Raw genomic sequence first — 57,671 nt, forward strand, 5'->3', positions numbered from 1 at the left:
CACAGCAAGCCCGTTCCCCACACAACAGGCCCGCTCACCATAACGGGCCCACTCTCCACAGGAATCGGTGTGTTACGGTTCAGTCGTTGGTCAGCGGCGGCAAACGTCGCTTCACCGGGGTTTTCTTGACGATGGCGGTGTTGGTTTCGGCATAGGCATTGATCCGATCCAGCAGGCTGTCGAGATGGTCCATGGTGCGCACGTGCAGGCGTGCGATAAAGCAGTCTTCGCCGGTGACCTTGTCGCATTCGGTGAACTCCGGGATCGCCTGGATCTGGCGCTCCACCTCCTGCAATTTGCCGGGCAGGGGGCGGATGCGCACGATAGCTTGCAGCAGGTAGCCGAAGTGCCTGGGGTCGATGTCGACGGTGTAGTGGGTCAGCACGCCGCGTTCTTCCAGGCGGCGCAGGCGTTCGCCCACACTGGGCGAGGACAGCCCGGTGATGCCCGCCAGGGCCTTGAGGGATAACCGCGAGTCATCCATCAAAGCGGCGATCAGTTGCTGGTCGATCGTGTCAATCATGGTGTTCGCCTAATAAGAAAAGGTGATTGCGGGATTTTGCCTTTTTTAGTCACTGGAGCCGCGCACAAGCAGATTGCCATAATTGAGCCTCACTTGAGGAGCATCAATCATGGGTTCATCCATCCGTCGCGGTTCGTGGGAAATGATCGCCGCCATGCTGATCTCGGGCACCATCGGCTGGTTTGTGCTGGTGTCCGGCGTGTCGGTGCTCGAAGTGGTGTTCTGGCGCTGCGTGATCGGCGGCCTGACCCTGTTGCTGGTGTGCGCGTTGCTCGGCTACCTTCGCCTGGACCTGCTCAGTTGGGCCACGTCCGGCCTGGCAATGCTCAGTGGCGTAGCGATTGTCGGCAACTGGTTGCTGCTGTTCGAATCCTACTCACGTGCGTCGATCGCCATCAGTACGGCGGTGTACAACGTGCAGCCGTTCATGTTGGTGATGCTGGCGGCGCTGTTCCTCGGGGAAAAGATCACCGTGCAGAAACTGGCGTGGTTGAGCGTGGCGTTCCTGGGAATGCTGGCGATCGTCACCGCCCATGGTAATCAGCCAACCGGCGACGATTACCTGGCGGGCATCGCCTTGGCGCTGGGCGCGGCATTGCTGTATGCGATTGCCGCACTGATCATCAAGCGTTTGAAGGACGTACCGCCGCATTTGATGGCGTTAATCCAAGTGACGACGGGCGCACTGCTATTGGCGCCGCTGGTGCCTTGGCATAGCTTGCCGGTCACCACCAACGCCTGGGCGGCACTGGCGACGCTCGGCGTGGTGCACACCGGTTTGATGTATGTGTTGCTGTATGGCGCGATCCAGAAACTGCCCACCGCCATCACCGGCGCACTGTCGTTTATCTACCCGATTGCGGCGATCTTCGTCGATTGGATTGCCTTCGGGCATCGCCTGGGTTGGCTGCAATGGCTGGGTGTGGCGGCGATCCTGCTGGCGGCGGCGGGGTTGCAGCGGGGCTGGTGGTGGCGTTTGCCGCACGGTGAGGAGGGCTCAGGACGCATTGTTTAAACGTCTTTCGAATGGCCATGGTATTTCCATGGAACAAATTCCTACGCCGTACCACATAGGGGGACAGGCTGAGATCGTGGATTGTTCAGATGTCAGCGAAAATTCTGCTATTTAGGGATGCCGGACGATGCAAGGCAATTTTCTCAGTGTTCCAATCCCCCGTTACTCAACCCCGATCATTCAACAGGAGCCCCTTTCACATCACCCGATGTTGAGTTCTACTGAGGCGGTCCAGGAGTCCGCAATGTCGACTCAAGCTGCCAGCAGTCGTAATTCGCCGGCAGGGCAACCTAAAAGCTCAGCGAGCTGGGTGAACTACCAGCACGGAGTGAATCTTGCTGAAGCCATAGAACCTGGCTCTTCTAAACGGATGACCTGGGAGGACCTGATCGCTTATCCAGGCAAACTCAACGGCCAGGCCGTCAGCCCGGAGCAAGCGCTTCTTATTGCAGCGACAAGAGTCGGGCCAGCGCTGGAATGGGCTGCGGCCAACGGTATTCTTCCGGAAAAGACCAGCTATGCACAAAGTGAGGTACACACCGCTTTATCAAGTCTTGATAAGCATCAGGAGAGCCTTGCAGGAGCAATTACAAACTTGGTCGCCCCCCTCCCTATGCGTAAAGATTATTTTACCGGTTGGCAGATGGTTTCACCTATTAAAGGACACAATGATCCAAATAACAAAAAATATAAAGTTGCCGCTTATAATGACAAACAGTTTGGTGAAGATTTCAAGGGTGATCTAGTCAACAAAAAAGCTGCGTATGGCGTGGTGATAAAACAACTGATATCCCTATTGCCCGTTAACGACCGACTCGCAATAGAACACGGCCAGGTTGAGTTGTATGCCCTGAAACCGCCTGGAGCGGGAGATGATCTGGCACGTGACGTTGTTTTGATCAAAGCGGTCCATAATGGGAAGACAACGGCCTATGAGGTCAATCCCCAGCTCGGGATCGCACGTCAACGTGTCGACTTAGAGGCGCTTTTTACGGGCAATAGCGTGATTGGCAGAAATAAACTGCCAGATGGCACTGACGCAAAGGAGTTCACTGTTTGGAAAAAGCCGAACATACAGGGGCGGCGTTATGGGCCGAAAGTTGATAACGAACATCCTGAAAAACCCAACAATCAGCCATTTTCCTCAAGTATTTATACGCTAAAGTTATTAGGAGAGTTTCCTGCATCACCTGCCAGTGCCAATGAAAATACTGTGCCCAACACGCTTTCCTCCAAACGATTTAGTGACGTCGCGAACACGGTATCCAGCCAGTTGTTTTATGCGAAAGACATTGACCTGTTGAATGTTGCGCAAAAGGATGAAACGCGAGTTTCCCCGGAAGAGAAGGAAGACCTGGAAAACTATCAGGAATTTTCAGCGTCCAGAGATAATCGACGAGAATTCTTGAAGGGCTTCGTCCCGTTTTGGCAGGGGGTCGAGGCGATCATTGCCGGACGCCCGATAGAAGGGATAGCGAAGATATGGATAGATATCCTTTCTTTTATGATGCCTGTTGACAAGGTAGTGGGGGGATTGGTCAAAGGGGGGATTCGACTGATCAAGCCTGTTCTTCCGGAGTTCGCGAAACTGTCGACAAACTTCGGTAGTTATACCCTCAAGTCTGGTATGGCCGGCGTTAAATGGGAGGGCGGGGTTCAAGGGTTGAAGTGGGCTCAGAAAGTTCCCCAGAACCTGGCCAAGGCGGCCGAGCAGTTCAAGCTAAATTCCACCCCCTTACTCAAGGCTGGCTCGGCCGTACGCGAAATAGAGTTTAAAGGGGCCAGCTATTTTGTGGCCAACAAGCCCGATGCCGGAGACGGCGTGCATTACTTGCTACGCGTACCCGATCCGAAAGATCCATCGAAACTGGTAAGTAGCAGCATTGTCGCCAAGCCAGACGAGAGCGGAATATGGTTAAGGCGAGGAGTTACTGGGGGTGGGCAAGTCATGGGCCGTAATGGCAGTGCATTGAATATGGCGTCACTTAATACGTTGGAACAGATGGAAACTACCCGCCAGTTTGTGGGGATCATGAACGTTAAAACCGGCGAAATACATGTAGGGCCGTCGACCCTTTTGGGTCATCCAGGTTCAGAAGTAGAAAAAGCCCTGCCTAAAGGTATGAAGTACATGCTCGCCGGGCACGAACGTGTCGAGCCGATGGGAGATCTTGTGAAAGTAAACGTCAACGGAGTTGAAACAGAACTTACCGGTCATGCTGCCATGGTCCATTTGGCCGGGGGAAATCTGAAAGATTATGTCGGTTTTTCCGGAGTCAAGAGAGCCGACGGGATACTTAGATTAAAATGGAATTCCAGAACACTTAACCCGGAACATGCTGCCTTTAAAACCAAGTATCACTTAGGCAACCCTGGGGAAGGCAGAGATTATGTGCTCAATATCAAATATCAAAACCGCGTAGTCGAACAGTTTGAAAAATCGGGTTTCGAAATTATTCGTTAGTAGGATTCGGGCAAGCCGTTGCTGTCTGAGGTACAGGTTTTGATACTTTGCTGGATTTGCGAGGTCAAACCGGCTCTTGCAGGGCGGATAGCGCACCCACCGTGCAAGAGGCAGTTGATTCAGTGTGGGGCGCGCACGATCGTCTTGAGCAGATCGTCCGGGCTGATATAACCCACCACACTGCCCGGCTGTGGCAACCCAAGGATATGCCCCTTGATCTTGCCCACCACGTGCATCTCGCAGGGTTTGCAGTCGAACTTCAACGTCAGCACTTCATCGCCGTGAATCAACTGCATCGGTGCGACCTTGGTCTTCACCCCTGTCACCCCCTTGGCCTGTTTAGGGCACAGGTTGAAGGAGAAACGCAGGCAGTGCTTGGTGATCATCACCGGCACTTCGCCTTTCTCTTCATGGGCTTCAAAGGCTGCGTCGATCAGCTTCACCCCGTGACGGTGGTAGAAGTCGCGGGCTTTCTGGTTGTAGACGTTGGCCAGGAACGACAGGTGCGCTTCCGGGTACACCGGCGGCGGCGTGGTCTCGGCCTTGCGCCCGCCACGGGGGTGGGCGGCAACACGGGCGGCGGTCAACGCTTCGATCACTTCGCGGCGCAATGCCTTGAGCTGCGAGTTGGGAATGAAGAACGCCTGCGGTGCATCCAGTTCGATACGGGTGGCGTGATACTCGGTGGTACCGAGTTGGCCAAGCAGGTCGCGCAGGGTGTCCAGCGCCTGTTCCGGCTTGTTGGCCACGCCGAACGGGCCGGGCAGGGTGACGCTGGCGTGGATGCCTTCTTCGCTGGTGGCGGTGACGTCCAACTGCTCTTCACGCAAACGCGCGACCCATGACAGGCCGATACGGCGTTCGGCCGAAGTCTTGAGCAACGCCTGCTGCCAGTTGTGGTCGAGGTTGCGGTTCAGCGGGTGGTTCGGGCGCAACTGATGCAGGCCGGCCGGCATTTCGTTCGGCTCGACGCGATAGCGGTAGCGCTTCTCACCGTCTTCCTCGAACTCGCCCTTGGGCTCGGCGATGTTGGCGCGGAAACCCACCACTTCGCGCTTGACCAGCACATTGAGGCCGTCGCCGTTGGACAGCGGCTCATGGGTGATCACTTGCAGGTCACGCTTGCCGGCTTTTTCCACCACACCCACCGGCAAACCGGTGAAGGTCGGGGTGTCGAAGGCGCCGATGTCGATCTTGCGGTCGCTGACAAAGTAGTCGGTGCTGCCACGGTGGAAGGTTTTTTCCGGGTCGGGCAGGAAGAAGTGCGCGGTACGGCCGCTGGACGCGCGGGCGAGGTCCGGACGGTCTTCGAGGATTTCGTCGAGGCGCTGGCGGTAATAGGCGGTGATGTTCTTCACATAGCCCATGTCCTTGTAGCGGCCTTCGATCTTGAACGAACGCACGCCGGCTTCCACCAGCGCGCGCAGGTTGGCGCTCTGGTTGTTGTCTTTCATCGACAGCAGGTGCTTTTCAAAGGCCACGACGCGGCCCTGGTCGTCTTTCAAGGTATACGGCAGGCGGCACGCCTGGGAGCAGTCGCCACGGTTGGCGCTGCGGCCATTTTGCGCGTGGGAGATATTGCACTGCCCGGAGAACGCCACGCACAGGGCGCCGTGGATAAAGAACTCGATGGCGGCATCGGTCTCGTCGGCGATGGCGCGGATTTCCTGCAGGTTCAGCTCGCGGGCCAACACCAACTGCGAGAACCCGGCCTGGTCGAGGAACTTGGCGCGGCCCAGGGTACGAATATCGGTCTGGGTACTGGCGTGCAGTTCGATGGGCGGGATATCCAGTTCCATCACGCCCAGGTCCTGCACGATCAGCGCGTCGACACCGGCGTCGTAGAGCTGATGGATCAGCTTGCGCGCCGGTTCCAGCTCGTTGTCATGCAGGATGGTGTTGAGGGTGGTGAAGACGCGGGCGTGGTAACGACGGGCGAATTCCACCAGTTGGGCGATATCGCTCACCTCGTTGCACGCGTTATGGCGCGCGCCGAAGCTTGGGCCGCCAATGTAGATGGCGTCGGCGCCATGCAGGATGGCCTCGCGCGCGATGGCGACATCGCGGGCAGGGCTGAGCAATTCCAGGTGATGCTTGGGCAAGGACATAGTTTTTTTAGTCAGGCTTGTCACGGTTGAGGCGCGCATTGTAGCTGTGAAATGCCTGACCGGCATTACTTCAGGCTTGAGCGGCCATCGCGGTGACTTCCACACGCATGCCGTCTACCGCCAGCGCAGCCACGCCAACCGCCGCACGCACGGGCCAGGGCTTGGCAAAAAAGCGTTTGTAGACCTCATTGAAGGCGGCGCGGTCGGCCATATCGGTCAGATAAATGGTCAGGTGCATGACCCGGTCCATGGAGCTGCCGGCCTTTTCCAGGGCCACTTTCAGCGCTTGCAGGGTGCATTCGCTTTGCAGGGTGATATCGCCCAGTTCCAGGCTGCCGTCGGCGCGGGTCGGGATCTGGGTGGAGACCAGGATGCCGTTGAAACCGACAACGTCGGAAGAAATCGAGTCGGCATCCGGATCGGGGGTGTAGGACAGGTCGTGGTTGGCCATGGGCGCCTCTGGTTGGCAATAACGGAAGGCGCCATGGTCCCCGAAAACAATCCCAGGGGCAAACCGCTGGCTTATACCCAGCGGCGGAACAACACGCTGGCATTCACGCCACCAAACCCGAAGCCGTTGGACAGCGCGTATTCAATCGCCATCGGCCGCGCGTCACCGCGCACCATGTCAAGGCCCTCGGCCAGGTCATCCGGTTGTTCCAGGTTGAGGGTCACCGGTGCGACCTGATCGCGCAGGGCAAGTACGGTGAAGATCGCCTCAATGCCGCCCGCGGCGCCCAGCAAATGGCCAGTGGCGGACTTGGTCGAGCTGATCGCCAGCTGGCCACCCACACCGAATACGGTCCTGATGGCTGCCAATTCGCCTTTGTCGCCCACCGGCGTCGAGGTGGCGTGGGCATTCAGGTACTGCACCGCGGACGCCTCGATCCCCGCCTGACGCAACGCCTGCGTCATCGCCCGGCGCGCACCGTCGCCGTCTTCCGGGCCGGCGGTCATGTGGTAGGCATCGGCACTGGTGCCATAGCCCACCAGCTCGGCAATCGGCTGGGCACCGCGTGCCAGGGCGTGTTGCAGTTCCTCGATGACCAGGATGCCGGCGCCTTCGCCCATGACAAAGCCGTCACGCGCCTGATCGAACGGGCGCGAGGCGCGCTCGGGGGCGTCGTTGAAGTCGCTGGACAACGCCCGCGCCGCCGCAAAGCCGCCCAGGCTGACGCGGTGGATCGCCGCTTCGGCGCCACCGCACACCGCCACGTCCACTTCACCGGCACGGATCATCCGCGCAGCGTCGCCAATCGCCTGCACCCCCGCCGCACAGGCCGTGACCGGCGCTCCCAGCGGGCCTTTCAAGCCATAGTTGATCGACACATGCCCGGCGGCCATGTTGCTCAGGAACGATGGAATGGTGAACGGCGACAAGCGTCGCGGCCCCTTGCTGTCGGTGGTACGTACCGCCTCGGCGATGGCCGGAAAACCGCCGACGCCCGAGGCGATGATGGTGGCGGTGCGTTCCTGCTGCTGCACGGTGTTCGGGGCCCAGCCGGCCTGCTTCAGGGCTTCGTCGGCCGCCGCCAGGGCGAACAGGATGAAACGGTCCATCTTGCGCTGCTCTTTTGCGGCCAGCAGGCGATCAGGATCGAACCCGGCTTCGGGGTCCTGCAGCACGCTCTGCACTTGGCCGCCGATGCTGATAGCCAGGTCGCCGATCAGTTCTTCAGGCAGGCGACGAATGCCCGACTGCCCGTTCAACAGGCGTTTCCAGGTTGACTCCACGTCAGCGCCCAACGGTGTCAGCGCACCCATGCCTGTCACAACGATACGTTTACTCATGATCAATCGACTCCGGTTGCATTGAGGGTTCAGACTCTATGGACGTCACTATCATGATGAAAGTAACATGGCGTCACACAACTTTGCACCGGCCCCTAGGAACCTTTATGCAACGCAAGTCCCTGACCCGCGACGAATGCCCCATCGCCCGCAGCCTCGAACGGGTAGGGGAGTGGTGGAGCATCCTGATCATGCGCGACGCGTTGCAGGGGTTGCGCCGCTTCGATGAGTTTTCGCGCAGCCTGGGCATTGCGCCAAACATGCTCACGCGCCGCCTGACAGCGTTGGTGGAGGCGGGGATGCTGGAGCGCAGGGCCTACAGTGAGCGGCCGCCGCGCTATGAATATGTGCCGACCGCCAAGGGCGAGGATTTCCGCATGGTGCTGATGTCGCTGGTGGCGTGGGGCAACCGGCATTACGCCGAAGAAGGCACCAGTGTCGAGTTGGTCGAGCGGGACACGGGGCGGCCGGTGCAGCCGATGTTGGCGAGTGCAGAGGGACACATCGTGCCGTTGGAGGACTGTGTGTTGCAGGCCGGCCCGGCGGCCAGTACCGGTATGCGGGAGCGCTTGGCTTCGCTTGCCGCAAAGCCTTGAATCCTGCGGGCTCAAGCAATAATTTGACGCCAGAAAATAATCCTGCTGCGCCCCTTAAAGTCGCGTATTTCCCAGCCGATAGCGAGTCAAGACACAGGTTTTTCCGCACGGCTGAGGGCTCGTCATGTTCAATACAACACTCAAAACCGAACTGGCGGCCAGGACGGCCGAAGTCACCGAGTACAAAGGACTGATCAGCGCCCTGGAACGCTCCATGGCGGTAGTCGAATTCGACCTCAACGGCAAGGTCCTGCGTGCCAACGATAACTTCCTGAAAACCCTGGGCTACAGTCGCGACCAATTGGCGAGCAAATCCCACCGGGACTTTTGCTTGCCGGCGCTGACCAACAGCCCGGCCTACAGCCAGTTCTGGGGGGAACTCAAGGCCGGTAAGTTCGTGTCGGGCACCTTCAAGCGCGTGGATGCCCACGGCAAGACCGTCTGGCTGGAAGCCAGCTACAACCCGGTGCTGGATGAGCGTGGCCAAGTGCTGAAAGTGGTCAAGTACGCCCTGGATGTCACCGCCAAAGTCGAACAGGAGGCGGCGACCCGCAGCAAACTGGCCGCAGTGGATCGGGCCATGGCAGTGATCGAGTTCGACTTGAACGGTCAGGTGCTGGACGCCAACGAGAACTTTCTGCACGTCATGGGCTATACGCTGGCCGAAATCAAAGGCAAGCACCACCGCCTGTTTTGCGAACCCAGCCTGATCAACAGCAGCGAGTACACCGACTTCTGGCGACGCTTGAACAACGGTGAATTTTTCACCGGGCAATTCAAACGTCTAGGCAAGCATGGCCGTGTCGCGTGGCTGGAGGCCAGTTACAACCCGGTCTACGACGGCGACGGCACGCTGATCAAGATCGTCAAGTTTGCCAGTGACATCACTGAACGCGTGGAAAAGTTCGAGGAAGACTCACGCGGCGCCTCCCGGGCCTACCATATTTCCTCCGAGACCGAGCGGTTTGCCGAGCACGGTACCCAGGTGATCCAGGATACGGCGACAGAGATGCGCCGGATCGCCGAGAACATCGGCGCATCGGCGCGTCTGGTCGGGCAATTGGGCGAGCGCTCCGAGCAAATTACCGCCATCGTCAATACCATTCGAGGCATCGCCGACCAAACCAACCTGTTGGCCCTCAACGCGGCCATCGAGGCTGCCCGTGCGGGCGACCAAGGGCGTGGTTTTGCCGTGGTGGCCGATGAGGTCAGGCAGTTGGCGGGGCGTACCAGCCGCTCTACCGCGGAAATCGCCGAGATGATTGGCATGATCCTGTCGGAAACCCGCGACGCGGTGGCCAGCATGAGCTCCACCCAAGAGGGCGCGCAACGCGGTGTGAACCTGGCGGACCAGGCGGGTTCGGTGATTTTGCAGATTCGCACCAGCACCAGTGATGCGGTGCAGGCTGTGAGTATGTTTGCGTCGAAACTGGATGAGTCGGAAGTGATTCCGAAAACTGCCGTCGGCTGGGTAGGCTGATCGCGTCTTAGGCGTGGAGAGGGAGCCATTCCCTCTCCTGACAAGGCTCCCTTTACAGCAAGGTGAACGGGTAGTCGACGATCACCCGTAGCTCATTCAAGTCGCCATCGCGCTGGTCGGCGTTGGACGTCACGATGGCATCACGCACGCGCAACGACAGGTTTTTCGCCGGGCCACTCTGGATCACGTATTTGGCCTCCACGTCCGTCTCGTGATGGGCGCCGTCGGCACCGTAATCGCCGGCATAGGCGCTGTTGACCGGGGTGTGGGTGCCGTTGATGTCCGAACCGTTGATATAACGGCTCATGAAACTCAACCCCGGCACGCCATAACTGGCCATGTTCAAGTCATAACGAATCCCCCACGACTGCTCGCCCGGCCCGTTGAAGTCGCCCCACTGCACCGAGTTGGCCAGGAACACCGAATCGCCACCTTCACCCGCGCCGTTGTTACCGGTGCCGATGTAGTCAAAGGGCGTGTCGCCGTGCACCTTCTGGAACGACAGCGTCAGCGTGTGCGCCTGCAGGAACGAATAGGCCGCCGCCACCGAGTAGGTGGTGTTGTTGATCGCGCCGGCCTTGGCGGCGCCGGTGTCGAGGGTGCGGTACAGGTTGCCGTCCAGGGCCAGGGATTGGTCATGGGGAAGGGCGATGACGTAGTTGAGGTTGGTGTAGTACTGGCGCCAGATGTCTTCCAGTTCGCCGGCATACAGTGTCGCGCTCAGTGACGGGGTGAAGGTGTATTTGCCGCCGACAAAGCTCGCGCTGTTGGCCGCCACGTTGGCGTAGGTGGCGTAAATATCGTGGTCATGGTTGCTGGTCATGCCGCTGTTGGTGCTGGTGAAGTGCCCGGCTTCCAGGTCCAGTCCGCTGATTTCGCTGCTGGTGAGATCAAAGCCGGTGGCGGTCTGCGGCAGCAGGCGGGTGCCGCCGGTGGCGAAGACCGGCGCGGTGGGCTGCATGTCACCGAACTTCAACTGGGTCTTGGAAATTTTGAGTTTCACCGCAGCACCGACGGAACCGTAGGCATTCTCGGGATCGCCGTGCCGATCGGTCGGCAGGTCGCCGGTGCCGGCGTCCGCGTGGGTAGCGTCGAGTTTCAGCGCGCCGTAGGCGTAGGCATCCACGCCAAAGCCGAGGGTGCCCTGGGTGAAGCCCGAGGCGTAGTTGAGCATGGCGCCCTGGGCCCAGTCGCGGTTGTCGGCCTTGCCGCTCGCACGGTCGCGGTCGAAGTAATAGTTGCGCAACAAGCCGGTGACGCTGCTGCCGTCGATAAAACCCTTGGCATCGGCCTGGTCCGTGACGGACTCGGCAAACGCCACGGGGCTGATACTGGCGCACACCGCCAGCGCCAACAGGCTCCACTGTTTAATCATGTTATTAACTTCCCCGGAATAATGAACGCGCACAGAAACGCCGCACTGTCTGGCAGGCGTACACGCTTGTATGGGCAGAATTTTAAAGTGAGGCGTTACGGTTTCTTATTGTCTTCGACGGGTTTGCCGAAGCTGACTCCAGGCAGATTTTGCGCGGCCTGCAGGTGTGCCGGGGATGAAACTCGATTAATTAAACTTCACTATTTTTAATCGGCGGGAGGTGTAGCGTGGGGACTGTCTTAGCCGCTCTGCTTCGACAATACCCTTTGGTTGCCGCCGTAGTTGCTACGGCGGATTTTTTTCCATGGGGAGTTTTTAAGTTGAACTAACAAGGGCGAGGGCGCTGGAGTAATTGGCCCCTTACTCCACGCAGTTATTACTCTTCCACGTCCATGAACTCCTTGGCCCACGCCACGTAACTTTCAGGCAGCGTGTAGGTATGGGTCAGTTCCGTCGCACTGAGGTTCGAGGTGCTGTGGGTCAGCTGGCGCTGGGCACGGAGGCTGTCGTAAGTAGCCTTGATCGCCGCAAAGTACGCGCCATGGCCGGCAACCACCACGCGCACGCCCAAATCCGCCAAACGCTGGGCGTCGTTGAGCTTGGGATTGCCGTAGGTCACCAGCATCAGCGGGACGGTGAGGTTTTCCGCGATCTTCTCCAGGTGCTCGAAGTCGCTGACACCCACCATGCAGATGCCGTCGGCACCGGCTTTCTGATAAGCCCGGGTGCGCTCGATCACCGCTTCGGTGGACAACACGCCGGCGTTGGTCCGGGCGATGATCGACAGTTCAGGATCGACACGGGCTTCCAGGGCGGCGCGGACCTTGCCGATGCCTTCCTGGATGGAAATCAGGTCGGTGGATTTACGCCCGAATTGTGCAGGCAGCAGCGTGTCTTCAATCGTCAATGCCGCGACGCCGGCGCGCTCAAGCTCTTCGACGGTGCGCATCACGTTGAGTGCATTGCCGTAACCGTGGTCGGCATCGGCAATAAAAGGCAACTGGGCGACGCGGCCGATACGGGTGGCCTGCTCGACGAACTCACTCAGCGTGATCAAGGCAAAATCGGGCGCCGCCAATACCTGCAACGACGCGACTGACCCTCCCAGGATACCCACCTCAAACCCCAGGTCTGCCGCGATACGGGCGGACATGGGGTCGAATACGGAAGCGGTTTCAACGCAGCTCGGCTTGGCCAGCAATTCGCGGAAGTTGCGGCGCAGCGTCGAATGAGATTTTTTGGGCATGTTCTTTCCTGGCTCTGGTCATCGTCACGTGACGATCTATGTCTATTCGTGGTCGCGCGAGATTACCATGCAGGCGGGTCGGGGATTATGACGTTTGAGCATGGGGTATGCTGGAAACAGATGGTGCATGCTGGCCTTAAAATGCTTATTTCGCATTATTATAGAATTACGTTATGCATTATAAGAAGTTTACAGCGGCCGATCCGGTCCTTATGGTGTGGGCAGATTATTCCTGTGAACACTATCGAGACCGTACGCGCGGATCGACTTGAACGGCCTGACAAGGCATCTGGAGACGAACGTGCGTTACCTGACGAGACTGGCGGCCGGGTTGGCGGCCGTATTGCTGTGCCTGACCGCGAATGCGCAAACGCTGGTGGTGGGCGACCAAAGCTACAACGCCCAGGCCGCGATGGAAGCGGCGGGGGTGCTTGAAAACCTACCCTATACCCTTGAATGGAAGCAGTTCACTGCCGGGTCGCCGGTTGCCGAAGCACTCAACGTCGGCAGCCTGGACATTGGCTTGCTGGGTGATGCGCCCGTGCTGTTCCTGGGCGCATTAGGCGCGCCCATCAAAGTGATTGCGGTCAGTCGGCAAAATCTCGACGGCGTGGCCATTCTGGTGAAAAAGGATTCGCCGATCAGGAGCCTTGCGGATCTCGCGGGCAAACGTGCGGCCATCTGGAAAGGCTCCTGGAGCCAGCAACTGCTGTTGACTGCGCTGGATAAAGCCGGCGTGCCACGAGACTCACTGGAGTTGCGCTACCTCAGCGCGCTGGACGCCTCCCATGCGTTGGAAGGCGGTTCGGTGGACGTTATCGCCACCTGGGAACCTTACGTTACGCAGCAGGAACGCCAAGGTGCGCGGGTGCTCGCGACGGCTGACGGATTGATTCCGGCCCAGAGCTTCATTGCAGCCAACGCCCGTGCCGTCGAAGCCAAGCGTGTGCAGATCAGCGATTTTCTCCTGCGCCTGAAAAAGGCGCGTGACTGGGCTCGCCAAACCCCGGCCAACACCGACGCCTATGCCGATGCGTGGGCCAGGCGTACGCGTGCGGACGCCGGTATAGCGCGCGCCTGGTTTGCCCGCGCGCGCACCACCGTCGAGCCGGTGACTGCCCAGTCGCCAGCAGAGGCGCAAAAAACCGTGGACTTTTTTGCCGGCCAAGGGCTGGTCAAACCGTACCCGGCAGCCAATCTGTTCGATCAGTCATTCGCGGCGTCCTTGCAGCCAGCCGTCGCTGATAACCAGCCGTGAGGCGTCAAGGAATACTCTGGACATGACCAACAGACAGCTCAAACTGGGTGCCTTGACTATGGGCAGTGGCGGGCCGGGTCGCCATAACCTGTGGCTCGATCCTCAATTACCGGCCGACGCCAGCGTCAACGTCGATTGGTACATCGATATTGCGCGTCAGGCCGAGGCGGCGTTGTTCGACTTGATGTTTATCGTCGACAGCCAGTTCATCACACCGGGGTCGCCCTCCCATTATCTGAATCGGCTGGAACCGCTGACGCTGCTCTCGGCACTGGCTGTGAGCACACGCCATATAGGCTTGGTCGGTACGCTGACCACCTCTTACAACTCGCCCTACAACGTTGCGCGGCGCCTGGCTTCACTGGACCTGATCAGCAAAGGTCGTGCGGGATGGAACGTGGTGACCAGCGGCGATGCCGGCACGGCAGGCAACTACAGCCGGGACGAACACTACGATTACGACACGCGCTACGGCCGAGCGGCTGAACACGTCCAGGTTGTGCAGGGCTTGTGGAACTCCTACGAGGAAGATGCCTTCGTGCGCGACCGGGCGACCGGGCAGTTTCTCGACCCGAGCAAACTGCATCGCCTGAATCACCAGGGCGAGCACTTTTCGGTGGTCGGCCCGCTGAACATCCAACGCTCACCCCAAGGCCAGCCGGTGATATTCCAGGCCGGTGATTCGCCGCAGGGGCGCGAGCTGGGTGCCGCCACCGCCGATGTGATCTTTACCCATGCCGCCAGTATCGAGCAGGGCCAGGCTTTCTACCGCGATATAAAGGGCAGGGCAGCACAAAGGGGGCGCGACCCGGAGCAGATACTGGTCATGCCTGGCGCTGAAATTTACGTCGGCGACACGGATGAGCACGCCCGTGAAATCGAGCAGCACTACCATCAGGTCGACCACAGCTTTGAACTCGCACTGAAGGAATTTGGACGTAACTTTGGCTGGCATGATTTCAGCCAGTACGACCTCGATGCGCCGTTTCCCCAGGCAAGCCTCGAGTCTGCGCGCAGCAGCTTTTTTACTGCGGCCAAACGGATTGCCGATCAGGCGCGCGAGAAAGGTTTCACGCTGCGCCAGGCCGTAGAGTTTGGTCGACAACTGCGTCCCGGCGCATTCGTCGGCACAGCTGACACGGTCGCGCAGAAAATGGCCGACTGGTTCGAGGCCCGCGCCGTGGATGGCTTCAACATCTACATCGGGCACCCCGAGCAATTCAAGCGTTTTACCCAAGACGTCATACCGTTATTGCAGGCGCGTGGCGTCTATCGCAAAGCGTATGAAGGGACGACCTTGCGCGAAAGCCTGGGGTTGCCGATTCCGCGCTTTGAGCGCCGCAGTTAGTGCCTCAACGCCCGGCGCACAGAAAACACAGTGGTTAAATCTTGAATTGCCTCAACAGGCCTTCCAGGCGATGACCGATGGCGTACAGCTCATCGACCGTGTGTACGCCGCTTTGGGTCTGGTCTGCGACGTTTTCAATCGCGCGGGCTATCTGGTGGACGCTGCGATTGATGGCTTCGGCAACCGACGTCTGCTCTTGCGCGGCGCTGGCGATGTGCGCGTTCATGGTGTTGATGGTAACGATCAACTCGACCGCCTTGCCCAGCGACTGCCCGGCTTGTCCCGCGTGCAGGCTGGCGCCATGACCTGCTGCGCCGGAGTGACTCATTGCAGTGACGACCTTGGTGGTGGCCTGGTCAAGGCGCTCGATCATCGCTTGAATTTCCTGGGTGCTGAGTTGCGTCCGGCTTGCCAGCGCGCGTACTTCGTCGGCAACCACGGCAAATCCGCGACCTGCATCCCCGGCCCGGGCGGCTTCGATCGCGGCGTTGAGTGCGAGAAGGTTGGTTTGCTCGGCGATCGAGCGGATTACATCCAGCACCGTGACAATGCCTGCTACATCGCCTTGCAGGCTTTTCAGCGAGGCGCCTCCCGCGGACAGGTCCTCGGTCAGGCTTCCCAACCGGGTGATGCTTTCATTGACGACCTGCCTGGCGTGCTGGGCCTGCACATCGGTTTCGCCCGCTGCCTCTGAAGCGCTCTGGGCACTGTTGGCGACCTCTTGCGCCGCAGATGACATCTGATTGATTGCTGCAGCGACTTGATCGGTTTCCTGGCGTTGCTGTTCCATGACCTGATCGATGCATTTGCTCTGTTCGGCCACCTGGGTCACGGATGTATTCAATTCTCTGGCAATGCCGACGATCTGGCCGACCAGCCCATGAATCTTATCGGCGAAGGCATTGAACGACACGGCCACCTGGCCGAACTCGTCGCGGCTGATGGGTAAGCGCCGTGTCAGATCGCCTTCGCCCGCGGCGATCTCATCGAGGTGCTCGCGAATCCGCGAGAGGGGACGCAGGCTGCTTTTAACCATTAACACTGCGAGCACACCGGTGATCCCGAGCGCAATCAAGGCAATGACGGTTATCCCGTAGACCAGGCTGCGCACACGCTGATGGATTTCCCCTCGTACTTGGGCAACCTGGCTTTCGATTCGGTCGAGATTGATCGCGGTGACCACGACCATGTCCCAAGCTGGCAGGTAAAAGCTGTAAGCCAGCTTGGGAGCGACTTTATCCGTATTGATCAGGGCCCCCGAATAGTTGACGAAGTGGCTGTCGTTCTTCGCTGCGGCAACCATTTCCCGATTCAGGTAAATCCCGTTCTTGTCTTTGCGGTCACTCATGTTGGTGCCGACGCCTTCACTGCTGTCACCACGAAACAGGCGCACGACCTGACTGTCGTAACCGATAAAATAGCCGTCGTCCCCATACTTCATTTTCGACAGTCGCGCGATCGCCAGCGCACGCGTTGCGGTGTCCCCCGTCTCGGCCTGCGCATACAGCTCCGCTACCGAGGTTCGGGCAAGGTTGGCGTAGTCTTTCAAGCGTTCCCGGCTTTCATCCAGCAGGCGTTTCCGGGTCGCCGTGACTTCCTGCTCGGCGCTCGACAGCAAGGTGGTGCTCGTTGTCAGCGCCAGCACCGTGGACAACAGCACCACCGGAGTCAGCACCAGCATCAGTACTTTGTTTTTAAACAGCATGCGTGGGGTTCCTCACCTGAATCTGTAGGAAAGCGGCCGCAAGGGCCGCGATCGTCGACTTACCAAAGGGCAATGTCATAGGTGAGGTAGAGGCGATTACTGTCGCGGCCGCGGGAGAACTCAGAGCGGTAGACATAGTTGCGCATGCGTACGCCCAGGCCCTTGAACGTGCCGGCTTGCACAACGTAAGCCAGCTCGGTATCCCGCTCCCATTCCTTGACTGTGGTGGTGGACTTGCCGTCATTGCCGCTCAGGTAGCGCGTTGAGAAGGTCAGGCCGGGCACGCCGACGGCGGCGAAGTTGTAGCCATAGTTGAGCATCCAGGTCTTCTCGTCCTCCTCAATGAATTTGCCGATGCCGGCATTACTGAACGAGTAGACGGTCGCGCCGCTGATGTAGGGTAATCCGGCATCACCGCGAAGGGCCTGGTAGCCGCCACCGAGGGTATGGCCTGAGATCACGTAGGACAACTGGCCGCTGAACATGTCATTGTCGATTTTGCCTGCGTAGGCCGAGCCGCTATCAACGCTGTTGAAGTAGCGCAGGTCGCTGGTCAGCACGCCGCCGGCCAGCGGCAGGTCGTGCTGGATGCCGGCGAAGTTTTGCCGGTAGAAGTGCTCGAGTTCCCCGTAGAAATAACTCAAGCGCAGGTTTTTGCCCCATTTGTACTCAGCCCCGGCGTAGTTGAAATCTCCGGATTTTTCCCCGCTGTAGCCATCAGGCACGATCGGCACGCTGTTGGTGGAGTCGCGCAGTTTGAAACGGTCCAGATGCCCGCCGGTCACGGTCAGGTTCTCGATGTCGCTGCTGCTGACCTGGGTGCCCTGGTAGGTCTGGGGCAACAAGCGCGCATCGTTGTAAATCAACACCGGCGTCTTGGGCAGCAAGGTGCCGTACTTGACCGTGGTTTTGGCGAACCTGGCTTTTGCCGTAGCGCCGGCGCTGGCAAACTCGCCGGCCGCCCGCCCGTCATCATGCACCGGCATGAGCCCGGTGCCACTGCGCCCGCGCCCTGAATCGAGCTTTACCCCATAGAGCCCCAGGGCGTCCACGCCGAAGCCGAGGGGGCCCGCAGTAAATCCGGACTGATAGTCCAGCAGAAATCCCTGGGCCCACTCGGTGCGTTCGCTTTTTGCCGTTCTGGCGGCCCGCGCACTCAAGCCGTGCTCGTCGCGAAAGTTCTCGTTGAAATACACATTGCGCAGTTGCAGCTTGAGCTTGCTGTCATCAATAAAACCTTCGGCGTTGGCCGCCGCGACGGGTACCAGGCCTAACGCGCAAAACAAAGCTCGACGGGTATACATAGGGTTCATGGCAAATGACTCGTTGTTGTTATTTGGGGTACAGGTCGGCACGCGCCTCGTGAGTGACGCGCGCTGGAAGGCAGCAGGGGTTATGGGTGGATCAGGTGAACAGGCTGATGGCCCCGGTCAACAAGGCCAGGGCGGTAACGACCAGGGAAGTCAGCACGGCCCATTTGACGGTGGCCTTCTGGAAGTCGCCGATATCGCGATCGACCATGCCCACCAGCAACAGGGTCGAGGCCACCAGCGGACTCATGAGGTGAACAGGCTGGCCCAGGATCGAGGCGCGGGCGATTTCGACCGGGTCGATGCCATAAGCGGCGGCGGCATTGGCCAGGATCGGCACCACGCCAAAATAGTAGGCGTCATTGGACAGTACAAAGGTCAGCGGCATGCTGGTGATCGCAACCACCAACGGAAACAGGTGGCCCCAGGATGGCGGGATCCAGTCGACAAGGGTCTGTGCCAGGGCATCCACCATCTTTGTACCGGAAAAGATCCCGGCAAAGATCCCGGCGGCAAATACCAGCAACACCACGGTCATGGCGTTGCCCGAGTGCGCCAGGATGCGTTCTTTCTGAATGTCCAATTGCGGGTAGTTGATCATCAGCGCGAGCACGAAGCCGATCAGGAACAGGATCGCGGAATGCATCAGCCCCATCACCAGTGCCACCATCACCGCGATCACCAGCACCAGATTGACATAGGCCAGCTTCGGACGTTTGTGGGGCGTGTCCTCGAGAATCGCATCGATGTAGCAATCGCCGCCGCCGCTTTGCAGTTGCACGTTGCCGATACGCTTGCGCTCTGCGCGACCCAGTATGAAGGCCGTGAAGATCACCCACAGGGCACCGCCGATCATGGTCGGCAGCAACGGCACGAAGTACTCGCCGGCATCCAGGCCCAGCGCGGCAATAGCCCGTGTCGCAGGGCCTCCCCAGGGCGTCATGCCACTCATGATGCTCAGCGACAGCATGGAGAGGGTTGCCAGGATCATCGGGTTCATGCCGATGCGTTTATACAGCGGCAGCATTGCGGCGCAGGTGATCATGTAGGTCGTTGTGCCGTCGCCGTCGAGCGCTACCAGCAACGACAGCAGGGCCGTGCCTACGGCGATCTTCATCGGGTCGCCATTGACCCTCTTCAGGATTTTGCGGATCAGCGGGTCGAACAGGCCTGCGTCGATCATCAGGCCGAAGAACAGGATCGCAAACAGCAGCAACGCGGCAGACGGGGCGACCATTTTCAGGCCGTCGAGCATCATCTTGCCGGTGGTGCCGCCAAAGCCGCCGATCACCGCGAAGACGATGGGAACCACGGTGAGCGCGACGATGGGCGACAAACGCTTTGTCATGATGAGATAGGTGAATACGACCACCATGGCCAAGCCAAGGAAAGCGAGCATAGGACGATTCTCTTGTTGTTATCGTAAAAATGGCTGACGCCGAGGCGCACGCGCCCTGACCCGCCGGGCGGCACAACGCGCCTGGCGGGGAGGGGGGCAGTCAAGTCAGGGGGGAAGCGTTATCCGGTTGTCTCTAGACGCGTTTGGCGTCCTTCAGGTCGTCCCAGGCTTTTCCCGGTGCGGCAGAAGATTTTGCGTCGAGCATCCGGTTCAGCGTTTCGCGGTGGCAGGCATTTTCAGACATCGAAATCACCACCGTCGCTACCGCGTTACTGGCCAGGCTGGTCAGGGCGCGGGCTTCAGACATGAAGCGGTCAACACCGATCAGCAATGCCAGGCCGGCCAATGGGATGTCGTGAATGACCGTCAGGGTCGAGGCCAGTGCCACGAACCCGCTGCCGGTAACCCCGGCGGCGCCTTTGGAGGACAGCAGCATGATCGCCAGCATGGTGATGATCTGCGTCAGGCTCAGATCAATGTTGCAGGCCTGGGCAATGAAAATCGCCGCCAACGACAGGTAGATGGCCGTGCCGTCCAGGTTGAACGAGTAGCCGGTGGGCAGCACCAGGCCGACGACGCCTTTTTTGCAGCCCAGTGCCTCGAGTTTCTCCAGCATGCGCGGCATCACCGGTTCCGTGGAGGAGGTGCCGAGTACCACCAGGAACTCTTCCCGAAAGTAGCGCAGCAGCTTCCACAGGCTGAAACCGTTGGCGCGGCAAATGCTGCCCAGTACCACGAAGACGAAAAAGCCGCAGGCGATGTACAAGGTCATGATCAACTTCGCCAGCGAACCCAGCGAGGTGATGCCGTACTGGCCGACAGTGAACGCCAAGGCCCCGAAAGCGCCGACCGGTGCAAAACGCATCAGGTAGGAAAAGATCTTGAAGACCATTTGCGAGGCGGATTCGAGCACGTCGAGTACCGGTTTGCCACGCTCGCCCAGCGACGACAAGGCAAAGCCGGACAACACCGCGATAAACAGCACCGGCAACACTTCACCTTTACTGAAGGCGCCGATAAACGTCTCGGGAATGATGTGCATGAAAAACTCCACCACCCCAAGCTTTGCGGCCGACTCCGTGTACTGGGCCAATCCTTTGGTGCTCAGCTGGCTGGGATCGATGTTCATGCCGGCGCCCGGCTGGAACACGTACACCGCGACCAGGCCAATCACCAGGCTGATCACCGTGAGGACGAAGAACAACAGCATGGTTTTGCCCAGCAGGCGCCCGAGGGAGCGCTTGTCGCTCATCCCTGCGATGCCGGTGACGATGGTGCAGAACACCACGGGCGCAATCATCATCTTGATCAGTTTGATGAACGCGTCACCCAGGGGCTTGAGTGCAATGGCCTGCTGGGCCCAGAAATGCCCGACCACGATGCCGAGCGCCACGGCGCAGAGGATCTGGAAGTAGAGCGATTTAACAACTTTCATGGCATCACCCATTTTTAGAATTGTGCGGATGCAAAAATGCCAACGACTATCGGAATTTATCCGGCAAGGCGCTGCGAGTCAGTGGCGTAGACGTAGCCGGAGAAAAGCCTGCGGGCGGTGCGTACGACTGAAGCCTGAATTGTCTCACCGTTGACGCCGGTGTAGGACAATACGACATCAATCCCGCCGCTCGGGTGTTCGATACGCACCGCTTCTAGGCGCGGCGTACTGATCCCGCCGAGCATCTGCGCGACGATGCTGCCTTCGATCACACACGCAGTGGCCAAACCAATCGAGCCCGTAATGGCGAGCGCGCGGTGGCAGTTGTGCGGCATGAAGTAACGAACCTGGAGCGTGCCCCCCGCTTTCCCGGGCGAAACCAGTACCGGCTTGGGAATCACTTTGTCGCTGACATCGCCCAGGCCCATGGCCAGGCCGGCCTGCAGCCGCAGCGTCTCAAGGCGTCGCAGGAATTCCTTATCGGCGTCCAGTTCCGCCGGGCTCTCATCGCCACGCTTGCCCAGTTGGCTGGCTTCGACAAGCACCATGGGCATTGCCATGTCGATACAGGTCACCGCAATGCCATCGATCACGTCCTGCGTGTTACCGGTGGGAAAGAGCTTGCCTGTCTTGCTGCCGGCTGCGTCGAGGAACGTCAGTTGCACCGGTGCCGCCGTACCGGGCACGCCATCAATGGCGGTATCGCCCTCGTAACTGACTTTGCCATCCGGCGTGTACACGTCGGAGTGAATAAAGGTGCCGGTATTTAGGTTGCGAATGCGCACACGGGTGCGCTCCGGGGTGCCTTTGACCAGACCCTGCTCGACGGCGAACGGGCCCACCGCGCACAGCATGTTGCCGCAGTTGGGTGCGCTGTCGACCCTGCGTTGTGAAACCATCACTTGAACGAACAGGTAATCAACGTCCGCATCCGGGTGCAGCGAAGGGCTGACAATCGCAACCTTGCTGGTTTGCGGGCTGCCACCGCCGATGCCGTCGATCTCCAGTTCATGACCGGAGCCCATCAGGTTGAGCAGCAGTTCGTCGCGGGCTTCAACGGCGGCGGGCAAATCCCAGTCGAGAAAAACCGGACCTTTCGAGGTGCCGCCGCGCATCAGCACACAGGGAATTCTTTGCATGATACTGACTCTTGTTGATCAATCGGTGTAATTGATGTTCTTGGAGCAAGAGTCTCAAGCTTTAAAAAATGTTTCAAATGCAAAGATTGAAGAGATTATTGCGTTTTACGAATGATAAATTTACGCTGAGTTTCCTTTTGACGCCTTGTGCGGGTGAGATAAGACATGGAATATGAGCTGAATGACATTCGATCCTTCGTGAAAATCGCTGAACTTGGCAGTTTTCACGAAGCAGCCGATGCCTTGCACCTGTCTCAGCCGGCACTCAGTCGCCGAATTAAAAAACTGGAAGAGGGGTTGGGCACCTCGTTGCTGGATCGCACCACGCGTAAGGTCAGCCTCACGAGTGTCGGTCGTGACTTTCTGCCAAAGGCACGTCGGTTGCTGGATGACTTCGATGAGTCGATTCTCAATATCCGTGAGCTGGCCGAACGCCAGATTGGCCGGGTAACCCTGGCGTGTATCCCTACTGCGGCTTTCTATTTCTTGCCGTCAGTCATTCGTCTGTATAACGAGCGCTACCCAAAAATCCGCATCCGCCTGCTGGATTTGAGTGCCAATGAGGGGCTTGAAGCGGTGCTGCGGGGGGAGGCCGACTTCGGGATCAACATGATGAGTGGGCAGCATCCGGACATTGAGTTCGTGCCCTTGGTCAGCGAGCCCTTTGTATTGGCGTGCCGGCGTGATCACGAGTTGGCTGGACGCAGTTCGGTCACCTGGTCCGAATTGAGCGATTACCGCCTGATCGGGGTAGGGCGCCTGAGCGGCAACCGCATGCTGCTCGATCACGCGCTGTCTGGCCTGAGTTGGCGGCCGCAATGGTTCTACGAGGTCCAGCACCTCTCGACTTCGCTGGGCCTGGTGGAGGCCGGCCTGGGGGTTTCGGCGATGCCGAGCCTGGCCATGCCGGCTGAAGATCATCCAACCTTGGTCAGCGTCCCGTTGATCGAGCCGGTTGTGAACCGCTCCTTGGGCCTGGTTTACCGCCGGGGAGCATCGCTTTCGCCGGCGGCGGAAAAATTCGTCTCGATACTGCTTGAGCAGTGGCCTCAATGAGCCATACGGCTGGTTTTTTTCTCAAACACGCCGCGGCTCGTCCTCGACAATCTTGCGCATCAGGCTCAGGTAGCGACTCGCTGCCAGCCCCAGGGGACGGTTCTTTACCCAGATGATATCGACCCATAGCCGCATCTGACTCGGCATGTTGTCAAACACCACCTCCGTCAATGCGCCCGAACTGATCAGAGGTTGTACCAACGGCTGTGGAAGATAAGCCCAGCCCAATCCTTGCTGGACCAGATCCAGCGTTGCCAGGTAATTGTCGCTGTGCCAAATCCGCCGTGACAGCACAACACGTGGATCAGAGTCTGTAGGCCCTCCAGTAGCCACGATGATCTGCCGGACGTTGACCAGTTGCTCTTCACTCAAGGGGCTTTTCTTGCCGGCGGCCGCAGGATGATCCGGAGAGGCAACGGCTACCAACAATTGGCTCCCCGCTTCAAGAAACGTCTCCCGCTCGTCAAGCCCTGGTCGTTCAAATCCAAGGGCCAATTGCACACGCCCTTCATGGAGCATGCGCATCGCCTCCGGATGGGACGCGGAGCGAATCTCGATTTCAAGCGTGGGAAACTCCCTGGCGATAATGGACAGTGGACGATTCCATACGCCTGTCTGCAACTCCGGCGCCATCGCAAGGACCAAGCGCTCCTCCAACCCCTGATGAAGCTGGAGCGCATGGGCGTCCAGCAAGTTTAACTGGCTGGCGACCTGTCGAGCCTGGGGCTCCAGCGCTTTGGCGGCTGCCGTAGGAATGGCTTTGCGGGTTGATCGGTCAAAAAGCAATAAATCCAGCTCGGCTTCAAGCTGCGACACCGCCATGTTGATGGCCGAGGGTACCCGCCCCAATTTGCGTGCGGCGGCAGAGAAGGAGCCGCTGTCGACAACCGCAAGGAAAACTTTCAGTGACTCACTGGTGAACGCCATGGCAGTTGTCAGATTTTCTGATGATGATCGTCTTTATTTATCAGGTTTATTAGCCTAATTTCCACTTCTATTCCAAATTAAGTACGTGGGGAACACCATGTTAAATACTGATTTGAGGGGGCACGTGGCACTTGTCAGTGGTGCCGGCAGTGAAGCGGGTATTGGCATGGCGATCGCTCGCAGGCTAGGTGCAGCGGGTGCGAGATTGATCATCACCGCCAGTAGCCGCCGCATCGAGGAACGCGTTAAAGAGCTGCTCGCAGAAGGGTTTGAAGTTGAGGGCAGGGCAGTTGACCTCACCGATGAACGTCAGGTGCGTGAATTCGGCCTCTGGGCGGTGTCGGTCTGGGGACGGGTCGATATTCTGGTGAATAATGCCGGCATGGCCATGCAAGGCAGCCCTGAGGTTTTCTCCGAATTGGCGAGCATGGAACTGCATGAGTGGAATCTTTCACTGGCCAGAAACTTAACCACCGCTTTTCTTCTGACGCGGGCTGTTTTGCCCGGTATGAGGGCGCGAAATTACGGGCGCATTGTCAATATCAGTTCCACCACGGGCACCCGCGGGAGCAATCCGGGCGAAGCCGCTTATAGCGCTGCCAAAGCCGCGATGGTGGGCATGAACATGGGACTGGCACTTGAAGTCGCCAAGCACGGGATTACCGTCAACAGCGTGGCGCCCGGATGGATCACCACGGGCTCAACCACACCGGTTGAAGCAGAGGCGGGGCGCTTTACCCCGATCGGGCGGGCGGGCAGTCCCCACGAGGTGGCGGCGGCGGTTGCATTTCTGGCGTCTCCAGAATCCAGTTACATCACCGGTGAAGTTATCGTGGTCGATGGCGGTAATTGCCTGGTCGAGAATAAAGCCCCTCACTCCGGTTAATGACGTTTGAATGAATATCTGCGCGGTATATCAAGGCTATATGTCAGCCGGCAATGTAAATAGTTAAAGCCAACGCCCACGTTATAAGTTTGCGGAGCGATCTTCACCCAATATTCGGGAGCTGATGCTGCACCTGGAGAATGATGGAGTGTGGCTTATCTATACGGCGATGAAGTTTAACTAATGTGATACTTAATAAAGGGTTCTAATCATGTCGAACAGTGGAGTTTGTGAATCAGCGATTGCTGCCTTTACCGCAGCCGAGCGTGCCCGGTTTATAGAAAACAACCCAACGTCGATGGCGCTGGCCAAGCGTGCCAAGGCGGCGCTGTTCAACGGTGTGCCCATGCACTGGATGAGCGATTGGTCGATGCCTTCGCCGCTCTTTGTCCAGCGTGCCAAAGGTGCCCGCTTCACCGACGTCGACGGTCATGACTACATAGACTTTTGCCTCGGCGACACCGGCACGATGTTTGGCCATTCACCTGATCCTATCGCCCGCGCCATAGCCGAGCAGGCGAACAATGGCTTGACCACGATGCTGCCCGGCGAAGATGCGGTGGTCTGCGCAGAGTTGCTGGCCCAGCGGTTTGAGCTGCCTTATTGGCAAGTTACCGCCAACGCTACCGACGCCAATCGTTATGTGCTGCGCTGGGCGCGCGCTATCACCCAGCGCAATGTTCTACTGGTGTTCGACGGCTGTTATCACGGCACCGTGGATGACGTGATGGTCCGGTACCGAGAGGGCAAGACCGTGCACCGTTCGGGCCTGGTGGGGCAAGCCTACGACTTGACCCAATACAGTCGATCCATTCCCTTCAACGATGTTGCTGCACTGGAGGCTGCTTTAGCTCAGGGCGACGTGTGCGCGCTGATGTGCGAGCCGGCGATGACCAATATAGGCATGGTCCTGCCCGATCCGGGGTTCATGCAACAGTGCCGCGAGCTGACGCGAAAATACGGCAGCCTGTTGGTCATTGATGAGACCCACACTATTTCTACCGGCATCGGTGGATGCACGCGCCAATGGGATTTGAAGCCCGACTTTTTCGTAGTGGGGAAACCCATCGCCGGTGGCGTGCCTTGCGCAGTCTTTGGCATGACCGAGCACGTTGCGTTGGCCATGCACGATGCGCAGAAAAGCATCAGCGAAGAGAGCGGCGGGCATGGCCACAGTGGCATGGGCACCACCTTGTCCGCCAACGCACTGGCGATGCGCTGCATGCGCGTCAGTCTCGAAGAGGTCATGACCGAGTCTGCGTACCAGCACATGTTGCCCCTGGCCTCAAGACTGGCCCAGGGATTTCGAGCGTTGTTCAAGCGGCACCAATTGAACTGGTCGGTAACCGAGTTGGGGGCTCGTTGTGAATTTCAATTCTGTGCCACACCGCCAAGAACAGGTGCGCAAGCCGAGGCGGCTTTTCATGACAGCCTTCAAATGGCGCTGCACCTCTATCTGATCAATCGCGGGATCCTGATCACGCCTTTTCACAACATGACCCTGTGCTGTCCGCAAACAAGTGAAGGGGATGTCGACAGGCTGATCGGTGAGTTGGATAACGCGCTGACCACGCTGCTTGCCCTATCTGGAGCGCGGGTTATCTCTTCATAAGTTCCATTGTTCTTGAATACTGTCCAGTCGCTTGAATAAGCGCCGAGAGGTTTGATATGCAATTTGCTGATAAAAAAGAGGCCGAAATTTATCTGGCCGCCCACCCTGAAGTGCTGAGCATCGAGTTGTTCCTTATTGATGCGAATGGTGTTCCGCGAGGAAAGCTGCTGCATCGCGACGAACTGCTTGCGATCTACGCAAACGGTCGGCCGCTGCCAAGCTCCATTCTCGCCTTGACCGTGCAGGGTGAAGACGTCGAAGACACAGGCCTGGTCTGGGATGTCGCCGATGCCGATTGTTGGACATACCCCTTGGCGGGAAGCCTGACCTTGCAACCCTGGCGCACCAACCCCACCGGTCAGGTGCAGGTGAGCATGCACCCGACCCAAGGTATTCCCGCCGCACCGGCCGACCCGCGACACGTACTGGTGCATGTCATTGACCGACTCAAAGCCGATGGTTTCCACCCGGTAATGGCCGTTGAACTGGAGTTTTACTTGCTGGACCAGCAACGCGATGCCAACGGTCGGCCGCAGCCAGCGCTGCAGACCAACGGCGTCCGTCCCCAGGCACCGCAGGTGTATGGCCTATACGAGTTAGAACAGCTGCAACCTTTTCTTGATGACCTCTACGCTGCGTGCGCGCTACAAGGCCTGCCCGTACGAACAGCCATCTCCGAGTACGCTCCAGGCCAAGTCGAGTTGACCCTGGAACATCGTTTCGACGCACTCCAGGCTATTGATGAAGGCGTACGCTACAAACGCCTGGTCAAAGGTGTCGCCAACAAACATGGGCTACAAGCGTGCTTCATGGCCAAGCCGTTCAGTGACCAGGCCGGGAGTGGCATGCATTTGCACGTCAGCCTGGCCGACGAGGAGGGTAACAACCTGTATGCGAGCGAAGACCCACAGGGTACGCCACTGTTGCGTCACTCAATTGGCGGGATGATGGCGACCTTGTTTGACTCACTGGCGATATTTTGCCCCCATGCCAATTCATATCGCCGGTTCCAGACCGGCAGTTACGCGCCGTTGGCCAAAAGTTGGGGCGTCAACAATCGTACGGTGTCGTTCCGCGTGCCCGGCGGCCCTGCACTAAGTCGACATATCGAACACCGCATTTGCGGGGCCGACGCCAACCCGTATCTTGCCGCCGCCGCATTACTGGCGGGGATTCACCTCGGTATCACCCATCAAAGCGATCCTGGTGCCGCGATCGAGGGAAATGGGTATGAACAGGCAGCGGATTTCCTGCCCACCGACTGGCTGACCGCGTTGCAGGCCTTGCAGGATTCAACGTGGGCACGCGAGGCGCTGGGCGCCGAATTCCTAAAGGTGTATCTGGCGATCAAATGGCGCGAGTTCCGTCACTTCAACGCTGAGGTCGGGGAGCAGGACTGGCGCTGGTACCTCACTCACGCATGACTGATGGGCGATAACCGATGCTCATCAGCGGTTGTCAGCGTGGATTTGGGACCCGTGAGGCGAAACAAGGGTAGAGTGTTCATCACTTTCTGTTCATAAGGGCCTTCGCGTAGTCGCACTAAGCGGTTCCAGCGTCCGGACAGGGCAAAAAAACGTTATATCAATTGTTAAGTGAAGAATGAATCGTCCGCTGTTTGTTTCTCTGGATGGGCCCAAGGGCACCGGCAAAACCACGCTGTTGGAGGCCGTTACGAAAGCACTGAGGGCAGACAACAAAAAGGTGATCCGGCTTTGCGAGAGAAAAAGTGATCCCTACCGGGAGGGAACAATGGCGCTTGTTAACCAGCTCGTCAGAAGTCCCTCCCGGGAGCTGGAGTTGCGGGTGTGTGAACGCTTTGCTGACAGCCGTGCCTGGATTTCCCGGCAGGTGCTGGCTAAACAGCCACCAGGCAGCATCATCCTGATCGATCGCTGGTACCCGTCGGATGCCGCGTTTCGCCGGATAATTCCGTTTGCAGAGATCCTGCAATTGAACATTGATCGAAACGTGCGAGTGCCAGACCTGCATGTCGGGATTGTCACCGCCCCTGAGATTTCATGGGCGAGGGCAGCTGCGCGACGGCGTGGGCTGAGCAGCACGGTGATCCATAAGCTGGAAGAACATAGCGCGTGTACCCAGGCATTCGAGCGAGCGATTGCAGATCAGGGTTGGGTTGTATGCCGTAATGAAGGCACGATCGAAGACGCAACGATGCAGGTGGTGTCCGCGATCTATAGAGTCCTTGCTTGCGCGTCCCCGGCAGTCATTCTACCGGCCCCGACCTCCATCGACTCCTTGTGCTATCCAGGCTTCTAATGCCTCGGCGCTCATAGGCTTGGCTATCAAATAACCCTGTGCTTCGGAACATCCCCACTGTATTAACAGGTCCAGGATTTCTTGATTTTCTACGCCTTCTGCAACCACCTGGTAGCCGAGCCCCTTAGCCAGTCCGATCAGGGTTTTAACCAGTTGCTTGTCATTTTGATTGCTGCCCAGCCCGCTGATCAGAGATTGGTCAAGCTTGACGGTATTAGCCGGGAGCTCCTTCAAATAAGCCCAGTTGCTGTAGCCGGTGCCAAAGTCATCAACAGCAACCTCTACGCCAAACTTACGGACACGCTCCAGTTGCCGGATGACTTCTTCAGGGTTGGTCATGAGCATGCTTTCGGTAAACTCAAGTTCAAAGCCAGCGGGGTCCAGGCCGTGCTGTTGAATCTCATGGATCATCGCGTCGACGAATTCGGCGCTTTCAAGATCGCTGACGGTAATGTTCATCGCTATCCGCAGGCGCACACCTTGCGCTTTCCAAATAACCGCTTGCCGGATGATTGCGTTGAGCACCCACAATCCAACAGAGGGTATGAGTGCGGTTTTTTCAGCCAAGGGTATGAATTCAGCAGGGCTGATGGGCCCCAGTAAAGGATGTGTCCAACGCAATAGTGCTTCTACTGAATGACACCATCCTGAGGGCAGTTTGATTTTTGGCTGGTACACCAGGCTGAACTGTTTGTCGGCGCTGACCGCCTCCGGCAACGAACTCAACAACATGAACGCGCGTTGTTGAGCCGCATCAAAATGGGGTTCATAGCGCGACCATCCCAGCCTGCGGTCACGCGCCTCATCCGCAGCGCTGACCACCAGGCGAAGCCAGTCTTGCTGGAGACCTGAGCTATGAATAGGCAGGACGCCAATCCCGACTTGCATGAGTATGGGGATGGCGTGGCATTCGACAGGCTTTTTGAAGTCCTTGAGGATGTTTTCACAAATGTGCTCGGCCGTTTGATCCTCCTCAAGGAGAAAACCAAACCGCGTCGGGCTAATTTTATAAAGTAGACACTGTGGCGGTAATAGCTTTTGTAGGCGCGCTTTGATTGCCAGGACCAAGTCCGTGGCAAAGCTGTAACCCAGCGCCTTCACGATATCGTTGAGGAACTTTGGCGAGATGATGTCAACCGCATACGCTTGGCACGCGCTGTGGGTCTTGAGCGCTTGGCGTATATCCTCCTCAAACCGGAGTCGATTAAATAACCCTGTGGGTTGGTCGACGAAGTTTCGAGCGCGCATGCTGTGGATGCGCATCATCACCAGTTCAGCAAAACCGCTGAGCATCGCACTATCACGCTCACTCATAGCGGCGCGTGAGACTGTATCAATGATGCACAGGCTTCCCAGCGTAAAACCCTCTTCGGTAATCAGTGGGGTGCCTGTGTAATAACGAATATACGGAGGCCCCGTTACCAGGGAATTGTCTTTAAAACGGGGATCAAGCGTCGCGTCCAATACCTCCAGCGGGGCGTTATCCAGCGTCGAGTAAGCGCAGAAGGACACTTCTCGTGGTGTCTGCGTCTCTTTAAGCCCTACGCGCGCCTTGAACCATTGCTGATGCTCATCGACGATCGAGATCAGCGCTATGGGTGCGTTGAAGTAAGCAGAAGCCATCTCGACGATTTTATCGAAGACAGTATCGTACTCGCTGTCAGCTGGACAAAATTTCGCGACCTCTTTAAGCCGTTCAATTTCATTCGGCGGAATAGGAGCGCCTGCGCCCATGACAATCCTCGGAGTGGCTGTGTTTATGTGCACGGTATCAGACAGTGCCATCATTATGATGTTGTTTTTTCTATTCCTCTGATAGCTCAGCGGTATGCAGGCAGGCGGCCTCTCCTGTGTTGCCGGGAGAGGCGCGTGTTTGGACTCAGCACTGCCTAGTATTGCAGCAGCAGAGCGGCCGGTGATGCTCGGTTGATAATATGCATATGCTCTTTTAGTCGTTGATTCTTAACCGGTTTCACTTTCAACTGGCTTCTTTTTGACAGGTGAGCGTTGATGTCCGAGCGGTGTGATGTAGTGGTATTGGGGTTGGGGGCCATGGGGGCCGCTACGGTGTATCAGTTGGCGAAGGCGGGTGCGAATGTTGTGGGTATCGACCGCCATCACCCACCTCACAACCTGGGCTCCAGCCATGGCGATACGCGTATTACCCGGCTTTCGGTGGGTGAGGGCGCGCAGTACGTTCCCATTGTGCGCAATTCCCACCGCATCTGGCGTGAGCTTGAGCAATTGTCAGGGGAGTCGCTGTTCGAACAGTCGGGTCTATTGGTTCTGACTTCGAGTCCCGAGTTTGACCCCAACGATAAAACCGACTTCACATTGCGCACCATCGGCCTAGCACAGGCCTATGGTATCGAGCACGACGTTTTATCCGCCGAACAGATTCGCCAGCGCTTTCCACAATTTGCCAACGTCCACGACACTGCCATCGGCTATTTCGAGCCAGGTGGAGGTTTTGTACGTCCTGAACGTTGCATTGATGTGCAGCTCAAGTTGGCCGAGCAACACGGAGCAATCCTCTACAAAGGCGAAACCGTCACAGGGATTAGCTCGAATGAGCAGGGAGTCCATGTCACTACGAATCTGCGCACGCTCTTTGCAAACAAGCTTGTGATTAGCGCCGGCAACTGGAGCGGCGGTTTGCTGGGCGAGCCGTTTGACAGCCTGCTCAGCGTCTACCGGCAGAAGCTGTTCTGGTTCGGGCTGGAGGAGGGCGCCGAGTGGGTGGATCACTCACCGACGTTTATCCTCACTCACGGCCGTGGCGACGACAAAATCAACTACGGCTTTCCCGCATTACACGGCGAGGGCAGCCTGAAAATCGCCACCGCGCAATACCACACTACTTCATTGCCGCAAACAATGGATCGTACGGTCTCGCCGGCGGAAGAGCGGGACATGTATGAGCACCAGGTGCGCGGCCGCATCGTCGGTGTTACCTCGAGCGTGGTCAAGTCTGCTGTCTGCGCCTACACCGTGACGCCGGATCGCCATTTCATTATCGATGAGCATCCGTCGTGGCAGCACACCTTGGTGGTGTCCGCCTGTTCCGGTCACGGCTTCAAACATTCCGCCGCGTTGGGCGAGGCGTTTGCACAGTGGTGCATACGCGGTTCGACCGACTTGGATCTCTCGTCTTTCTCCCTTAAACGCTTCGAGCGCTATCATGGCGATACCTGAGTTACATCCAGTGGCTGCATGAAATTAAGGGTGAAGTCCGCGACGTGAAGCCGGATTCACGGTGCCGAGTACGTAAGCGTTCCGGGAACACACCCATGAATCTTGATTCACTGAGAAGTATGTTCATAAGTAGGCGACGAGAGCTGGAAGTGGCTGAGCCTGACATATGATTTAACATAATATACATTATGCGTAATACAATGTTACGTAATGAGGGGCAGTGCCCGTCAGATTCCAACAGGCAAAGCCCCTCTCTGGTTCAAACCTGAGCGAACCCTCCATCCACGAACATTTCGCTGCCGGTCATGAAACTGCTGTCGTCCGACGCCAGGAACAATGCCGCCGCCGCAACTTCTTCCGGTTGGCCGATACGGCCCAGTGGCAACTGCGCCGTCATGTCGTCAATGATTGCATCCTTCTGGCCGGTACTTGAAAGCGCCAGGTCCAGGCCCGGTGTCGAGATTGGTCCCGGTGAAAGTACGTTGACGCGAATACCGCTGCCTTTCAAATCCAGCGCCCAGCTCCTGGCGAAATTACGCAATGCGGCTTTCGTGGCGCTGTACACGCTGAATGCCGGTGTGCCCATGGTGCCGGTGGTCGAACCTGTGAGGATCACCGAACCGCCGGCGTGCATCAGTGGCAGCGCTGTTTGCACGGTGAACAGTGTGCCTTTGACGTTGATGCCGAACGTGCGATCGAACGACTCTTCGGTGATCGACCCGAGCGGCTGGAAATCCCCCAGGCCTGCATTGGCGAACAGCACGTCAACGCGACCTTTGACGCTTTTGATGTGGGTGAAAATGCGCTCCAGGTCGTCCAGCCTCGAGATATCCCCTTGAATGGCGATCGCTGTAGGCCCGATCAGGCCCAGCGCCTTGTCCAGTTCTTCCTGCCTGCGTCCCACAATCACCACCTGTGCACCTTCCGCTGCAAAGCGAATGGCGGTTGCCAGGCCAATACCACTGTTGCCACCGGTGATCACTGCAATTTTCCCGTCGAGCCTGCTCATGGTTAACTCCGAAGAATGTTGAGGCCCAACTCTAGATCCAGACTATTCTTTTGAATAGTATGCACCTTTTAGTAAGTACCCCTTTGGAGCACCCATCACATGGCGAACAACACCTTCAATTGCGGGCTCGAGGCTGCCCTGGCGGTGATTGGCGGCAAATGGAAACCGCTGGTCCTGTATAACCTGGCGCGACATGTTCATCGGTATGGCGAGTTAAGGCGTGCGATTGGCGGCGTGACCGACAAGGTGTTGATCCAGCAACTCAAGGAATTGGAACGCGACGAAATCATCGCGCGGATCGACTTCCAGGAGATCCCGCCCAAGGTCGAGTATTCCCTGACACCCTTCGGGCAGTCACTGGCCACTGCGCTGGGCGCGTTGTGCGTGTGGGGCACCGAACATATGGACACCGTCGAACGCATCAGCGAACGGCGTATCAGCGCCCTCGCCCAGGCCTGAGCCCTGCCCCGATAGCCAACTCAACTAAATGACTATTTAGTTGAGTTATAGGCTTGGCGACGAATTCGCCGGGTTACGCTCAACGAGCACTCTTCATTTCCAGAGCCTGATCGAGAGTGAGCTTGAGCTCTTCATCATTCCAGGGCTTGCTGATGTAACGGAACACATACCCATCGTTGATTGCCTGCGTGATCATGCTCATATCGGCGTAGCCGGTCAGCAGGATATTCACGCAGTGCGGATCGCGCCTATGCACCTCGCGCAGCAAGGTCGGCCCGTCCATGAACGGCATGCGCGCGTCGCAGACGATCAGGTCGACCGCGTGTTGTTCGAAAAGGCTCAGCGCCTGGGCCCCGCTCGTGGCCAGCAGCAAGTCGTAAGGCTTTGCGCGCAGCAGGCGCCGAAGGCTGTTGAGGATACTTTCCTCATCATCCACCAGCATGACGGTGTGTCGTTTTTCGCAGGAAGGCAACGTATCCATGATCAGCGTCCTTCAACGGCGCAGGTAGAGACAGCCTCAATTACCGGCTGGCGTAAGGGTAACCAGACGCGGAAGCGACTCCCCCTGCCCGGCTCACTGTCGACGGTGAGGCGTCCATGGTGCTTGACCATGATGCTGTACGACAACGACAGGCCAAGGCCCGACCCCATGCCCACCGGCTTGGTTGTGAAGAACGGTTCGAATATCCGGTTCTGGATTTCAAGGGGAATGCCATGGCCGTTGTCGGCGATTTCGACGAAGACTCCACCGTCCTCCCTGCCGCTGCTGATGGTGATTTCGCCGTCGGCGCCCACGGCATGGCTTGCATTGATGAGCAAGTTCAGGAAGACCTGGTTGATCTGTGAACCCATGCATTCGATGGGCTCGACATCGCCGTAGCACTTGATCACCTGAGCCTTGAACTTGATCTCGTTCCAGATAACGTTGAGGGTACTGTCGAGCCCCTTGTGCAGGTCGGCCAACTGCCATTCGTAACTGTCGACGTGGGAGAACTCGCGCAGGTCCTTGACGATGCGAGTGACCCGGTCAAGGCCGTCGACCGACTCGGCCAGCAGGTCGTCGATGTCCTGGCGCATGAAGGTGTAATCCATCTTGTCCCGCATCACCGCAAGCTCGGGATGAGCGCTGGCATGCCTGTCGTCGGTCGCCTGCTCATGGGCTTCGAGCAGCGCGAAGATGTCCACCAGGTAACGACGCAGGCTGTTGACGTTGGAGCCGACAAACCCGATCGGGTTATTGATCTCGTGGGCCACGCCTGCAGCAAGTTGCCCTATCGCCGCCATTTTCTCGGACTGCAGCAACTGCGCCTGTGCGTCTTCGAGCCGCGCGATCAGCAGCGCCTGGGCGCCCTTCTCTTCTTCCAGCAACTTGTTAAGGTGCGTCAGCTCAAGTTGACGGGCAGCGGTATCGGTCGTGTCACTGATGGCCAGGCCCACGCCAAGATTGCTGCCATCGGCGTCTTGCACCGGGAAAAAGGTGCAGTTCTGATACATGTGCCGGACCATGCCACTGATGGGCCGGGTACTCTCGAAATTGAACAGGTGCGGCCGCTGCTGCCATGACGTGAACGCAAAGTTTTGCAGGGTGATGACGCTGTTGATCTTCTGCCGGGTCCAGGCCTCCGGCAGCTCCGGAAAGGCTTCGAACAACGTACGGCCGACCAGTTCTTCCGCGCTGCGGCCACTGTTGATGGACATGAAATGGTTAGAGAACAGCACCTTGCAGTCCTGGTCGACCAGCAATACGCCCATGTTAATGGCCTTGAGCATCGACTCAAGGGTTTCCCGGGAAATTGCCTTGATGTCTGTCATGAAGAGATCCCTTCAAAGTTCGTCCAGCAAACGATCGATGGCCCGAACGACAACGCCTGCCGTACGTTCAGTGATGCAGATCAACAAGTCGCAGGAGAACTGATGAGCCTGAACCTCGAAACGGATTTCCAGCACCATCGCCAGGTGTTCATTCAGGTTCAATTCCTCCAGTGCATTCGCCGCATGTTCGGTGTGGACGAGAATGGACGGTGCGTCATAACTCACCTGAGTCGCCACCTGCCGTGCCAGGCCACTGATGCAGGCGCCGGTCAGGATGTTGGTGACATCAAGCATCAACTCGTGCTGCTGCTCCAGGCCGCTGCCCTTGTAGCCCAGCAGTTCGGCCAGTTCATCGGCCCCCTTGGAGCCAAAGCACACGAACACTTCGCCGCGTAGCTCACCCAGAAAAGACTGGCGGGTGACGATCATGAAGCTCCGACGCAGATGCTCCGGAATCAACAGGTGATTCTGTTCCCGGATCAGCGGGTGAATAAAGGGAACCGAAAGCGTCACCATGGTATCGGTCAGCAGCGCCAGTCGCTCGGCCGCCTGTCCCATGGCGATGTTCATCAGTTCCTGCAGGGCATCACGTTGGTCTTCGGTGAGTGCGGCCAAGGTTTCCATCAAAGCACTCCTATGACGTGCAAGGCATTGACTACAGCTTCAGCCGTAACCGGCTTGGCTACAAAGGCAGCAGCGCCCAGGTCGAATACCCGTTGCCTGGCCAGGGGTTGGATGTCTGCACTGATCACCACGACGACCACGTTGGCGTCTTCGCGCTTGAGTGCCTCCAGGGTCTGGAAGCCATCCATGACGGGCATGGTGAGGTCGAGAAAAAGCAGGTCGACCAAACCGGCGTGGTAAGCCTCCATCACCTCGGCACCGTTGCAGGCCTGGCGAACATCTTCGGTCAGTGATTCCGGCAGGGAACGCAAGACCATCTTGCGGGACATGGATGAATCATCGGCGATTAGAACTTTCATGGTGCACTCCACAGGTATGAAGTGTCCTGCGGCCTCGGCCGAGGCCGGAGAAATCAAGACTTCATTGAATCTTCCAATCACTCTAGCGTGACATATAGCAAAGAGCCATGAAGAAATCCGGATAGTGCTCTAATGATTTGCGCAGCCTGTAGGGATTTCCCTACAGGCTGCCAGGCGCCGGCCCGAAACTCAGTAACCACTGGCCGCCGTCATCGCCCCGCCGACAATCGCAATCCCCGAACTGCTGCCCAAGCGCGTCGCCCCGGCTTCAATCATTTTCAGTGCCGTCGGATAATCGCGCACGCCCCCGGACGCCTTGACCCCAACCGCGGCGCCCACGGTTTTACGCATCAGGGCCACGTCTTCGGCGGTGGCACCGCTTCGGCTGAACCCCGTGGAGGTCTTGACGAACGCCACACCCAGGTCCCGGCAGATTTCGCAGGCCTGGACTTTCTCTTCGTCGTCCAGCAGGCAGGTTTCCAGGATGACCTTCAACGGCACGGCGCCGCAGGCCTTGTGGACCAAGGCAATGTCTTCGCGCACTGCCTCCAGCAAACCGTCCTTCAACCAGCCGATATTGAGCACCATGTCGATCTCCCCTGCCCCGGCGGCAATCGCCCGTTCGGCTTCGAAGGCCTTGGTGTCACTCAGGCCGGCGCCCAGGGGAAAGCCCACCACGGCACAAATCACCACGCTGTCGTCGGCCAGGCAGGAAGCGGCGTAAGGCACGTGCCCTGAGTTCAGGCACACCGAATAAAAACCGTGCTCCCGGGCTTCCTCGCACAAAGTGCGAATCTGCTCGCGGGAGGCGTCGGGCGCCAGCAAGGTGTGATCGATGTACTTGGCCAATGCTGCGGGTTGAAGAGTGTTCATTTAACGTGCCCTTGCCTGTATGTTGCGAATGGTCGTGTGCCGCTTGTCACAGCACCCACACTAATGCGTTATAATAATAACATTAAATGTTACTTATCTAACACAAACAATCAAGCCCTGGAATACTCGTGGACAGTAGAAAAGCCGAGCGACTCAAGCTTATCCAACAAGCCTTGCAGGACCAGAACGCCATTCACCTGAGGGAAATGGCGGCGCTGCTGGAGGTTTCGGAGATGACCCTGCGCCGCGATCTCAACCACTTCAGTGATCACCTGCGCCTGCTGGGTGGCTACATCACCCGGGTCGGCAGCGAGGTCAGCGATTACCGGGTTGCCGAGCAGGACACCCGCCACGTCGAGGAAAAGCGCCGCATCGGCAAACTCGCCGCGCGCCTGATCCAGCCCGGTGACACGGTGTTTTTCGACTGCGGTACCACCTCGCCGTTTGTGATCGACTTCATCCCCGACGACTTGGAGTTCACGGCGGTGTGCAGCTCGTTGAACGTGCTGCTCAAGCTGCATAACAAGCCCAACTGCCACATCGTGTTGTGCGGCGGCACCTTCCATCGCAAGAACCAGGTGTTTGAAAACAGTGCCGAAAGCAGCATCCTCGACAGCGTGCGCCTGACATGGGCCTTCGTGACTGCCGCCGGCGTCAGCCAGGCATTCGGCGTGACGTGCTTCAACTTCAATGAAGTCGAGGTCAAGCAAAAGGTCATGCGCCAGGCCCAGCAACGTGTGTTGCTCGCCGACTTCAGCAAGTTCGACACGGTGCGCACCGCTCACTTCGCTGCCCTGCAAGACTTTCAGTACGTGGTCAGCGACAAGAAAATCCCCCGCAGCTACAAGGACGCCATCCAGGCCCACGGCGCGCAATTGCTGGTTTAACCCAGCAACCGCTGGCGTTCCTGCGCGCTCAGGTAGCCGGTGGTGACACTGAACGAAGCGCTGGCTCCCGCCGCCAGCAGACGCACGTGGCCTTTGGCTTTCTCGGCGTTATAGCCCTCGGGTTCGCACGTCGATGGCAGCACGAACGCCGCCACTTGCTGATCCGGCGTGTGCAGGATCCAGCGTGCGGCGTGGGCGAATTGTTCGGGGCGATAGCGGGTGTAGAACGCCGCGCCATCGGGATGATCCAGCAGGAAGTGGGCCTGGCCGGTGGCGTCTGTGCCGACGCCGTCGAAGAAAAACACGATTTCAGGGTCGTACAACCCCGGCTGATCGAGACAGGCCAATTGCCCGGGTTGTTCGGCCAGTTGCGCCATGTAGGCACTCCAGTCCGGCGTCGGCTTGACGTGGTCCGGAATACTGGTGCGCAGGCGCAGGCGCTGCATGCCCCATGGCTCTACAAACCGCGCGCCGGCCACAAAGGCGTAGTTCATGTGGGCCATGTACATCAGTTCCATAGGCTTGCCGGCCAGGTTGGTCACGTCCATGTCAATATCGAACACCGCCGAATCGGCGCGCAGGGTCACGCTGGGGCACGCCCGGTAGCGATCGCCGAAGCCCTTGGCATATTGATAACAACCGCCCAGGCGCACAAAGCCCTCGCCGATGTCCAGCCAGGCCGAGTCCATCGGGGCGCAAGGCATTTCGCCGTGCAAGGCGTGGGTGTCATCCGGCGCCGGGCAACCGTTGCGCAGCAGGCCACTGTGAAACATGAAGCAGCCGTAGGTATCGACGACCGTCGGGCTGGGCCGGGGTTGCTCGAACAGGTTGCTCATGGTCAGGTCACAGCCATCGAACATCGCCGACCAGATCATCTGCCCTTGATAAGGCAGCAGCACCAGGCGTCCACGGCTGTTCTCCAGGCTCACGGCCTGTACGCCGGACGGATAGATCCAGGCACTGACCTTGAAATCCTCGGACTGCAACAGGATTCTCTCCTGCTCGGCAAACACCGCTGGATACAGCGGGATCCGCGTATTCATGAGGCCACCGCCGCGGCGGCGCTCGACGGCAACGTGCCGGGTTGGCGCATGCACTTGACCGCGTACATCACGATCACGATAAAACACAGCAACGGCACGCTGTAGGCCAGTTGCATATTGCCGCCGCTGGCGTCGGACAACAGGCCCTGGAAGATCGGAATCACCCCGCCGCCGACGATGCTCATGACCAGCAACGAGCCGCCGACGCCGGTGTCTTCACCCAGGCCATCGATGGTCAGGCCGTAAATGGTCGGCCAGCACGGGCCGAGGAAAATACTCACGCCGACCGCTGCGTACACCGCCGAAATATTCGGCACCAGAATGGTGTAGGCCAGCAGCACAATGCACAGCACACCGTAGATCGCCAGGACCTTGGCCGGATGCAGGCGGCGCATCAACAGGTTGGCGATCATCTTGCCGACAAAGTAGGCGGCAAAGGTGGTCAGCAAAAACCATGAGGCGCTGCGTTCATTCATTCCGCCCATTTGCATCGCCAGGCGAATGGTAAAACTCCACACGCCGACCTGGGCGCCCACGTAGAGAAACTGCGCCAATACGCCAAAGGTAAAGCGCGGGTTACGCCACAGCCGGCCCAGGCTGTGGCGCAGGCTGCCAGGCCTGCTGTCAGCCGGCTTATTGCCCTTGCAGGCAGGGAACCGAGTGATCGCGACCAGGATAAACATCAGCACCAGCACGGCGATCATCCACTTGTAGGGCAACAGCGTGGACTGGATCATCTGCAACTGCTGCACGGCGGCCTCGGAGGCGCTCATCCGGGTCAGTTGTTCCGTGGTCGCGTCGGTGTCCTTGAACATCACGAAACTGCCGACGTACACCCCTGCCATCGCACCGAAGGGGTGGAACGTCTGCGAGATGTTCAAGCGCCGCGTCCCGGTTTCCCTGGGCCCCATCAGGGTCGAGTAGGTGTTGCAGGCGGTTTCCAGGAACGACAGGCCGGCCGCAATCACAAACAGCGCCAGCAGGAACATGCCGTACTTGGCCGTCGACGCCGCCGGGAAAAACAGCAGGCAGCCGAACATGTACAGCAGCAACCCGATCAGGATCGTGCTCTTGTAGCTGAAGCGGCGCACCACCATTGCCGCCGGAATCGCCACGAAAAAGTAGCCCAGGTAAAACGCCGACTGCACAAAGGCGGTCTGGAAATCACTGAGCAAAAACGCTTTCTTGAAGTGTGCGATCAGCACGTCATTCATGCTTGCCGCCGCCGCCCACAGCGCAAAGATGCTGCACAGCAGGATAAAAGCGAACCAGGGCGTGCGGTTCAGGTAGAAACCATCGGGTGTCTGTTGCAGCGCAGGTTTGTTCATTATTGTTCTCCGGGCTGGTTTGGGGGTTACGGCTGTTGCAGGAAACGGGCGAACGCCTCGCTGTCGGGATATGACGTCTGGGTGCCCAGGGCCATGACCGAGCAGGCGGAATACGCCACGGCCTGTTCCATGGCCTGCCGGATACCGCCGTCGCGGCTCCAGTGCTGGATGAAGCAACCGATAAAGGCATCGCCGGCGCCCGTGGTGTCCCGTGCCACGACCTTTCGGCCCGGCACCCGGAATTCGCCCTCCTCTCCCACGTACAACGCACCGTGTTCACCGAGGGTGACGATCACGTGGCGAATGCCGCTGGCCACCAGCGTGCGCGCGGCGCGTTGGGCGGCGTCCGGCGAGTCCACGACCTGGCCGCTGATCAACGCCAGTTCCGATTCATTGGGGATCAGGAAATCCAGCTGTGCCAGGTGCTCCCCGCTCAGGCCGGCCAGGGCCGGTGCCGGGTTGAGCAGCACCGCGATGCCGTGCCGGTGCGCAAATTCGATGGCGTAGTAGACCGTCTCCAGATTGATCTCCAACTGCAGCACGATCAGGGTGCACTCGCGCAGGTCGGCGGCCGCCGCGTCGATGTCCGCCGGCAACAAATGCGCATTGGCGCCTTTGACGATCAGAATGCTGTTGTGGGAGTCGGCTCGCACAAAAATCGGCGCGACACCGCTGGAAACCCCAGGCACCCGCTGCACATGACGGGTGTCGATACCAAAACGCTGGAAGTTGGCCAGGGTGTTGTCGGCAAACATGTCGTCGCCGACCTTGCTCAACATCAGCACCTGCGCCCCAAGCTTGGCGGCCGCCACCGCCTGGTTCGCCCCCTTGCCGCCACACCCGAGGGCAAAACCAGGCGCTTCCAGGGTTTCGCCCTGGGCCGGCATGCGGTCGATGTAGGTGATCAAATCCACCATATTGCTGCCGATGACTGCGATCTTGCTCATTGCTATTCCACCTTGTTGCAACACGACCAGGCAGGTCGTGGTGCTCTTGTTTTGTTATTTAAATAACATTAGGTGTGAATATTCAATCTTTTTTTGCGGTGCCCGGTCAACGAGCCCTGCGGGTGGGCCGGTGGACCGGGCAAAAAAAACCGACCCACAGGGGGCCGGTCCATAAAGCGTGTATCAGGTCTGTGCGGTGTTACAGGCTGAAGCGATCCACGGATTGCGACAACTTGCCGGCCAACCCGGCCAGTTCATCGGTGGTCGAGGCGGTTTCGCCGATGATGCGGCTGTTGTTTTCCGACATCCCCGCAATCATCTCCACCTGGTGGGAGATTTCGTTGCTGGCCAAACTCTGTTCACCGATGGTGCGCGAGATGTCGTTCACCAACTCGGTGGTATTCAGGGTGGCCTGCAGAATATCGCGGATCGCTCGCTCCACCTCGGCAGTCACCGCCATGCCTTTATCCACTTGGGTGACGCCCTCCTCCATGCTGGTCACCGCTTCCCGGGTGTTCTGCTGGATACGCCCGACCATGCTGGCAATTTCCTGGGTCGAGGCGCTGGTGCGGCCCGCCAGGCTGCGCACTTCATCGGCGACCACCGCAAAGCCGCGTCCCTGTTCGCCGGCGCGGGCGGCTTCAATCGCGGCGTTCAGGGCCAACAGGTTGGTTTGGTCAGCGATGCCCTTGATCACTTGGATAATGCTGAAGATCGCCTCGGACTCCTTGTCCAGCGTACGAATGACCTGGGCCGATTGCTGCGCTGAGCGGGCAATGCCATCCATATCCTTCACCACCTGATGGATCACCCGGCCGCCGTCCTTGGCCAGGGCTTCGGCCTGGTTGGCCATGTCCAGGGCGCGTCCGGCATGCCGGGTGATTTCCTCGATACTGGCGGTCATTTCACTGGCCGCGGCCGCCATGGTGCTGGCGGCCGCACTTTGCTGCTGGCTGCTGCCGGCGACGTCATGGCAGCCCTGGCTCAAGCGTTCGCTCATGCCATTGACGCCGTGGGCATTGCTGCGCACCACCTCGATCATGCCGCGTAGATCTCGCTGCATGATGGCGAGGTTGCGGATCAATGAGCTGGCTTCGTCCTTGCGCTTGGGTTCGACGATCGGCTCGCTCAAGTTGCCACGAGCGATACTCGCAGCAATGCGGCTGGCGGTCTGCAGTGGCCCCATGATGCTCAAGATGACCCAGCGGCCCTGAGCCAGGAGCAACAGCAGGCTCGCGATCAGTACCGCGCCCAAGGTCAAATTGGCGTGGCTGATGGTCTGCCGCGTACTGGCGCTGGTCTGCTGGGTATGACTTTCGATCAGCTCGCTCAATGCGGCCATTTGATCTTCCAGCTGGGAAAACGCCTTGTTGAAGGTGTCCAGTTCCCCGCGAGCGGCCTCAGGATTCTCCAGTGCCAGCGCGACGATGCGCTCGCCGGCACTGATATAGGTGTCCAGGCTGGGTCTGATTTTTTCCAGGCCGCTTTTGATCGTGGCATCCAGCGGCAACTTGAGGTTGTCCCCCAGTACCTGACGGAAATGCTCGGCGTGTTCCTTCAACGAGGTGTTGACCTCATCCTTGCTGCTGGTGCTTTTGCCCAACCCCACGAGCATCGCGGACAGCACGTCGGCACGCAGTGCGTCGTGCATCATGTCGGCTTCCATATGGTTGCGCAGGACCGTCATGCTCACCTCGCTATCCTGTACGGCCTCGCTCATCCGAACATTCCCCAGGTAGCCGGCCAGGCTCATGACCAGAGCCGTGAGCAACCCAGTGGCAATCAACAGCATCAAGCGTAATTTGATCGTCATGCTGACATCCCCATACCCAACCGTCGAAGCAACGTTCTTACCGTTATCGGCATCAATCCCTGTTAGTGAAGCCCAAGTTTGCGGATCTGCGCGGATCCCTTAAGCTGATCGGCTTTTGCGCTGCCGGAAACCGCCCATGTCCCGAAGTATTGCCCACCTTGCGTTACTGCTGGGGTTGATCACCGCCGTCGGCCCGTTCGCCATCGACATCTACCTGCCCGCCCTGCCTACCCTGGGCGCCAGCCTGCACGCCTCGCCGGCGGCGGTACAGATGAGCCTCACGGTGTTCTTCATGGTCATTGGGGTGTGCCAGCTGTTCTACGGCCCGATCAGCGATGTGTTCGGGCGCAAGCCGCCGATTTACGCCGGTCTGCTGATCTTTGCGGTGGGCAGCGTCGGCTGCGCGCTGGCGCCCACCATTGAAGTGCTGATCGGCTTTCGTGCCGTGCAGGCCTTCGGCGCCTGTGCCGGGATGGTCATTCCCCGGGCGATCGTGCGTGACCTGTACACCGGCCATGAAGCCGCGCGGCTGATGGCCTTGCTGATGCTGGTGATGAGTGTGTCGCCGATTCTCGCGCCACTGGCCGGCAGCCTGGTGATTTCGTTGTGGAGTTGGCGCGAAGTGTTCGCCGTGCTCGCGGTGGTAGCCGTGCTGTGCCTGGTGATGACAATTGTGCAGCTGCCCGAAACCCATCCCGCCGAGCGCCGGCTGGGCAAGACCTTGGGCACGGCGTTCAGCAGCTACGGCGCACTGCTGCGTGACCCGGTCTTCATCGGTTTGTCGGTGGTGTGCGGGTTCGGGCTGGCGACGTTCTTCGTGTTTATCGGCAGTGCGCCCTTCGTGTATATCGAATACTTCGGCCTCACGCCTACCCAGTTCAGCCTGTGTTTCGCCCTGAACGCCGCGTCGTTTTTTGCCATGAGCCAACTCACTGCACGCTTGAGCGCACGCTTCGGCCTGGCGCCACTGATTCGTTGGTCGGTGGTCGCCGTAGCCGCCGTTATGGTGCTGCTGGCCGCGACCACGCTGTGGGTAGACAGCCTAGCCTTGATGATGGCGTTGCTGTTTATCGGCTTCGGTTTCCTCGGCCTGTTGTTGCCGGCGGCGGGCGTGTTATCCCTGGAAGATCATGGTGCTGTGGCGGGATCTGCCTCCGCGCTGTTGGGGGCCATCCAGATGATCACCGCTGCCGTGTCCATGACCCTGGTCGGAGTGTTTGCCGACCACACGCCGGCGCCGATGCTCATCGGTATCGCGCTGTGTGCGCTCGCGGCGATGTTCACCACGCTGTGGACCTTGCGCCGCCTGCCGGCGCACCTGGCGAGCGCCCCGCCCCACGGCTGACCTATACCGCTCGTCGGGCCTGGCCGGCATCCATTACAACTATCGCCGGCCATGAAACTACTAATCCCATAGCACCGCTCGAAACCTATGGAGATTGGAAATGACTGACTACCCTCGCCCGCCCTTCGCCCCTCAAGCGCAAAACGTGCCCGGTACCCAGCGCAAAATGGACCCGTACCCGGACTGCGGGGAACAGAGTTACAAGGGCTCCGGCCGGTTGGCCAACAAAATCGCCTTGATCACCGGTGCCGACAGCGGCATCGGCCGTGCGGTGGCCATCGCCTTTGCCCGTGAAGGCGCTGACGTCGCCATCGCCTACCTGGACGAACACGAAGACGCCAAGGAAACCGCGCGCTGGGTTGAGGAAGCGGGCCGCCAATGCCTGTTGCTGCCGGGTGACATTGCGCAAAAAGCCACCTGCCAGGCGCTGGTCGACAAGACCGTGGAACAGTTCGGGCGCATCGACGTGCTGGTGAATAACGCTGCGTTCCAGATGACCCACGAAACGCTCGAAGAGATCGAGGATGAGGAATGGGTCAAGACCTTCGATATCAACATCACCGCGATGTTTCGCCTCTGCAAGGCTGCGCTGCCGCATATGAAGGCCGGCAGTTCGATCATCAACACCAGCTCGGTGAACTCCGACATGCCCAAGCCGACCCTGCTGGCCTATGCCGCCACCAAGGGCGCAATCGCCAACTTCACCGGCGGCTTGGCGCAATTACTCGGCAGCAAGGGCATCCGCGTCAACAGCGTCGCGCCCGGCCCGATCTGGACGCCGTTGATCGTGGCGACCATGACTGATGAAGACGTGCAGAACTTCGGCAGCGAAACCCCGCTGGGCCGCCCCGGCCAACCGGTGGAAGTGGCGCCGATTTATGTGCTGCTGGCATCGGACGAGGCCAGCTACATCTCGGGTTCGCGTTATGCGGTCACCGGTGGCAAACCCATTCTCTAAACCCACCGATCAATTAAGCGTACTTGCCTTTTGTAGGAGCGAGCTTGCTCGCGAAAAACGTCAACGGTAACGCGTGCATTCTGGATAAATGCGGTGCCTGTGAGCTCTTCGCGAGCAAGCTCGCTCCTACAGGGCCTAGTAATATCGCGCTGATCGCCTATAAATCGAACCGGTCCACCGCCCGCCTCCGCTCATTGTCGTCACGCACGTCATAGCTGGCGGTGGTCTGGATATTGGTATGGTGCGCCAGCTTCTGTGCAATCGACAGGTCATGCTCCTCGATCACCCGCGTGATGAACGAGCGGCGAAAATCGTGGGGCATGATCTTCACCCCGACCTGCTCACCCCGTTGGCGCGCGATGTAGTAAATCGCGTGCTTGGTGATACGTTCGCGGGTGATATGGCTGCCCCTTCGTATGCGGTTGAACAGGAAGCTGTCGTCCTGCTCGCCTTCCTTGAGCTGTTCGCGCCTGAACGCCAACCAGGCCTGCAACTTGGCGAAAGCCCAGTCCGGTGCATACTTGACCAGCTCCTTGTTGCCCTTGCCGATTACGCGCAAGCTGCGTTCATCGAAGTTGATCTGCGCCAGGTCGAGGTTGACCGACTCGGACTTGCGCATGCCCGAGCCATACAGGATGCCGATGACCGCTGCATCACGCAGGCCTTGGGGGCGAGGGTCGGCGGCGCAGACTTCCATCATTTCCCGGATCAACGTGCGCCGCAGATTGCGGCCCTGGCCCAGGCGCGTGCCGGGCGTGGCCTTGACCGTACGCATTTTCAGGAGATGTTCCTGGCTGATCAGGCTCATGCGCCAGGCTTCATTCATCACCCCGCGCACGGCATTCACGTACAGGGATGAGGTATTCGGCGCGTAGCCGTCTTCGCGCAACGCTGCGACCAGGGCGATGACATGTTCAGGTTGCAGCAGGTGCCAGTCGATGTCTTCGAGGTTGATGTCTTCGAAGCCCAGGCGGTCGGCGGCGTCCTGCAGCACGTAGCGCATGGTCAGTTGGCTGGAGGGGGCCAGGCGGGTGAGGTAGAGGGTCAACGGGTTACGGATAGACTCGGTCAAGGTAGATCAGCCTTTGGATTAAATACCTCGAACAACTCATTGTTTAATCGAGGTATTTAGTGAATTGGCGAAGACCGAGTCTAACCCAGGAAAAGCCCTGGCACAAAATCACGGTGCCGTGTCTTCATCCTCGGTGGGCGCCTGGGGCTGGGTCTGGGCCTGACTCCATTCGGCATCCTGCTTCTGCATCAGTGCGAACCAGTGCTGACGCATAAAGGTCAGGTAAGCGTCCGGCGCCTTGGCAAAGTCCTTCTCATCGCCATAGCAACCCGGCAACGGCAACTCCGTGCCCTGCTCCTTGTACTGGCTGACCAGCGCCTGCTGCCCGGCCACGCTACAATCCTTGGGCAGCGGCATGCCACGCAGGGCCCCGGCCTCTTCATCCCACCAGGCTGCGCCGACCCGGTCGACCCCGCGCAGGCGGTACTTCTGCGACTTGCCGACATGCATGATCAGCTTGAATTCGTTGGGGCTGACATCGCTGGTGCAGGAGCGCGAATAGCCCACGGTGGCCTGGGTGACGCCATCGCCGGTGAGGTCGGTGACCTTGGTCGCGGCCCTGTCGAAGCGCAGCGCCGCATCGAATTGGCAATGCTGCACGTCGTCGTAGAGCATCCACATGCGCTTGGGACGGTCACCGTCGATCAGGTATTGGGCCGCATAGACAAACGCCGACTGGGTACCGTCATCCTCGCGTTCACTGACCTGCTCGGAGAGCACCAGCAGGTTCTTGCCCTGGCGGTCGTCCCAGGTATAGGCGGCGACCTGCCTGCCGCGCACTTCAACACCCTCAGGCACTTGGGCGAGCGCGGTGAGCGCCACGCCATCATCTGCCCGTACGGCGCTGACGCAGGCCGCCGTCATCAACAATCCGATCAAAACGGGCCGCCATTGGCCGCTTATACGCTGCACGCTATTCATCCGAGTACCCTGGCAAGAGATGGCTTACTTTACCGGCACTTGAAGCGCATTGCAGAGAAGATTCTTCAATTAAGACCAAGGGCTGGCGGATTAAAGCGCCTCACCTGCAGACAACGCCTATTCAGCCTGCGGGCCTTACCCTGCCATACCTTAGTTGCGTAGCTGAACCCTAGCTGTCTACCTGTCAAATAAACGAGTTTTTCATCTGCCTTTCATATCTGTTGCACATTTTTGCGCTTAATCTTGAACGTGAAACTTCAGAGCGAGTCCCACAACACCAGCTAACCTGTTGATTAAACTTCAACTTTTGCGCCGTTTTTTACCTGCGAGCCCTACGTTTGCCCAATGATCACTGCTGTTTTTACGCTCCAAGTTGCTCTAGCCCCGAGGTCATGAATCTTTGAAACCCTACCCTATTCATTGCGTGTCGATCGTTATCCCGGTCTACAACGAACAAGAAAGCCTGCCTGAACTGCTGCGTCGCACCACCGCCGCCTGCAAGCAACTGGCCTACGAATACGAAATCATCCTGGTGGATGACGGTAGCCGTGACAACTCCGCCCAATTGCTCGAAGACGCCGCCGCGCAAGACGGCAGCAACGTGGTGGCGGTGATCCTCAATCGCAACTACGGGCAGCATGCGGCGATCATGGCCGGTTTCGAGCAGTGCCGGGGCGAAGTGGTGATTACCCTCGATGCCGACCTGCAGAACCCTCCCGAAGAAATCCCGCGCCTGGTGGAACAGGCCGCCCTGGGCTACGACGTGGTCGCCACGGTACGCAACAATCGCCAGGACTCGGCCTTTCGCCGCTGGCCTTCGCGCCTGATCAACCTCGCCGTGCAACGCTCCACCGGCGTCGCCATGAGCGACTACGGCTGCATGTTGCGCGCTTACCGGCGCACCATCGTCGACGCCATGCTCGCCTGCCGCGAGCGCAGCACCTTCATCCCGATCCTGGCCAACGGCTTTGCCCGTCATACCACCGAGATCCTGGTGCACCACGCCGAGCGTGAACACGGCGAATCCAAATACAGCGCCATGCGCCTGATCAGCCTGATGTTCGACCTGCTGACCTGCATGACCACCACCCCGCTGCGCCTGCTGTCCATCGTCGGCTTCAGCCTCGCGGGCCTGGGCGTGCTGTTCGCCTTCGCGCTGATCATCCTGCGCCTGGCCTTCGGTGCCCAATGGGCCGGCGATGGCATGTTTGTACTGTTCGCGGTGCTGTTCGTGTTCACCGGCGGCCAGTTCATCGGCATGGGCCTGCTGGGTGAATACCTGGGGCGCATGTACAGCGACGTGCGTGCGCGCCCCCGCTTCTTTATTGAAAAAGTGCTGCGCAACCAACCGGCAGCACCGGCACCCGTGGTCGTCGTCGACGGCCTGGTGTCTTCCCATTCCACCACTACTTTTCCTTCCGATCAGGTTTCGTCATGAATTCAAAAGCCGTTGTCTTCGCTTACCACGATATTGGCTGTGCGGGCATTGAAGCCCTGCTGACTGCCGGCTACGACATTGCCGCCGTGTTCACCCATGCCGACGACCCCAAGGAAAACAATTTCTACGCTTCCGTCGCCCAACTCTGCGCGCGCAACGGCATCCCGGTACACGCGCCGGAAGACGCCAACCACCCGCTGTGGATCGAGCGTATTGCCAAGCTGAACCCGGAATACATCTTCTCCTTTTACTACCGCAACCTGCTGAGCGAGCCGCTGCTGGCCACCGCCAGCAAAGGTGCGTTCAACCTGCACGGCTCGCTGCTGCCTAAATACCGTGGCCGCGCACCGGCCAACTGGGTGCTGGTCAACGGCGAAACCGAAACCGGCGTGACCCTGCACCGCATGGTCAAGCGCGCCGATGCCGGGGCGATCCTGGCCCAGCAAAAAGTCGTGATCGAGCGCACCGACACCGGCCTGACCCTGCACGCCAAGCTGCGTGATGCGGCCACCAGCCTGCTGCGCGACGCCCTGCCGCAACTGGCTGCGGGCAAGCTGACGGAAACGGCCCAGGACGAAAGCCAGGCCACCTACTTTGGTCGTCGCACCGCAGCCGACGGCAAGCTGGAGTGGAAAAAACCCGCTGAAGAGCTGTTCAACCTGGTGCGTGCGGTGACTCAACCGTACCCAGGTGCCTTCTGCGCCGTCGGCGAGCACAAGCTCATCGTCTGGCAAGCCGAAGTGGTCAAGGGCAATGAAGGTCTGGCACCGGGCCGTGTGATCAGCGTCAACCCGCTGCGCATCGCCTGCGGCGAAGACTCTCTGGTGGTCAAGTTCGGCCAGCGCAACGACAACGGCCTGTACCTGGCCGGTCCGTCCTTGGCCAACGAACTGGGCCTGGTCGACGGCTCCGTGCTGCGCGGTGCCGAGTCCGGCCGCAAGCCGCGCCGGACCCGCGTGCTGATCCTCGGTGTGAACGGCTTTATCGGTAACCACCTGTCCGAGCGCCTGCTGCGTGACGACCGTTATGAAGTCTACGGCCTGGACATCGGCTCTGACGCCATCGAGCGCCTGCGCAGCCACCCGAACTTTCATTACGTCGAAGGCGACATCAGCATCCACACCGAGTGGATCGAGTACCACATCAAGAAGTGCGACGTGGTCCTGCCACTGGTGGCCATCGCCACACCGATCGAATACACCCGCAACCCGCTGCGCGTGTTCGAGCTGGACTTCGAAGAAAACCTCAAGCTGGTGCGCTACTGCGTCAAGTACAACAAGCGCGTGATCTTCCCGTCGACCTCCGAAGTCTATGGCATGTGCCAAGACCAGTATTTCGACGAAGACACCTCCAACCTGGTGGTCGGCCCGGTCAACAAGCAGCGCTGGATCTACTCGGTCTCCAAGCAACTGCTGGACCGCGTGATCTGGGCCTACGGCGCCAAGGGCCTGAATTTCACCCTGTTCCGTCCGTTCAACTGGATGGGCCCGCGCCTGGACCGCCTGGATTCGGCGCGTATCGGCAGCTCCCGGGCGATCACCCAGCTGATCCTGAACCTGGTGGAAGGTACGCCGATCCGCCTGTTCGACGGTGGCGAGCAGAAGCGTTGCTTCACCGACATCGCCGACGGTATCGAAGCCCTGGCGCGCATCATCGATAACGACAACGATGCCTGCAACGGCCAGATCATCAACATCGGCAACCCGGAAAACGAAGCCAGCATCCGCCAGTTGGGCGAAGAGCTGCTGCGTCAGTTCGAGGCGCACCCGTTGCGCGGTAACTTCCCGCCGTTCGCCGGTTTCCGTGACGTCGAGAGCAAGGCGTTCTACGGCACCGGTTACCAGGACGTGGCCCACCGCAAGCCAAGCATCGAAAACGCCAAGCGCCTGCTGAACTGGGAGCCGACCGTGGAAATGAGTGAAACCATCGGCAACACGCTGGACTTCTTCCTGCGTGAAGCCATGCTCGAAATCGCGGACAAAAAGTAATGAAGGCAGGCTTGCGCATCGACGTCGATACCTACCGCGGCACCCGTGAAGGCGTGCCACGGTTGCTCGAATCCCTGGATGAGGCCGGGGTCAAGGCGACGTTCTTCTTCAGTGTCGGGCCGGACAACATGGGGCGCCACTTGTGGCGCCTGATCCGCCCGCAGTTCCTGTGGAAGATGCTGCGTTCCAACGCGGCCGGCCTGTACGGCTGGGACATCCTGCTGGCCGGCACCGCCTGGCCAGGCAAGCCGATCGGCCGTGACCTGGGGCACTTGATGCGCCAGGCCAAGGCGGCGGGGCATGAAGTCGGCCTGCACGCCTGGGATCACCACGGCTGGCAGGCCAACACCGGGCGTTGGAGCGATGCACAGCTGGTCGAGCAGATTCGACGCGGCGTGGAGACCCTGAGCGACATCCTCGGCGAACCCATCGACTGTTCGGCCGCCGCCGGTTGGCGTGCCGACGAGCGTGTGGTGCAGGCCAAGCAAGGTTTCAACTTCCGCTACAACAGCGATTGCCGGGGTACCAGCCTGTTTCGGCCGACATTGGCCGATGGCAGCGCGGGTACGCCACAAATTCCGGTGGACCTGCCGACCTTCGACGAAGTCGTCGGGCCGGTGGTGGCCGCCAAAGACTTCAACGGCTTCATTCTTGACCGGTTTGCCGAGTCGAAGCTCAACGTCTACACGATCCACGCAGAAGTAGAAGGGATTCTGATGGCCAATGATTTTCGCCAGTTGCTCGCCCAGGCAGGGCAGCGCGGCATCGACTTCAAACCGCTGGGCGACTTGTTGCCTGCGGACCTGACCACCCTGCCCCGGCAACACCTGGTGCGCGGCGCCTTGAGCGGCCGCGAGGGGTGGCTCGGAGTGCAGCAGGCATGATCCGGCGTTGGGCCTTGCCCCTGCTCCTGCTGGCGTTCGGTGTGTTTTACCTGTTGCCGCTGACCACCCACGGCCTGTGGATTCCGGATGAAACCCGCTATGCACAGATCAGCCAGGAAATGCTGCTGACCGGCAAGTGGGCCTCGCCGCACTTCATGGGGATCCGCTATTTCGAAAAACCGGCTGCCGGTTACTGGATGATCGCGCTGGGCCAGGCGATCTTCGGGCAGAACCTGTTTGGCGTGCGCTTCGCCTCGGCGCTGAGCACCGGCTTGAGCATCCTGCTGGTGTACCTGGTGTCGCGCCGGCTGTGGAATGACCCGCAAAAAAGCCTGGTCAGCAGTGTGCTGTACATGAGCTTTGTCAGCGTGGCGGCACTGGGCGGCTATGCCAACCTCGATCCGCAGTTCACGTTCTGGGTCAACCTGACCGGCGTCGCCCTGTGGTTCTGCTTCGACAGCACCACCCGCAACGGCCGCCTGGGATCCTGGGCGCTGCTCGGTTTTGCCTGTGGCATGGGCTTTATGACCAAGGGCTTCCTGGCGTGGCTGTTGCCGGTATTGATCGCCCTGCCCTACGCGATCTGGCAGAAGCGCTTTCGCGAACTGCTCGGCTACGGCCTGGTCGCCGTGGTCGTGGCCATTGTGGTGAGCCTGCCGTGGGCCCTGGCCGTGCACCTGCAAGAGCCGGACTACTGGAACTTCTTCTTTTGGCACGAGCATATCCAGCGCTTTGCCGGCGACGATGCCCAGCATGCGGAACCGTTCTGGTATTACCTGCCGCTGCTGATTGCCTTCTGCCTGCCGTGGGTGGCGCTATTGCCGTCGACCCTGAAACAGGCGTGGCAGGAAAAACGCGCGGCGAAAACCGCCTTCCTGTTGCTGTGGCTGCTGATGCCGCTGGCGTTTTTCAGCCTGGCCAAGGGCAAGTTGCCCTCCTACATCATGCCGTGCCTGTTGCCGCTGGCGTTGTTGATGGGCCATTCCCTGGCCGACAAACTGGCCCAGGCCCGTGGGCGCGTGTTACGCATCAACGGCTGGCTGAACCTGGTCATCGGCGTGCTGGCCTTGCTCGCGCTGACGTGGGTCCAACTGAAAAAACCGGTGTATGAGCACGGCAGTGAAACCCTCAGCCTGGTGCTGGTGTTTATGTTCCTGTTCGGCTGGATCGTCGCCAACCTGCTGCAAGCGTCGCGCCCGCTGCGCTTGTGGGCGGCGCCGGCGATCGGCAGCTGGTTGCTGGTGGCGCTGGTCCCGGCCGCATTGCCCCATTCGGTGGTTTATAACAAGACCCCGGACCAGTTCATCATCGATCACCTCCAGGAGTTGAGCCAGACCAGCGCGTTGCTGAGCAACGACCTCGGCGCGGCCTCCGCCCTGGCATGGCGCGTCAAGCGCCCGGACGTGACCCTCTATAACACCGTCGGCGAAGTGAAATATGGCTTGGCCTTCGACGATGCGGCCCATCACAAGGTCGACACCACACAGGTCCAGCAATGGATGAGCGACGCGCGAAAACACGGCGCGGTCGGTGTGGTGATGCGCGTCAAGGGTGACGACGAACTCGCCGAAGTGGACTTGCTGCCCAAGGACGGCAAGCGCTACGAGCAAGGCAATATCGTGATCCTGGTGTTCCCGCAGGTTGCGCCATGATCACACTGCTCCTGTTATTGGCGGCCTGCCTGCTGACATGCATGGGCCAGGTCTCGCAGAAATTCGCCGTGGAAGGCTGGCGCGGCCAGCCCGACGGTTGGGCGCTGAAACTGCGCTCACCATGGTTGTGGTCGGCCCTGCTGTGCCTGGGTTTTGGTTTGCTGGTGTGGTTGCTGGTGTTGCAGCGCCTGGAAGTCGGCATCGCCTACCCGATGCTCAGCCTCAATTTTGTCCTGGTCACCCTGGTGGCACGCTGTGTATTCAACGAACCCATCGACACACGGCATTGGCTGGGTGTGGTGCTGGTGATTGCCGGTGTGGTGCTGCTGGGGCGCCAGGTATGAGCCGCGTGCGTGGTTTTGCCCTGGCCCTGGGCAGCGTTGGCCTGGTCAGCGCCGCCCAATTGGGCATGCGCTGGAGCATGACGCGCCTGCCCTTACCCACCGAATGGCTGACCGCGTTCAACAGCAACGCCATCGACTTCACCGCGTTGGGCGTAGTAAGCCTGGCGATCCTGGCCTACGCGCTGTCGATGCTCTGCTGGCTCGGCGCCCTCAAGCACCTGCCCCTGGGCCGCGCCTATTCGCTGCTGAGCATCAGCTATGCGCTGGTGTACCTGCTGGCCGCCAGCCTGCCGGTGTTCAACGAACATTTTTCCCTCTCGAAAACCCTGGGGGTGGCGCTTGTCATCCTTGGTGTGCTGGTTATTAACTCTCGCCGTGCTAGCGCTGTAAGCGCCAGGAATGCCCCATGAAAATCAGTGTATTTGGTAGTGGTTACGTCGGTCTGGTGCAGGCCACCGTATTAGCCGAAGTCGGTCACGATGTCATCTGCATGGACGTCGATCAGAACAAGGTCAAGCTCCTGCAGCAAGGCCATGTGAGCATCTTCGAGCCGGGGCTGGCGGCCATGGTCAAGGAAAACCTGGAGAGCGGGCGACTGCATTTCACCTTTGACGAAAAGCTTGCCGTCGAACACGGCGAAGTGCTGTTTATCGCGGTGGGTACACCGTCGGATGAAGACGGCTCGGCGGACCTCAAGTACGTGCTGTCGGTGGGCGATGCGGTGGCCCGCCACCGTATCGACCCGGTGATCCTGGTGGAGAAATCCACCGTCCCGGTGGGCACCGGGGACACCCTGCGCGCCCATATCGAAAAAGCCCTGCACCTGGCCGGCCGGCACCTGGAGTTCGATATCGTCTCCAACCCGGAATTCCTCAAGGAGGGCTCGGCCGTTGCCGACTGCCGCCGCCCGGACCGCATCATCATCGGCTGCGAGCGCGAAGAAGTGCGCGACGTGATGCGCGACCTGTACGCGCCGTTCAACCGCAACCATGACCGCATCATTTTCATGGACCTGCGCAGTGCCGAACTGACCAAATACGCCGCCAACTGCATGCTGGCCACCAAGATCAGCTTTATCAACCAGATCGCCGAGCTGGCCGAACACCTGGGCGCCGATATCGAAGCCGTGCGCCTGGGCATCGGCGCCGACTCGCGCATCGGCTACCACTTTATCTACCCCGGCTGCGGCTACGGCGGCTCGTGCTTCCCCAAGGACATGCGTGCCTTGATCCACAGCGCCAAGCAGGCCAACTGCTCCAGCGACCTGCTGGAAGCCGTGGAAGCCATCAACCAGCGCCAGAAAAGCAAGCTGTTCGAACGTATCAATGCGTTCTTCCAGGGCAACCTGCGCGGCAAGACCTTTGCCCTGTGGGGCCTGGCGTTCAAGCCCAACACCGACGACATGCGCGATGCACCCAGCCGCGTGCTGATGGAAGCCCTGTGGGCCGCCGGCGCCAATGTGCGGGCGTTCGACCCGGAAGCCATGCAGGAAACCCAGCGCATCTACGCTGACGAGGAGCGGCTGATGCTGATGGGCACGCCGGAATCCACGTTGCTCGGCGCCGATGCGCTGATCGTCTGCACCGAATGGCAGCAGTTCAAGGCGCCGGACTTCGAGCTGATCCACCAGCGCCTGAAAACCCCGGTGATCTTCGACGGCCGCAACCTGTATGACGGTGAGCGCCTGGCGCGCAAAGGCTTCCAGTATTACCCGATCGGTCGTGGCGATTCCTGCCAGTTGCCGATCCCCCAACAACAGTGGGTGCCGCAGGTCGTGGAAGCCTGATTCGTGAACAAAGCTCAACCGTCCCTGCTCAGCCCGACGATTCGTCGCCAATCCCTCGGCTTGGGATTGCTGGCGCTGCTGTTGTTCATCGCCGGCAGTTGGCACCAGGCGATTATCGGTTTCGACTCACGCTTCGTGGTATTTGCCCAGGAGATGCTGCGCCATGGGCCGGGTTTTTTTCCCACCACCTACGGGCAGCCGTATGCCGATTACCTGGCCACCTCGACGCTGATGACCTGGCTGTTGTCCCTGCCCCTGGGCCAGGTCACCAGCCTCACGGCCTGGCTGCCCACGTCGATTGCCTCGGCAGTGATCGTCATCCTGGTGTATCGCCTGACGGCGCCCTACTCCCAGCGTTGGGGGCTGCTGAGCATCGCGCTGTTGTTGCTGAGCAGTACCTTCATCAGTGAAACCCGTGCGGTATCCCTCGACCAGATGCTCGCCGCCATCGCCCTGGCGGTGTTCTACCTCGGTTATGCCCATGATCATTTCGGTGCGGGCAGACGCCTGTACTGGCTGTACCTGCTGCTGATCCTCGGCTTTGCGATTCGCGGGCCGATCGGGCTGGTCATTCCCACGGGTGTGCTGTGCAGCTACTACCTGATCAACCGGCAATGGCGCCAACTGTTCAGTTTTGGCCTGCTGGCCCTGGCGCTGCTGGCGGCCTGTGTCGGCCTGCTGTTGCTGATGGCCAAGCTCAGTGGCGGCGAGAGCTTCATGCAGGATGTGATCCGCATGCAGTTCCTGGGGCGCATGGACGGCAGTGAAGGCTCCAGTGGCGCGTTGTATTACTTCACCAGCTCGCTGGGCAACTACGCCCTCGCCTATCCCGTGGCGCTGCTGGTGCTGCTGGCGCTTGCGGTCGGTGGGCGCCGCGTGCCGACGCCGGCGTTGCAACTGGTGCTGTACTGCGCCGCCGCAGGCTTGCTGGTGATGTTGGGCCTGTCGATTCCCCAGGCAAAGAAGGCTCGCTATGTGCTGCCGATGTTGCCGATGGCAGCGATCATTGCGGCGTACCCGTTCCAGGTCACTGAGGGGCGGCTGTTTGCATGGCTACGCGGGCTGATGCTGGGTCTATGGACACTGCTGCCAGGCCTGCTGATCGTCGGGCTGGTATTCGCGCGGCCACGCTATCCGCAGCAGTTGAGCCAGCTGGGGCCGGTGTTCGCCGTTCTCGGCGTGTTGCAAGCCTTGGCATTGCTGGCGTTGTTCAGGGCTCGCCTACGGCCGCTGGGTCCGGCGCTTGCCGCCGTGCTTGCGGTTTGGGCAACCTATATTGCCGTGGTCGAACCGCTCGAACGCAGCGTCTACGACACCCGCACCTTTACCCTGCAAGTGCATGAGCAGGTCAAGCAACAGCGCGCCCCCGTGGTATTGCACGGCTTGGGCAAAGACGCCAAGGCGATCAAATACATGGTCAACCTCGACTGCGACCAGGTGCCGTTGTTTACCCAACAAGCTTCTGACCTGGCACCGCTGCAAGGGCCGGCGTGGCTGGTGATGAGCCAGGCGGATTTCGAAGGGCTCGAAGACCCGCGCTTTGCCTCTATCACGCCTACGTTGAGCGGTGAGTTCGACCGAACCCCCTATGTGCTGCTGCACCTGGCTAAACCTGCCCAACCTTGAGTTGCGTCTGAACCCCAACTGTAAACTCGATGGCCACATGCGGTAGCTATCTACCGCTCCGCCACGCCTTGATAAACTCATTATTTTTGTATTTAACCCTCATTAATATGCATTGGCGCTGCCCTGCCGGGCGCGGCACACTGCGCGGGTTCCTCCCCCAAATGCAGGAACTTTCAAAGGGCTTTTCCGGGCAACCAGACAAGCCTTTTTTTTGCCCGCCGTTTATGGATTTCCTTTCAATGCGCTCTCGCTGGTTTCCCGCTGCTATCAACACCCGCCCCACCGAATGGAGCCGTGCCGCGATTGGCATGGCCTTGGGTACATTCTTCAGTGTGTGGCTCTGTGCCCAGGTCTT

At 59.5% G+C, this 57,671-nt stretch carries 48 protein-coding genes and 5 pseudogenes (1 of these 53 running past the window's edge); 26 read left to right on the plus strand and 27 right to left on the minus strand.

Annotated elements, in window-relative coordinates:
* Positions 1–79: 79 nt before the first annotated feature.
* On the minus strand, positions 80–523 hold the full coding sequence (locus tag F6S08_RS24025) for an Lrp/AsnC family transcriptional regulator (protein ID WP_027605815.1): 444 nt from the start codon (positions 521–523) through the stop codon (positions 80–82).
* 109 nt (positions 524–632) lie between these two features.
* Here F6S08_RS24025 and F6S08_RS24030 point away from each other — a divergent pair, with 109 nt between their 5' ends.
* Complete coding sequence (locus F6S08_RS24030; protein ID WP_315872414.1) at positions 633–1,538, plus strand: DMT family transporter; 906 nt, start codon at positions 633–635, stop codon at positions 1,536–1,538.
* 244 nt (positions 1,539–1,782) lie between these two features.
* Positions 1,783–4,002, plus strand: a complete 2,220-nt coding sequence (locus F6S08_RS24035; RefSeq protein ID WP_315872415.1) for a hypothetical protein — start codon at positions 1,783–1,785, stop codon at positions 4,000–4,002.
* Between the two features lie 119 nt (positions 4,003–4,121).
* Here F6S08_RS24035 and F6S08_RS24040 read toward each other — a convergent pair whose 3' ends face one another.
* The 3 genes from F6S08_RS24040 to fabF form a co-directional block, all read right to left on the minus strand.
* A complete protein-coding gene (locus F6S08_RS24040) occupies positions 4,122–6,110 on the minus strand; it encodes a U32 family peptidase (protein ID WP_315872416.1) in 1,989 nt (662 codons plus the stop codon).
* A gap of 70 nt (positions 6,111–6,180) precedes the next feature.
* A complete protein-coding gene (locus tag F6S08_RS24045; RefSeq protein WP_027605818.1) occupies positions 6,181–6,561 on the minus strand; it encodes a RidA family protein in 381 nt (126 codons plus the stop codon).
* 71 nt (positions 6,562–6,632) lie between these two features.
* Positions 6,633–7,901 carry a beta-ketoacyl-ACP synthase II gene (gene fabF, locus F6S08_RS24050; RefSeq protein WP_315872417.1) on the minus strand — a complete coding sequence of 423 codons (1,269 nt, stop codon included), beginning with the start codon at positions 7,899–7,901 and terminating at the stop codon, positions 6,633–6,635.
* A 107-nt stretch (positions 7,902–8,008) separates the two neighbouring features.
* Between fabF and F6S08_RS24055 the strand changes: the two genes are divergently transcribed.
* The 3 genes and pseudogenes from F6S08_RS24055 to F6S08_RS31540 form a co-directional block, all read left to right on the plus strand.
* The gene (locus F6S08_RS24055) at positions 8,009–8,497 is read left to right on the plus strand and encodes a winged helix-turn-helix transcriptional regulator (RefSeq protein ID WP_065927563.1); all 489 of its coding nucleotides are present in this window, start codon (positions 8,009–8,011) and stop codon (positions 8,495–8,497) included.
* Positions 8,498–8,621: 124 nt separating this feature from the next.
* Positions 8,622–9,389 (plus strand): annotated as a pseudogene (locus tag F6S08_RS31535) (PAS domain-containing protein); the annotation flags it as partial.
* 111 nt (positions 9,390–9,500) lie between these two features.
* Positions 9,501–9,977 (plus strand): annotated as a pseudogene (locus F6S08_RS31540) (methyl-accepting chemotaxis protein); the annotation flags it as partial.
* A 52-nt stretch (positions 9,978–10,029) separates the two neighbouring features.
* Here the strand turns inward: F6S08_RS31540 and F6S08_RS24065 are convergent.
* Both F6S08_RS24065 and F6S08_RS24070 read right to left on the minus strand, forming a co-directional pair.
* Complete coding sequence (locus F6S08_RS24065) at positions 10,030–11,352, minus strand: OprD family porin (protein WP_315872418.1); 1,323 nt, start codon at positions 11,350–11,352, stop codon at positions 10,030–10,032.
* A 376-nt stretch (positions 11,353–11,728) separates the two neighbouring features.
* On the minus strand, positions 11,729–12,598 hold the full coding sequence (locus F6S08_RS24070) for an oxaloacetate decarboxylase (protein ID WP_065927560.1): 870 nt from the start codon (positions 12,596–12,598) through the stop codon (positions 11,729–11,731).
* A 301-nt stretch (positions 12,599–12,899) separates the two neighbouring features.
* On the opposite strand from F6S08_RS24070, the gene F6S08_RS24075 reads away from it, so the two are divergent.
* Together F6S08_RS24075 and F6S08_RS24080 are read left to right on the plus strand one after the other, a co-directional pair.
* Positions 12,900–13,856, plus strand: coding sequence for an ABC transporter substrate-binding protein (locus F6S08_RS24075; protein WP_065927559.1), 957 nt, complete (start codon positions 12,900–12,902; stop codon positions 13,854–13,856).
* A 22-nt stretch (positions 13,857–13,878) separates the two neighbouring features.
* Complete coding sequence (locus tag F6S08_RS24080; protein WP_065927558.1) at positions 13,879–15,204, plus strand: LLM class flavin-dependent oxidoreductase; 1,326 nt, start codon at positions 13,879–13,881, stop codon at positions 15,202–15,204.
* A gap of 34 nt (positions 15,205–15,238) precedes the next feature.
* Here F6S08_RS24080 and F6S08_RS31545 read toward each other — a convergent pair whose 3' ends face one another.
* The 6 genes and pseudogenes from F6S08_RS31545 to F6S08_RS24105 form a co-directional block, all read right to left on the minus strand.
* The gene (locus F6S08_RS31545; RefSeq protein WP_370671279.1) at positions 15,239–15,994 is read right to left on the minus strand and encodes a methyl-accepting chemotaxis protein; all 756 of its coding nucleotides are present in this window, start codon (positions 15,992–15,994) and stop codon (positions 15,239–15,241) included.
* A 102-nt stretch (positions 15,995–16,096) separates the two neighbouring features.
* Positions 16,097–16,909, minus strand: a pseudogene (locus F6S08_RS31550) (cache domain-containing protein); the annotation flags it as partial.
* A 59-nt stretch (positions 16,910–16,968) separates the two neighbouring features.
* Positions 16,969–18,213, minus strand: coding sequence for an OprD family porin (locus tag F6S08_RS24090; RefSeq protein WP_370671278.1), 1,245 nt, complete (start codon positions 18,211–18,213; stop codon positions 16,969–16,971).
* Positions 18,214–18,313: 100 nt separating this feature from the next.
* Entirely contained in the window at positions 18,314–19,618 is a 1,305-nt protein-coding gene (locus F6S08_RS24095; RefSeq protein ID WP_065927555.1) for a CitMHS family transporter, read from the minus strand.
* A gap of 133 nt (positions 19,619–19,751) precedes the next feature.
* On the minus strand, positions 19,752–21,065 hold the full coding sequence (locus tag F6S08_RS24100) for a dicarboxylate/amino acid:cation symporter (RefSeq protein WP_065927554.1): 1,314 nt from the start codon (positions 21,063–21,065) through the stop codon (positions 19,752–19,754).
* 44 nt (positions 21,066–21,109) lie between these two features.
* Positions 21,110–22,192 carry a 4-oxalomesaconate tautomerase gene (locus tag F6S08_RS24105; RefSeq protein ID WP_137211940.1) on the minus strand — a complete coding sequence of 361 codons (1,083 nt, stop codon included), beginning with the start codon at positions 22,190–22,192 and terminating at the stop codon, positions 21,110–21,112.
* A gap of 165 nt (positions 22,193–22,357) precedes the next feature.
* Here F6S08_RS24105 and F6S08_RS24110 point away from each other — a divergent pair, with 165 nt between their 5' ends.
* Positions 22,358–23,248: a LysR family transcriptional regulator gene (locus tag F6S08_RS24110; RefSeq protein WP_027605835.1), complete on the plus strand. Its 891-nt coding sequence runs from the start codon at positions 22,358–22,360 to the stop codon at positions 23,246–23,248.
* 21 nt (positions 23,249–23,269) lie between these two features.
* On the opposite strand, the gene F6S08_RS24115 is transcribed toward F6S08_RS24110, so the two are convergent.
* The gene (locus F6S08_RS24115) at positions 23,270–24,175 is read right to left on the minus strand and encodes a LysR family transcriptional regulator (RefSeq protein WP_027605836.1); all 906 of its coding nucleotides are present in this window, start codon (positions 24,173–24,175) and stop codon (positions 23,270–23,272) included.
* A 97-nt stretch (positions 24,176–24,272) separates the two neighbouring features.
* Here F6S08_RS24115 and F6S08_RS24120 point away from each other — a divergent pair, with 97 nt between their 5' ends.
* From F6S08_RS24120 to F6S08_RS24135, 4 genes are all read left to right on the plus strand, one after another.
* Positions 24,273–25,061, plus strand: coding sequence for an SDR family NAD(P)-dependent oxidoreductase (locus F6S08_RS24120; RefSeq protein WP_065947009.1), 789 nt, complete (start codon positions 24,273–24,275; stop codon positions 25,059–25,061).
* A gap of 211 nt (positions 25,062–25,272) precedes the next feature.
* Positions 25,273–26,673 (plus strand): aspartate aminotransferase family protein, encoded by a 1,401-nt coding sequence (locus tag F6S08_RS24125; RefSeq protein ID WP_315872420.1) that lies wholly within the window; start codon positions 25,273–25,275, stop codon positions 26,671–26,673.
* 56 nt (positions 26,674–26,729) lie between these two features.
* On the plus strand, positions 26,730–28,097 hold the full coding sequence (locus tag F6S08_RS24130) for a glutamine synthetase family protein (RefSeq protein ID WP_315872421.1): 1,368 nt from the start codon (positions 26,730–26,732) through the stop codon (positions 28,095–28,097).
* Between the two features lie 178 nt (positions 28,098–28,275).
* Positions 28,276–28,953 carry a dTMP kinase gene (locus F6S08_RS24135; protein WP_315872422.1) on the plus strand — a complete coding sequence of 226 codons (678 nt, stop codon included), beginning with the start codon at positions 28,276–28,278 and terminating at the stop codon, positions 28,951–28,953.
* Here F6S08_RS24135 and F6S08_RS24140 read toward each other — a convergent pair.
* Positions 28,906–30,687 carry a GGDEF and EAL domain-containing protein gene (locus F6S08_RS24140; protein ID WP_315872423.1) on the minus strand — a complete coding sequence of 594 codons (1,782 nt, stop codon included), beginning with the start codon at positions 30,685–30,687 and terminating at the stop codon, positions 28,906–28,908. The two genes, F6S08_RS24135 and F6S08_RS24140, sit on opposite strands and share 48 nt — an antisense overlap.
* 276 nt (positions 30,688–30,963) lie before the next feature.
* On the opposite strand from F6S08_RS24140, the gene solA reads away from it, so the two are divergent.
* Positions 30,964–32,148 (plus strand): N-methyl-L-tryptophan oxidase, encoded by a 1,185-nt coding sequence (gene solA, locus F6S08_RS24145; protein WP_065927548.1) that lies wholly within the window; start codon positions 30,964–30,966, stop codon positions 32,146–32,148.
* Positions 32,149–32,407: 259 nt separating this feature from the next.
* Here the strand turns inward: solA and F6S08_RS24150 are convergent, their stop codons facing one another.
* Positions 32,408–33,157, minus strand: coding sequence for an SDR family NAD(P)-dependent oxidoreductase (locus F6S08_RS24150; protein ID WP_065927547.1), 750 nt, complete (start codon positions 33,155–33,157; stop codon positions 32,408–32,410).
* A gap of 99 nt (positions 33,158–33,256) precedes the next feature.
* Here F6S08_RS24150 and F6S08_RS24155 point away from each other — a divergent pair, with 99 nt between their 5' ends.
* Positions 33,257–33,616 carry a winged helix-turn-helix transcriptional regulator gene (locus F6S08_RS24155; RefSeq protein ID WP_027605843.1) on the plus strand — a complete coding sequence of 120 codons (360 nt, stop codon included), beginning with the start codon at positions 33,257–33,259 and terminating at the stop codon, positions 33,614–33,616.
* Positions 33,617–33,713: 97 nt separating this feature from the next.
* Here the strand turns inward: F6S08_RS24155 and F6S08_RS24160 are convergent.
* The 5 genes and pseudogenes from F6S08_RS24160 to deoC all read right to left on the minus strand — a co-directional run.
* A pseudogene (locus F6S08_RS24160) lies at positions 33,714–34,097 on the minus strand (response regulator); the annotation flags it as partial.
* A gap of 2 nt (positions 34,098–34,099) precedes the next feature.
* Positions 34,100–35,428: an ATP-binding protein gene (locus F6S08_RS24165; protein WP_065927545.1), complete on the minus strand. Its 1,329-nt coding sequence runs from the start codon at positions 35,426–35,428 to the stop codon at positions 34,100–34,102.
* A 12-nt stretch (positions 35,429–35,440) separates the two neighbouring features.
* Positions 35,441–36,052 (minus strand): chemotaxis protein CheC, encoded by a 612-nt coding sequence (locus F6S08_RS24170; protein ID WP_315872424.1) that lies wholly within the window; start codon positions 36,050–36,052, stop codon positions 35,441–35,443.
* Entirely contained in the window at positions 36,052–36,411 is a 360-nt protein-coding gene (locus F6S08_RS24175; RefSeq protein WP_065927544.1) for a response regulator, read from the minus strand. Before F6S08_RS24175 ends, F6S08_RS24170 begins: the two co-directional genes overlap by 1 nt.
* Before the next feature lie 189 nt (positions 36,412–36,600).
* On the minus strand, positions 36,601–37,284 hold the full coding sequence (deoC, locus tag F6S08_RS24180) for a deoxyribose-phosphate aldolase (RefSeq protein WP_315872425.1): 684 nt from the start codon (positions 37,282–37,284) through the stop codon (positions 36,601–36,603).
* Between the two features lie 128 nt (positions 37,285–37,412).
* On the opposite strand from deoC, the gene deoR reads away from it, so the two are divergent.
* Positions 37,413–38,171 carry a DNA-binding transcriptional repressor DeoR gene (deoR, locus tag F6S08_RS24185; protein WP_065927542.1) on the plus strand — a complete coding sequence of 253 codons (759 nt, stop codon included), beginning with the start codon at positions 37,413–37,415 and terminating at the stop codon, positions 38,169–38,171.
* Here the strand turns inward: deoR and F6S08_RS24190 are convergent.
* The 5 genes and pseudogenes from F6S08_RS24190 to F6S08_RS31560 form a co-directional block, all read right to left on the minus strand.
* Entirely contained in the window at positions 38,168–39,214 is a 1,047-nt protein-coding gene (locus F6S08_RS24190; RefSeq protein WP_315872426.1) for an aldose 1-epimerase family protein, read from the minus strand. The genes deoR and F6S08_RS24190 overlap by 4 nt on opposite strands.
* Entirely contained in the window at positions 39,211–40,542 is a 1,332-nt protein-coding gene (fucP, locus tag F6S08_RS24195; RefSeq protein WP_315872427.1) for an L-fucose:H+ symporter permease, read from the minus strand. Before fucP ends, F6S08_RS24190 begins: the two co-directional genes overlap by 4 nt.
* Positions 40,543–40,568: 26 nt before the next feature.
* Positions 40,569–41,489 (minus strand): ribokinase, encoded by a 921-nt coding sequence (rbsK, locus tag F6S08_RS24200; protein ID WP_315872428.1) that lies wholly within the window; start codon positions 41,487–41,489, stop codon positions 40,569–40,571.
* Positions 41,490–41,688: 199 nt separating this feature from the next.
* On the minus strand, positions 41,689–42,552 hold the full coding sequence (locus tag F6S08_RS31555) for a methyl-accepting chemotaxis protein (RefSeq protein WP_371263379.1): 864 nt from the start codon (positions 42,550–42,552) through the stop codon (positions 41,689–41,691).
* Positions 42,547–43,302, minus strand: a pseudogene (locus F6S08_RS31560) (MCP four helix bundle domain-containing protein); the annotation flags it as partial. The pseudogene F6S08_RS31560 and the gene F6S08_RS31555, both read right to left, overlap by 6 nt.
* A gap of 136 nt (positions 43,303–43,438) precedes the next feature.
* Between F6S08_RS31560 and F6S08_RS24210 the strand changes: the two are divergent.
* Positions 43,439–44,647: a multidrug effflux MFS transporter gene (locus F6S08_RS24210; protein ID WP_065946997.1), complete on the plus strand. Its 1,209-nt coding sequence runs from the start codon at positions 43,439–43,441 to the stop codon at positions 44,645–44,647.
* Positions 44,648–44,747: 100 nt separating this feature from the next.
* On the plus strand, positions 44,748–45,605 hold the full coding sequence (locus F6S08_RS24215) for an SDR family oxidoreductase (protein ID WP_137212316.1): 858 nt from the start codon (positions 44,748–44,750) through the stop codon (positions 45,603–45,605).
* 157 nt (positions 45,606–45,762) lie between these two features.
* On the opposite strand, the gene xerC is transcribed toward F6S08_RS24215, so the two are convergent.
* Both xerC and F6S08_RS24225 read right to left on the minus strand, forming a co-directional pair.
* Positions 45,763–46,677, minus strand: a complete 915-nt coding sequence (gene xerC, locus F6S08_RS24220) for a tyrosine recombinase XerC (RefSeq protein WP_027605855.1) — start codon at positions 46,675–46,677, stop codon at positions 45,763–45,765.
* A gap of 108 nt (positions 46,678–46,785) precedes the next feature.
* Positions 46,786–47,598: a M949_RS01915 family surface polysaccharide biosynthesis protein gene (locus F6S08_RS24225; protein ID WP_315872429.1), complete on the minus strand. Its 813-nt coding sequence runs from the start codon at positions 47,596–47,598 to the stop codon at positions 46,786–46,788.
* A 400-nt stretch (positions 47,599–47,998) separates the two neighbouring features.
* On the opposite strand from F6S08_RS24225, the gene arnC reads away from it, so the two are divergent.
* The 9 genes from arnC to F6S08_RS24270 form a co-directional block, all read left to right on the plus strand.
* The gene (gene arnC / locus F6S08_RS24230) at positions 47,999–49,036 is read left to right on the plus strand and encodes an undecaprenyl-phosphate 4-deoxy-4-formamido-L-arabinose transferase (RefSeq protein ID WP_065927534.1); all 1,038 of its coding nucleotides are present in this window, start codon (positions 47,999–48,001) and stop codon (positions 49,034–49,036) included.
* The gene (gene arnA / locus F6S08_RS24235) at positions 49,033–51,024 is read left to right on the plus strand and encodes a bifunctional UDP-4-amino-4-deoxy-L-arabinose formyltransferase/UDP-glucuronic acid oxidase ArnA (RefSeq protein ID WP_092484314.1); all 1,992 of its coding nucleotides are present in this window, start codon (positions 49,033–49,035) and stop codon (positions 51,022–51,024) included. The genes arnC and arnA overlap by 4 nt, the downstream gene beginning before the upstream one ends.
* Entirely contained in the window at positions 51,024–51,908 is an 885-nt protein-coding gene (gene arnD, locus F6S08_RS24240) for a 4-deoxy-4-formamido-L-arabinose-phosphoundecaprenol deformylase (protein ID WP_065946993.1), read from the plus strand. The genes arnA and arnD overlap by 1 nt, the downstream gene beginning before the upstream one ends.
* Positions 51,905–53,560: a lipid IV(A) 4-amino-4-deoxy-L-arabinosyltransferase gene (gene arnT, locus F6S08_RS24245; RefSeq protein WP_315872430.1), complete on the plus strand. Its 1,656-nt coding sequence runs from the start codon at positions 51,905–51,907 to the stop codon at positions 53,558–53,560. Before arnD ends, arnT begins: the two co-directional genes overlap by 4 nt.
* Positions 53,557–53,904 (plus strand): 4-amino-4-deoxy-L-arabinose-phosphoundecaprenol flippase subunit ArnE, encoded by a 348-nt coding sequence (gene arnE, locus F6S08_RS24250; protein WP_065927530.1) that lies wholly within the window; start codon positions 53,557–53,559, stop codon positions 53,902–53,904. The genes arnT and arnE overlap by 4 nt, the downstream gene beginning before the upstream one ends.
* Positions 53,901–54,314, plus strand: coding sequence for a 4-amino-4-deoxy-L-arabinose-phosphoundecaprenol flippase subunit ArnF (arnF, locus tag F6S08_RS24255; protein ID WP_315872431.1), 414 nt, complete (start codon positions 53,901–53,903; stop codon positions 54,312–54,314). Before arnE ends, arnF begins: the two co-directional genes overlap by 4 nt.
* On the plus strand, positions 54,311–55,690 hold the full coding sequence (locus F6S08_RS24260) for a UDP-glucose dehydrogenase family protein (RefSeq protein ID WP_065927528.1): 1,380 nt from the start codon (positions 54,311–54,313) through the stop codon (positions 55,688–55,690). Before arnF ends, F6S08_RS24260 begins: the two co-directional genes overlap by 4 nt.
* Before the next feature lie 3 nt (positions 55,691–55,693).
* Positions 55,694–57,316 carry an ArnT family glycosyltransferase gene (locus F6S08_RS24265; RefSeq protein ID WP_315872432.1) on the plus strand — a complete coding sequence of 541 codons (1,623 nt, stop codon included), beginning with the start codon at positions 55,694–55,696 and terminating at the stop codon, positions 57,314–57,316.
* Between the two features lie 239 nt (positions 57,317–57,555).
* On the plus strand, positions 57,556–57,671 hold the beginning of the coding sequence (locus tag F6S08_RS24270) for an HPP family protein (RefSeq protein WP_065927526.1). It continues 595 nt past the right edge of the window; 116 of the gene's 711 nt are visible here — the first part of the coding sequence; its start codon is at positions 57,556–57,558; the stop codon falls past the right edge of the window.

The sequence above is a fragment of the Pseudomonas sp. JV449 genome (assembly GCF_032424295.1).
GTDB classification, from domain to species: Bacteria; Pseudomonadota; Gammaproteobacteria; order Pseudomonadales; family Pseudomonadaceae; genus Aquipseudomonas; species Aquipseudomonas marginalis.

Coding starts and splice junctions, on each gene's coding strand:
- F6S08_RS24025 (WP_027605815.1), bottom strand. CDS start 523: ATGATTGACACGATCGACCAGCAACTGATCGCCGCTTTGATGGATGAC.
- F6S08_RS24030 (WP_315872414.1), top strand. CDS start 633: ATGGGTTCATCCATCCGTCGCGGTTCGTGGGAAATGATCGCCGCCATG.
- F6S08_RS24035 (WP_315872415.1), top strand. CDS start 1,783: ATGTCGACTCAAGCTGCCAGCAGTCGTAATTCGCCGGCAGGGCAACCT.
- F6S08_RS24040 (WP_315872416.1), bottom strand. CDS start 6,110: ATGTCCTTGCCCAAGCATCACCTGGAATTGCTCAGCCCTGCCCGCGAT.
- F6S08_RS24045 (WP_027605818.1), bottom strand. CDS start 6,561: ATGGCCAACCACGACCTGTCCTACACCCCCGATCCGGATGCCGACTCG.
- fabF (WP_315872417.1), bottom strand. CDS start 7,901: ATGAGTAAACGTATCGTTGTGACAGGCATGGGTGCGCTGACACCGTTG.
- F6S08_RS24055 (WP_065927563.1), top strand. CDS start 8,009: ATGCAACGCAAGTCCCTGACCCGCGACGAATGCCCCATCGCCCGCAGC.
- F6S08_RS24065 (WP_315872418.1), bottom strand. CDS start 11,352: ATGATTAAACAGTGGAGCCTGTTGGCGCTGGCGGTGTGCGCCAGTATC.
- F6S08_RS24070 (WP_065927560.1), bottom strand. CDS start 12,598: ATGCCCAAAAAATCTCATTCGACGCTGCGCCGCAACTTCCGCGAATTG.
- F6S08_RS24080 (WP_065927558.1), top strand. CDS start 13,879: ATGACCAACAGACAGCTCAAACTGGGTGCCTTGACTATGGGCAGTGGC.
- F6S08_RS31545 (WP_370671279.1), bottom strand. CDS start 15,994: ATGGAACAGCAACGCCAGGAAACCGATCAAGTCGCTGCAGCAATCAAT.
- F6S08_RS24090 (WP_370671278.1), bottom strand. CDS start 18,213: ATGTATACCCGTCGAGCTTTGTTTTGCGCGTTAGGCCTGGTACCCGTC.
- F6S08_RS24095 (WP_065927555.1), bottom strand. CDS start 19,618: ATGCTCGCTTTCCTTGGCTTGGCCATGGTGGTCGTATTCACCTATCTC.
- F6S08_RS24100 (WP_065927554.1), bottom strand. CDS start 21,065: ATGGGTGATGCCATGAAAGTTGTTAAATCGCTCTACTTCCAGATCCTC.
- F6S08_RS24105 (WP_137211940.1), bottom strand. CDS start 22,192: ATGCAAAGAATTCCCTGTGTGCTGATGCGCGGCGGCACCTCGAAAGGT.
- F6S08_RS24110 (WP_027605835.1), top strand. CDS start 22,358: ATGGAATATGAGCTGAATGACATTCGATCCTTCGTGAAAATCGCTGAA.
- F6S08_RS24115 (WP_027605836.1), bottom strand. CDS start 24,175: ATGGCGTTCACCAGTGAGTCACTGAAAGTTTTCCTTGCGGTTGTCGAC.
- F6S08_RS24120 (WP_065947009.1), top strand. CDS start 24,273: ATGTTAAATACTGATTTGAGGGGGCACGTGGCACTTGTCAGTGGTGCC.
- F6S08_RS24125 (WP_315872420.1), top strand. CDS start 25,273: ATGTCGAACAGTGGAGTTTGTGAATCAGCGATTGCTGCCTTTACCGCA.
- F6S08_RS24130 (WP_315872421.1), top strand. CDS start 26,730: ATGCAATTTGCTGATAAAAAAGAGGCCGAAATTTATCTGGCCGCCCAC.
- F6S08_RS24135 (WP_315872422.1), top strand. CDS start 28,276: ATGAATCGTCCGCTGTTTGTTTCTCTGGATGGGCCCAAGGGCACCGGC.
- F6S08_RS24140 (WP_315872423.1), bottom strand. CDS start 30,687: ATGGGCGCAGGCGCTCCTATTCCGCCGAATGAAATTGAACGGCTTAAA.
- solA (WP_065927548.1), top strand. CDS start 30,964: ATGTCCGAGCGGTGTGATGTAGTGGTATTGGGGTTGGGGGCCATGGGG.
- F6S08_RS24150 (WP_065927547.1), bottom strand. CDS start 33,157: ATGAGCAGGCTCGACGGGAAAATTGCAGTGATCACCGGTGGCAACAGT.
- F6S08_RS24155 (WP_027605843.1), top strand. CDS start 33,257: ATGGCGAACAACACCTTCAATTGCGGGCTCGAGGCTGCCCTGGCGGTG.
- F6S08_RS24165 (WP_065927545.1), bottom strand. CDS start 35,428: ATGACAGACATCAAGGCAATTTCCCGGGAAACCCTTGAGTCGATGCTC.
- F6S08_RS24170 (WP_315872424.1), bottom strand. CDS start 36,052: ATGGAAACCTTGGCCGCACTCACCGAAGACCAACGTGATGCCCTGCAG.
- F6S08_RS24175 (WP_065927544.1), bottom strand. CDS start 36,411: ATGAAAGTTCTAATCGCCGATGATTCATCCATGTCCCGCAAGATGGTC.
- deoC (WP_315872425.1), bottom strand. CDS start 37,284: ATGAACACTCTTCAACCCGCAGCATTGGCCAAGTACATCGATCACACC.
- F6S08_RS24190 (WP_315872426.1), bottom strand. CDS start 39,214: ATGAATACGCGGATCCCGCTGTATCCAGCGGTGTTTGCCGAGCAGGAG.
- fucP (WP_315872427.1), bottom strand. CDS start 40,542: ATGAACAAACCTGCGCTGCAACAGACACCCGATGGTTTCTACCTGAAC.
- rbsK (WP_315872428.1), bottom strand. CDS start 41,489: ATGAGCAAGATCGCAGTCATCGGCAGCAATATGGTGGATTTGATCACC.
- F6S08_RS31555 (WP_371263379.1), bottom strand. CDS start 42,552: ATGCAGCGAGATCTACGCGGCATGATCGAGGTGGTGCGCAGCAATGCC.
- F6S08_RS24210 (WP_065946997.1), top strand. CDS start 43,439: ATGTCCCGAAGTATTGCCCACCTTGCGTTACTGCTGGGGTTGATCACC.
- F6S08_RS24215 (WP_137212316.1), top strand. CDS start 44,748: ATGACTGACTACCCTCGCCCGCCCTTCGCCCCTCAAGCGCAAAACGTG.
- F6S08_RS24225 (WP_315872429.1), bottom strand. CDS start 47,598: ATGAATAGCGTGCAGCGTATAAGCGGCCAATGGCGGCCCGTTTTGATC.
- arnA (WP_092484314.1), top strand. CDS start 49,033: ATGAATTCAAAAGCCGTTGTCTTCGCTTACCACGATATTGGCTGTGCG.
- arnD (WP_065946993.1), top strand. CDS start 51,024: ATGAAGGCAGGCTTGCGCATCGACGTCGATACCTACCGCGGCACCCGT.
- arnT (WP_315872430.1), top strand. CDS start 51,905: ATGATCCGGCGTTGGGCCTTGCCCCTGCTCCTGCTGGCGTTCGGTGTG.
- arnE (WP_065927530.1), top strand. CDS start 53,557: ATGATCACACTGCTCCTGTTATTGGCGGCCTGCCTGCTGACATGCATG.
- arnF (WP_315872431.1), top strand. CDS start 53,901: ATGAGCCGCGTGCGTGGTTTTGCCCTGGCCCTGGGCAGCGTTGGCCTG.
- F6S08_RS24260 (WP_065927528.1), top strand. CDS start 54,311: ATGAAAATCAGTGTATTTGGTAGTGGTTACGTCGGTCTGGTGCAGGCC.